Source organism: Verrucomicrobium sp. BvORR106, from assembly GCF_000739655.1.
Taxonomy (GTDB): Bacteria; Verrucomicrobiota; Verrucomicrobiia; order Verrucomicrobiales; family Verrucomicrobiaceae; genus Verrucomicrobium.
This window is the reverse complement of record NZ_BATR01000002.1, coordinates 1-56948: the sequence shown is the minus strand read 5'-3', so window position 1 is coordinate 56948 and position 56948 is coordinate 1. Positions and strand designations below refer to the sequence as shown.

General features: G+C 59.7%; 55 protein-coding genes (1 of these 55 running past the window's edge). 26 read left to right on the top strand and 29 right to left on the bottom strand.

Annotated features, from left to right (window positions below; translation table 11 throughout):
* The 22 genes from BV106_RS00300 to BV106_RS00190 form a co-directional block, all read right to left on the bottom strand.
* On the bottom strand, nucleotides 1-609 hold the start of the coding sequence (locus BV106_RS00300) for a hypothetical protein (RefSeq protein ID WP_038158671.1). It extends 855 nt beyond the left edge of the window; 609 of the gene's 1464 nt are visible here — the first part of the coding sequence; it begins with the start codon at nucleotides 607-609; its stop codon lies beyond the left edge, outside the window.
* Between the two features lie 42 nt (nucleotides 610-651).
* On the bottom strand, nucleotides 652-1254 hold the full coding sequence (locus tag BV106_RS39160; protein ID WP_038158667.1) for a DapH/DapD/GlmU-related protein: 603 nt from the start codon (nucleotides 1252-1254) through the stop codon (nucleotides 652-654).
* Nucleotides 1254-2318 carry a hypothetical protein gene (locus BV106_RS00290; protein WP_038158665.1) on the bottom strand — a complete coding sequence of 355 codons (1065 nt, stop codon included), beginning with the start codon at nucleotides 2316-2318 and terminating at the stop codon, nucleotides 1254-1256. Before BV106_RS00290 ends, BV106_RS39160 begins: the two co-directional genes overlap by 1 nt.
* An 18-nt stretch (nucleotides 2319-2336) precedes the next feature.
* The gene (locus BV106_RS00285) at nucleotides 2337-4769 is read right to left on the bottom strand and encodes a glycosyltransferase family 4 protein (RefSeq protein WP_038158661.1); all 2433 of its coding nucleotides are present in this window, start codon (nucleotides 4767-4769) and stop codon (nucleotides 2337-2339) included.
* Nucleotides 4770-4806: 37 nt separating this feature from the next.
* Entirely contained in the window at nucleotides 4807-6006 is a 1200-nt protein-coding gene (locus BV106_RS00280; protein WP_038158658.1) for a glycosyltransferase family 4 protein, read from the bottom strand.
* 41 nt (nucleotides 6007-6047) lie between these two features.
* Nucleotides 6048-6974 (bottom strand): hypothetical protein, encoded by a 927-nt coding sequence (locus tag BV106_RS00275; RefSeq protein ID WP_038158653.1) that lies wholly within the window; start codon nucleotides 6972-6974, stop codon nucleotides 6048-6050.
* A 170-nt stretch (nucleotides 6975-7144) separates the two neighbouring features.
* Complete coding sequence (locus BV106_RS00270) at nucleotides 7145-7888, bottom strand: class I SAM-dependent methyltransferase (RefSeq protein ID WP_265595167.1); 744 nt, start codon at nucleotides 7886-7888, stop codon at nucleotides 7145-7147.
* Between the two features lie 124 nt (nucleotides 7889-8012).
* Nucleotides 8013-8948: a glycosyltransferase family A protein gene (locus BV106_RS00265; protein WP_038158646.1), complete on the bottom strand. Its 936-nt coding sequence runs from the start codon at nucleotides 8946-8948 to the stop codon at nucleotides 8013-8015.
* Between the two features lie 100 nt (nucleotides 8949-9048).
* Nucleotides 9049-9858, bottom strand: a complete 810-nt coding sequence (locus BV106_RS00260; RefSeq protein ID WP_038158643.1) for an FkbM family methyltransferase — start codon at nucleotides 9856-9858, stop codon at nucleotides 9049-9051.
* 19 nt (nucleotides 9859-9877) lie between these two features.
* Nucleotides 9878-11152, bottom strand: a complete 1275-nt coding sequence (locus tag BV106_RS39155; RefSeq protein WP_038158640.1) for an ABC transporter ATP-binding protein — start codon at nucleotides 11150-11152, stop codon at nucleotides 9878-9880.
* Between the two features lie 20 nt (nucleotides 11153-11172).
* Entirely contained in the window at nucleotides 11173-12093 is a 921-nt protein-coding gene (locus tag BV106_RS00250) for a glycosyltransferase (RefSeq protein WP_038158637.1), read from the bottom strand.
* Nucleotides 12090-13022: a glycosyltransferase family A protein gene (locus BV106_RS34815; RefSeq protein WP_051944588.1), complete on the bottom strand. Its 933-nt coding sequence runs from the start codon at nucleotides 13020-13022 to the stop codon at nucleotides 12090-12092. The genes BV106_RS00250 and BV106_RS34815 overlap by 4 nt, the downstream gene beginning before the upstream one ends.
* Nucleotides 13023-13031: 9 nt before the next feature.
* Nucleotides 13032-13802: a class I SAM-dependent methyltransferase gene (locus tag BV106_RS00240; protein WP_051944586.1), complete on the bottom strand. Its 771-nt coding sequence runs from the start codon at nucleotides 13800-13802 to the stop codon at nucleotides 13032-13034.
* A gap of 13 nt (nucleotides 13803-13815) precedes the next feature.
* Entirely contained in the window at nucleotides 13816-15078 is a 1263-nt protein-coding gene (locus BV106_RS00235; protein ID WP_038158634.1) for an ABC transporter ATP-binding protein, read from the bottom strand.
* Between the two features lie 28 nt (nucleotides 15079-15106).
* Entirely contained in the window at nucleotides 15107-15934 is an 828-nt protein-coding gene (locus tag BV106_RS00230) for an ABC transporter permease (RefSeq protein WP_038158632.1), read from the bottom strand.
* A gap of 5 nt (nucleotides 15935-15939) precedes the next feature.
* On the bottom strand, nucleotides 15940-16569 hold the full coding sequence (locus tag BV106_RS00225; RefSeq protein WP_265595165.1) for a YdcF family protein: 630 nt from the start codon (nucleotides 16567-16569) through the stop codon (nucleotides 15940-15942).
* A gap of 353 nt (nucleotides 16570-16922) precedes the next feature.
* Nucleotides 16923-17618: a glycosyltransferase family 2 protein gene (locus BV106_RS00220; RefSeq protein WP_038158627.1), complete on the bottom strand. Its 696-nt coding sequence runs from the start codon at nucleotides 17616-17618 to the stop codon at nucleotides 16923-16925.
* A 2-nt stretch (nucleotides 17619-17620) separates the two neighbouring features.
* Nucleotides 17621-19105, bottom strand: coding sequence for a glycosyltransferase family 39 protein (locus tag BV106_RS00215; protein WP_038158625.1), 1485 nt, complete (start codon nucleotides 19103-19105; stop codon nucleotides 17621-17623).
* A gap of 90 nt (nucleotides 19106-19195) precedes the next feature.
* Nucleotides 19196-19834: a glycosyltransferase family 4 protein gene (locus tag BV106_RS37885; protein ID WP_343123370.1), complete on the bottom strand. Its 639-nt coding sequence runs from the start codon at nucleotides 19832-19834 to the stop codon at nucleotides 19196-19198.
* 676 nt (nucleotides 19835-20510) lie between these two features.
* Entirely contained in the window at nucleotides 20511-22256 is a 1746-nt protein-coding gene (locus BV106_RS00200) for a carbamoyltransferase C-terminal domain-containing protein (RefSeq protein ID WP_038158615.1), read from the bottom strand.
* A gap of 321 nt (nucleotides 22257-22577) precedes the next feature.
* Nucleotides 22578-22895 carry a hypothetical protein gene (locus tag BV106_RS00195; protein WP_038158613.1) on the bottom strand — a complete coding sequence of 106 codons (318 nt, stop codon included), beginning with the start codon at nucleotides 22893-22895 and terminating at the stop codon, nucleotides 22578-22580.
* A gap of 149 nt (nucleotides 22896-23044) precedes the next feature.
* Nucleotides 23045-23650, bottom strand: a complete 606-nt coding sequence (locus BV106_RS00190; RefSeq protein WP_038158610.1) for a superoxide dismutase — start codon at nucleotides 23648-23650, stop codon at nucleotides 23045-23047.
* Nucleotides 23651-23883: 233 nt separating this feature from the next.
* Here BV106_RS00190 and BV106_RS00185 point away from each other — a divergent pair, with 233 nt between their 5' ends.
* A complete protein-coding gene (locus tag BV106_RS00185) occupies nucleotides 23884-24981 on the top strand; it encodes a permease (RefSeq protein WP_038158609.1) in 1098 nt (365 codons plus the stop codon).
* Nucleotides 24982-25190: 209 nt separating this feature from the next.
* Here the strand turns inward: BV106_RS00185 and BV106_RS00180 are convergent, their stop codons facing one another.
* Nucleotides 25191-25649 (bottom strand): hypothetical protein, encoded by a 459-nt coding sequence (locus tag BV106_RS00180; protein ID WP_038158606.1) that lies wholly within the window; start codon nucleotides 25647-25649, stop codon nucleotides 25191-25193.
* Between the two features lie 63 nt (nucleotides 25650-25712).
* On the opposite strand from BV106_RS00180, the gene BV106_RS00175 reads away from it, so the two are divergent.
* On the top strand, nucleotides 25713-26402 hold the full coding sequence (locus tag BV106_RS00175) for a hypothetical protein (RefSeq protein ID WP_265595164.1): 690 nt from the start codon (nucleotides 25713-25715) through the stop codon (nucleotides 26400-26402).
* Nucleotides 26403-26568: 166 nt separating this feature from the next.
* The gene (locus tag BV106_RS00170; RefSeq protein ID WP_038158600.1) at nucleotides 26569-27870 is read left to right on the top strand and encodes a hemolysin family protein; all 1302 of its coding nucleotides are present in this window, start codon (nucleotides 26569-26571) and stop codon (nucleotides 27868-27870) included.
* A 216-nt stretch (nucleotides 27871-28086) separates the two neighbouring features.
* Here the strand turns inward: BV106_RS00170 and BV106_RS00165 are convergent, their stop codons facing one another.
* Both BV106_RS00165 and BV106_RS00160 read right to left on the bottom strand, forming a co-directional pair.
* Nucleotides 28087-28515, bottom strand: a complete 429-nt coding sequence (locus BV106_RS00165; protein WP_265595163.1) for a hypothetical protein — start codon at nucleotides 28513-28515, stop codon at nucleotides 28087-28089.
* An 11-nt stretch (nucleotides 28516-28526) separates the two neighbouring features.
* Nucleotides 28527-28952, bottom strand: coding sequence for a hypothetical protein (locus BV106_RS00160; RefSeq protein WP_038158596.1), 426 nt, complete (start codon nucleotides 28950-28952; stop codon nucleotides 28527-28529).
* 389 nt (nucleotides 28953-29341) lie between these two features.
* On the opposite strand from BV106_RS00160, the gene BV106_RS00155 reads away from it, so the two are divergent.
* The 6 genes from BV106_RS00155 (at nucleotide 29342) to tsaB (ending at nucleotide 34163) form a co-directional block, all read left to right on the top strand.
* The gene (locus BV106_RS00155) at nucleotides 29342-29698 is read left to right on the top strand and encodes a hypothetical protein (protein ID WP_265595162.1); all 357 of its coding nucleotides are present in this window, start codon (nucleotides 29342-29344) and stop codon (nucleotides 29696-29698) included.
* A gap of 358 nt (nucleotides 29699-30056) precedes the next feature.
* The gene (sppA, locus tag BV106_RS00150; RefSeq protein WP_051944584.1) at nucleotides 30057-31088 is read left to right on the top strand and encodes a signal peptide peptidase SppA; all 1032 of its coding nucleotides are present in this window, start codon (nucleotides 30057-30059) and stop codon (nucleotides 31086-31088) included.
* 46 nt (nucleotides 31089-31134) lie between these two features.
* Nucleotides 31135-31971, top strand: coding sequence for a CPBP family intramembrane glutamic endopeptidase (locus BV106_RS34810; RefSeq protein ID WP_051944582.1), 837 nt, complete (start codon nucleotides 31135-31137; stop codon nucleotides 31969-31971).
* 24 nt (nucleotides 31972-31995) lie between these two features.
* Complete coding sequence (thiL, locus tag BV106_RS00140; RefSeq protein ID WP_051944580.1) at nucleotides 31996-32922, top strand: thiamine-phosphate kinase; 927 nt, start codon at nucleotides 31996-31998, stop codon at nucleotides 32920-32922.
* A gap of 41 nt (nucleotides 32923-32963) precedes the next feature.
* A complete protein-coding gene (gene tsaE, locus BV106_RS00135) occupies nucleotides 32964-33386 on the top strand; it encodes a tRNA (adenosine(37)-N6)-threonylcarbamoyltransferase complex ATPase subunit type 1 TsaE (RefSeq protein ID WP_038158592.1) in 423 nt (140 codons plus the stop codon).
* 117 nt (nucleotides 33387-33503) lie between these two features.
* The gene (gene tsaB / locus BV106_RS34805; RefSeq protein ID WP_051944578.1) at nucleotides 33504-34163 is read left to right on the top strand and encodes a tRNA (adenosine(37)-N6)-threonylcarbamoyltransferase complex dimerization subunit type 1 TsaB; all 660 of its coding nucleotides are present in this window, start codon (nucleotides 33504-33506) and stop codon (nucleotides 34161-34163) included.
* A gap of 682 nt (nucleotides 34164-34845) precedes the next feature.
* Here tsaB and BV106_RS00125 read toward each other — a convergent pair.
* Nucleotides 34846-35760, bottom strand: coding sequence for a sugar phosphate nucleotidyltransferase (locus tag BV106_RS00125; protein ID WP_038158590.1), 915 nt, complete (start codon nucleotides 35758-35760; stop codon nucleotides 34846-34848).
* A gap of 137 nt (nucleotides 35761-35897) precedes the next feature.
* Between BV106_RS00125 and thiE the strand changes: the two genes are divergently transcribed.
* The 4 genes from thiE (at nucleotide 35898) to BV106_RS00105 (ending at nucleotide 40545) form a co-directional block, all read left to right on the top strand.
* Entirely contained in the window at nucleotides 35898-36533 is a 636-nt protein-coding gene (gene thiE / locus BV106_RS00120; RefSeq protein WP_038158587.1) for a thiamine phosphate synthase, read from the top strand.
* Nucleotides 36534-36835: 302 nt separating this feature from the next.
* On the top strand, nucleotides 36836-37750 hold the full coding sequence (locus BV106_RS00115) for a PfkB family carbohydrate kinase (protein ID WP_038158584.1): 915 nt from the start codon (nucleotides 36836-36838) through the stop codon (nucleotides 37748-37750).
* Between the two features lie 219 nt (nucleotides 37751-37969).
* Nucleotides 37970-39688: an ABC transporter ATP-binding protein gene (locus BV106_RS00110; RefSeq protein ID WP_038158582.1), complete on the top strand. Its 1719-nt coding sequence runs from the start codon at nucleotides 37970-37972 to the stop codon at nucleotides 39686-39688.
* Nucleotides 39689-40071: 383 nt separating this feature from the next.
* Nucleotides 40072-40545: a DUF2127 domain-containing protein gene (locus tag BV106_RS00105; protein WP_038158580.1), complete on the top strand. Its 474-nt coding sequence runs from the start codon at nucleotides 40072-40074 to the stop codon at nucleotides 40543-40545.
* 838 nt (nucleotides 40546-41383) lie between these two features.
* Here BV106_RS00105 and BV106_RS00100 read toward each other — a convergent pair.
* A complete protein-coding gene (locus BV106_RS00100; RefSeq protein WP_038158578.1) occupies nucleotides 41384-41665 on the bottom strand; it encodes a hypothetical protein in 282 nt (93 codons plus the stop codon).
* A 197-nt stretch (nucleotides 41666-41862) separates the two neighbouring features.
* Here BV106_RS00100 and BV106_RS00095 point away from each other — a divergent pair, with 197 nt between their 5' ends.
* Both BV106_RS00095 and BV106_RS00090 read left to right on the top strand, forming a co-directional pair.
* Nucleotides 41863-42345, top strand: coding sequence for a hypothetical protein (locus BV106_RS00095; protein WP_038158577.1), 483 nt, complete (start codon nucleotides 41863-41865; stop codon nucleotides 42343-42345).
* Between the two features lie 63 nt (nucleotides 42346-42408).
* Complete coding sequence (locus BV106_RS00090; protein ID WP_038158575.1) at nucleotides 42409-43068, top strand: DUF4291 domain-containing protein; 660 nt, start codon at nucleotides 42409-42411, stop codon at nucleotides 43066-43068.
* Nucleotides 43069-43223: 155 nt separating this feature from the next.
* Here BV106_RS00090 and BV106_RS00085 read toward each other — a convergent pair whose 3' ends face one another.
* Nucleotides 43224-43439, bottom strand: coding sequence for a hypothetical protein (locus BV106_RS00085; RefSeq protein WP_265595161.1), 216 nt, complete (start codon nucleotides 43437-43439; stop codon nucleotides 43224-43226).
* A gap of 472 nt (nucleotides 43440-43911) precedes the next feature.
* On the opposite strand from BV106_RS00085, the gene BV106_RS00080 reads away from it, so the two are divergent.
* From BV106_RS00080 to BV106_RS00040, 8 genes are all read left to right on the top strand, one after another.
* Nucleotides 43912-44574, top strand: coding sequence for a hypothetical protein (locus BV106_RS00080; RefSeq protein WP_038158569.1), 663 nt, complete (start codon nucleotides 43912-43914; stop codon nucleotides 44572-44574).
* 574 nt (nucleotides 44575-45148) lie between these two features.
* Nucleotides 45149-45493, top strand: a complete 345-nt coding sequence (locus BV106_RS00075; RefSeq protein WP_038158567.1) for a hypothetical protein — start codon at nucleotides 45149-45151, stop codon at nucleotides 45491-45493.
* Between the two features lie 140 nt (nucleotides 45494-45633).
* The gene (locus BV106_RS00070; protein ID WP_038158565.1) at nucleotides 45634-46191 is read left to right on the top strand and encodes a sugar O-acetyltransferase; all 558 of its coding nucleotides are present in this window, start codon (nucleotides 45634-45636) and stop codon (nucleotides 46189-46191) included.
* 18 nt (nucleotides 46192-46209) lie between these two features.
* Nucleotides 46210-46455, top strand: a complete 246-nt coding sequence (locus BV106_RS00065) for a hypothetical protein (protein WP_038158564.1) — start codon at nucleotides 46210-46212, stop codon at nucleotides 46453-46455.
* A gap of 750 nt (nucleotides 46456-47205) precedes the next feature.
* On the top strand, nucleotides 47206-47613 hold the full coding sequence (locus BV106_RS00055; protein ID WP_038158562.1) for an SMI1/KNR4 family protein: 408 nt from the start codon (nucleotides 47206-47208) through the stop codon (nucleotides 47611-47613).
* A 164-nt stretch (nucleotides 47614-47777) separates the two neighbouring features.
* Complete coding sequence (locus BV106_RS00050; RefSeq protein WP_265595160.1) at nucleotides 47778-48158, top strand: ribonuclease E inhibitor RraB; 381 nt, start codon at nucleotides 47778-47780, stop codon at nucleotides 48156-48158.
* Between the two features lie 173 nt (nucleotides 48159-48331).
* Nucleotides 48332-48943, top strand: coding sequence for a hypothetical protein (locus BV106_RS00045; RefSeq protein WP_038158559.1), 612 nt, complete (start codon nucleotides 48332-48334; stop codon nucleotides 48941-48943).
* 21 nt (nucleotides 48944-48964) lie between these two features.
* Entirely contained in the window at nucleotides 48965-49390 is a 426-nt protein-coding gene (locus tag BV106_RS00040) for a hypothetical protein (RefSeq protein WP_038158558.1), read from the top strand.
* Nucleotides 49391-49721: 331 nt separating this feature from the next.
* Here BV106_RS00040 and BV106_RS00035 read toward each other — a convergent pair whose 3' ends face one another.
* Nucleotides 49722-52406 carry a DUF6797 domain-containing protein gene (locus tag BV106_RS00035; RefSeq protein ID WP_038158557.1) on the bottom strand — a complete coding sequence of 895 codons (2685 nt, stop codon included), beginning with the start codon at nucleotides 52404-52406 and terminating at the stop codon, nucleotides 49722-49724.
* A 347-nt stretch (nucleotides 52407-52753) separates the two neighbouring features.
* Between BV106_RS00035 and purN the strand changes: the two genes are divergently transcribed.
* From purN to BV106_RS00015, 3 genes are all read left to right on the top strand, one after another.
* The gene (gene purN, locus BV106_RS37880) at nucleotides 52754-53947 is read left to right on the top strand and encodes a phosphoribosylglycinamide formyltransferase (protein ID WP_265595159.1); all 1194 of its coding nucleotides are present in this window, start codon (nucleotides 52754-52756) and stop codon (nucleotides 53945-53947) included.
* Between the two features lie 148 nt (nucleotides 53948-54095).
* A complete protein-coding gene (locus BV106_RS00020) occupies nucleotides 54096-56093 on the top strand; it encodes a UvrD-helicase domain-containing protein (RefSeq protein ID WP_038158555.1) in 1998 nt (665 codons plus the stop codon).
* 175 nt (nucleotides 56094-56268) lie between these two features.
* Entirely contained in the window at nucleotides 56269-56646 is a 378-nt protein-coding gene (locus BV106_RS00015) for an iron-sulfur cluster assembly accessory protein (protein WP_038158554.1), read from the top strand.
* Nucleotides 56647-56948: the final 302 nt, after the last annotated feature.

Genomic DNA, 56948 nt, shown 5'->3' with positions numbered 1-56948 from the left:
GGAGAAGGTGCCGGTGATACGCGCCGTTGAAGTCCCCGCGAATGTGGTGATGACTGAATCCTCCAAGTTCTCTGCGTAGATATTCAGAATGCTCGAACTCGGTACCGCGAATTGAGCTATCCCGAGCAGACAAATTGGGGTGGCGATCAACGCGTACCGGGTGATCCCCCGAGTGAGGTCCTCATGATTCCGATACAGATGGGGAATCATGAAAGCGAGCGGGATATAATAGAAGTAGATCTTCAGGCCATAGATGGCGATGAGGGCTGACTGAATGTTTGGGTTGATCGCTGAGATCGCAACGATCGCGCAAAGGAGTGAAACAAGGAACAAAGGCGCGGCCAGGTTCCGTGCCCGGACTTCAGGGTCAGGAAAGAGGAAAAAACGCACGTACGCTCCAGCGAGAACGAAGTCCTTGATGAAATAGACCACCTCCTGCTGACCAGGAAGGACCCATTTGCGAATGGCGCCCTCGAAGAGAACCAGCACAAAGGCTGTTTTGACGGCCAGCTTCCATTTGAAGAAGGACAAAAGGAAAATGATCGTGCCACCGATGGCGGCGATAACGAGCATCTCTGCAAGGCCGAGACGGGCTCCTGAGGAAAACATACTAGGGGGAAATTGAGTTAAAAGCGCCGGAACGCCAACGGGTTAGGAGCGATCAGCGAGCGGTAGCCAGGCGGCGTAGACTGCGACCATCGCAGCCGGGCGGTAGTTGAGCGACTCGCATCGTGTCTTGGGAACGGGCCGGGCGGGATTGCCGACGACGATGGTGTATGGACTCACATCTTTGGCAACCACCGCCCCCGCGCCGACGACTGCCCCCTCGCCGATGGTGACGCCTGGGAGAATCAAAGCGTTGGTGCCGATCCAGGCAAAGTCGCCCACCGTGATGGGGGCACTGATGGAGCGCCAGGAGGGATGAGAAGGATCGTGGCTGCCAGTGAGAAGCTTTGCCCCATCATTGATGCAAACGGAGCGCCCGAGCGTGATGGGAGAGACGACTGAAAGTTCCACCCGGCCGACAAAGGTGTCCTCCCCAATTTTGAGCTGGGAGAGATCAGCAGAAAAGCCCTTGGTACTGGAAACAAATGCTGAAGACGAGATCGTGGCGCGGTGGCAGCGCAAGCGGGCGTGCAGCGCCCACTGCTGCAGAAGAGGGATGAACTGGAGACCGCGTTTGGCCCATGCTTTCCACCAAAGGGGATGGAAGAGCGGAGGCCGCTGGCGATTTTTCCAAAGGGTGAAGATCATCACGGTTGCAGCGCAGCGGCATACAAGTTTGTGGTGGCATGCAGGCTGTGGGGTGCATACCACGTCAAGGCGTGGGCGGAAAGGGCATTCAGCGCGGGCAAGGGGATCGCGGTGCTCTCCACGAGAGTGTAGTGCATCCCTTTCTGTAGTCCATCCTCAGTCGACGCAGCGTCCTTCTTCAAGAGGGTGGGAATCCCGTGGGCGGCGTAGGCGGCAAAGATCCCTGATTTCCCGAGATAGCCGGGGTAGTAGTCCAGATAGCCCAAGCGGGTTTGTTGCAACAGGGACGTCACTTGCGAGGCTGGAAGGTGGCCGTGATTGATGACTGTGAGGGGGAATCCCGGAGGGGGATTCAGATCGTTGCCCCGCCCGATAAAATGGATTTGAGAGACTTGAGCAGCCTCCCAGTGTGGTTGGAGAGTCTCCCAGTCTACTTCCGAACGGAGTCCAGATCGGAACAACGTCATGGCAGCCGGCCGCGACGAAGGGAGCGGGGGGCGCAGAGCCTCTCCGAGATTGGAGAAGACGGGGATGGCAGCGACCGGAGAAGAATGCTGCGGGGAGACCGATTCAATCCATCGAGCGTACAAGCTGCGGTTCGTGAACCTGCGGTGAGACAGCCTCGCGAGGCGCCGGATGATTTGCTTCTGCAAAAAGCCAAGCCAGAAGGCACTGGTCGTGATTGGGCCGGTGGCGTATAGCTCGTGAAACATGGTGTGGAGCGTCAGTCCCGGGTGCCGGTGAAGCAACGCCTGCAAGGCTTTCAAGAGGCCGAAAGGGATCCCTCGTTGCTGGTAGCCATAGGGGGAGAACTGGAGGACAACCGCATCAATATCCGGGTATAGCGTTTCCAAGCTCTCGAGCAGAGACGCTCCGCTGCTGGCAGCGTAGTGATAGCCTGACGGTGGCGCGGGATGATGCGAAGGTGACCCCGTCTGCAAAGGAACAAGGAACTGTGAGCTGATGGCGTGTTCTCCCGCCAGATTTTCTGAAAGGAGGCGGGCGTAGTCCCCTACTCCGCAACTGACTGAGGGAAGATTGGGTATGATCTGCAGAATACGCATGGCCTCATTGCCCGATGACTACCGGTGGCGGGCAAGCAGTTCGGCATAGATTTCGCGAATCTGGGCGCGATATTTGGAGGGAGGAAAACTCGCGGCAAAACTCGCCGCCTCTGCGCTGTCCTGACCCACTCTCGAGAAATCGTTGAGGTACCACTGAATGCGGGAGCTGATCGCCGTGGATGAGCGGGCGGGTACTCTCCAATCCGGGGAAGGAAGCGGCACTCCACAATGGTCCGTGGCAATGACTGGCATGCCACAGGCCATCGCTTCGATGGCGACAAAGCCAAAAGAGTCTCCCAATGACGGCATGACCAAGATGTCATGCGACCAGTACTGTTCGCGGAGCTTGCTCTTTGGAGCATAGGGAATGACGTCTGGAGGACGCCGGAGGACGTTGAGGAAGGGCTGCATGTCGGGGGATACATTCCCCACGATGGTCAGCGTCACCGCGTCTCCTAGTGGTTGGAGGGCGAGCAACAGGTAAGGCAAGCCCTTCGCCAGGATGCCTGCTCCCGCAAAAAGTACCTTGAGGGGGGCCACAGGAGCCGTCACAGGTCGTCCCTTCGTATGCCAGAGGTTGGTATCCACCCAGAGCGGCACCGCACGAAGCTTCTCTGCGGGCGTGCCGAGTTGGGCGTGAAGGTCACGCTGTAGGGCGGAACAGAGCACAATGATATCGGCCAGTTCCCGTTCCCGCTCCTTGCTCCGGCTCATGTCCTGGGTTTCCCGTGGCGCGGGAGGAGGCAGCCCCAGTTCCCCGGCCGCAGCATTCATGGTTGCTTCGAGAAAGGGTACGGGTATGCCGTGGCAATCCAGCAGGCACATGGCTCCCTGTCGCTTTGCGGCCTCGAACAGCGTCTCCGAGCAGGACTCCGCGCCGACGACCAGCGCGGGCTTCTTCCTCCGAAGAATCGCTGCCGCCGCCTGGCCAAACCAGCGTGATGTATCCCATGGGGTGCCTGGCCGGCAGGTGCCCATTCTGTTTCCCAGTTGACGAACCACCACGGGCCAGGGGTTTTCGATAACCTTGGCTGGAGGAATCAGATCCCCTCCAAGGGCGTCCACGGTGACAATGTTGCGAACGCGGGAAAATGCGCTTCCCCAGGTGCCAGCACCGCTGTAGACGGTGCAATAGTAGGCATCAAGAAGCCCGGCTTCGTGGGCGGCCAGGGCCATTTGAGGTATTTCATGGAACCCTGAATAGGCGAGAAAGACGCCGCCCTCGTGCGAGTTGTCCTGAGCGATGTTGCCTTCCGCCATGGCAGGATCCTGGGCTGCGGCAGGAGACGGCGGGAAGGCGCTCAGCGCGTGTTCCAGACCCTGCGCAATGGCGTCGAAGTCCCAGTGTTCCACTTGTTCTCTGCTCAGCGTGCTGGCCGTTCTCCTGATCTCCTCTGTGCCGAACACCTGGGCGACTGCTTTCGCGAGGGCGGGGGCGTTTCCTGAGGGAAAAATGACGCCATTCTTGCCTTGAACCACAAGATCCTGGCCGGAGCCGACAACATCGGACAGGATGACGGGCTTGCCCGCATTCATGGCCTCGTTGACGACAACTCCCCAGGGTTCGAATCGGGAAGGAAGAATCAGCGCATCGCAGAGGGCATAGTATGATGGCAGTTGCGTCTGGTTGAGGAACCCGGCAAAGCGAACGAACGGCCGGATCTCCGGGGAGAGGGAAAGCTCGAGGGATTGCTGGAGAGGGCCGTCACCCGCCAGAACAAGCACGGGAGGCTCGCTCAACAAGTGGAGGTCCTGCAGCGTCTGCCAAGCTCGCAAAAGGACGTCCACAGCCTTCTCAGGGATGAGGCGCCCGACAAACAGGGCCACTTTCTGATCCGGGCGAAGATGCAGACTGGTGCGAAGTGCTGGAGTCTTCTCCTCAGCTCGGGCACAGCGTTGGCGAAAGAACTCATTGTCCACCGCATAGGGGGTGAGAGAGATCTTCTCGCTGGGGACACCATAGGCTTGGTAGAACTGCTGATTGGCCGAGCCAATGGCAAGGAACCGGTCAACAAAACGAAACCAGAAGGAAAACAGCAGTTTGTGAGCAGCCCTCCGGATGGGCCCTCCTTTGACGCAGGGCAGGCTCGCCTCTCCCCGGAGCATGACAGGCAAGCGCTCCCGCCAGCCGGCAAGCCACGCCGCCCGGGTAAATGAACAACCCCACCCATGTATCCAGAGAATCCCTGCCCCGGATGTTTGCAGGGCAGCAGAGCACTCTCGGAGTTGATTCCAGAATCCGTGGGAGGCAAGGACGGTAAACGAATAGCCTTCCAGCAGAGGAACATCCCACGTCAGGGACTGGTTGAACCCGGGGTCAAAATACTCAGTGGCACCGTCCGTCGTATTGTAGAACACGTGCAACCTAAACCCCTGTTCCGCCAAGTGCCGCAGCATGGGCGAGTGGTACTGGTTGGGGTGGCTGATGAAATAAGCGATGAGAGGCTTCAAATCGCAGGGGGGGAAGTGAAGAGGGATGGCGGGAGACTTAGGCAGGGTGCTGATCCGGGACAGTGAGCCATCCTTCGCGATGAAAGTAATCAACCTGGCGGGAGGCATTCAGTTCACTGCTCCAAGCCTCCGCCTTCTTGCGTGCGTGTGCTCCCATGGAGGGAAGGGCGCTCCGGTCATCGACAGCCTCGCGCATCTTTTCCACAAGGCTTGAAACGTCCCCCACCGGGTAGGTCCAGCCCGTGATACCTTCTTCCACAAGATCCGGACCTGCTCCGATGCAATCTGACACGATGACGGGATGCCCGCAAAGCATCATCTCGTTGACCGGCAGTCCGTAAGGTTCGTGGTCTGAACAGAAAACAAGGACGTCGGAGGCCGTGTAGTAGGTGGGAAGATCACTGTATTTGACGAGGCCGGCAAACTTCACGGACTTCTCCAGCCCGAGTTCTGTGACCTTGGAACGAAGCTCTCCGTCGAGCGGGCCGGACCCAATCATGAGCAGAGAGGCATTGGGACGGTTCAATTGGGCCATGGCAAGGATGGCGTCGAGAGGGCGTTTTCGGGGGAGGAACTTGGCGCAGAAAACGAAGACCACATGCTCCTGGGGGATCTCGAGCTTCTCGCGCATCAAGGCGACATCCGTGCTGGCGGAGACGTTGTGAATATGCTCCTCATCGACCACGTAGGGGGTGACGGTGATGCGATCCGGCCTTACGCCAAGCTGCTCCAGGAATAGACGGGATGAGGTCGAGGAAACAAAAACGCCGTCCGCGAGATGGTTGTACAGCCAGCGGAAAATGAGCGGCTTCAGACGCAGCTTCCAGCCTCCCGAGCGAACCGACCCGCGCATGGATGTGGCATCCGTCGAGAGAATGAGCCGTCGCCGGTGCCATTTTGCGGAAAGGATGGCGAGCCAGTAGCTGACAAGGAAATGCCCATAGACCACGATGATGTCATGACTGGCCGCAAGATGCCATGGATCAAGGGAAAGTCCGAGCAGGGGCCCTGAGGAACGATTTCCTGCCAGAGGGCGTGCAACCCGCTGCTGGTAGCCATCAAGGCGGGTCGTGTCGAAGGCGGCCTTGTTCAGAAATTCCTCGCCGGACATGTCTTCTGCAGAGGCCTTCAGGTAGAGCACTTCGGTCTCCAGACCGGTGTGTTGGGACAGCAGGCGAAAGGGTCTGGCGTTCTGGATCGGTGCCAGTCCGACGAAGAGCAGTCGAGTTTTGCCCATGAATGGATGACTTGAAACGCTGAGGCCGGAGTGTTGCCGGCTCAAGCGCTATGGTAGAACCGGCTCACGGCTGCGGCGAGTTTCAGATCGAGCTGGCGCAGCAGGACCTGGCCCGCGGTCCAAGGTCGAATGACCCCGTTCGCATGACGCCAGAATTCCCGGTGTGCTGCTGGCACCCGTGTGCCGTGCCGCAGCAGGCTCCCGAGGTATCGACGTCTCCATGGCTTGGGGTTGTCAACAGCATGCCACATGACGTCCATTCCAGGCGTGAATCCCATCCCCTCCATCCCGAGTGTCGATAGAGGAGACGGATTGATCATGCACGCGACGTTCAAGGTGTCTTGATCTGTCCCAAAGAAGGGATCACGCCGGGTGCCTGGCTTGAATGCGGAAATGCCGATGCCGATATTGGGCAGATGTTGCGTCGCGTTTTTCCAATCTTCCAGCAATGAGCGATGTTCGCGGCGCACGCCTACGAAGCCGCTGTTGAACGACCGGCTCAGTTCATGGGTCACCTCACGGCCAAGTTGCTGTGCGGCGAATTTTGCCCACTCCTTGCGGATGAAATGGTTGGAGCCCATGAGGCCGAAACAGTTGTCTTCACAGAGGGCCACGCCGTCTCTCATCCAGGATTCAAAGAAGCTCCAGGGAGCCCCTGGAACAATATCTGGATCAAAGTAGGAGATGGAGGTCAAGTGTTCATACTTGTCCAACAGTGACAACATGTAGTCTGCTTTCTGCGAAGCGAGAAAGGCGGGACTTTCCGCAATGTCAAAATGCAGAGTGACGGGTGGCACCTCGAATATGCCCGAAGATGACCCGACCCATGGGGGGAGGGGAGGCCGGTACAAGACGCGGATGTCACCCTGAAACCCGTGAACGACGAGGGCATTGACCAAGGCCGCGAGACCGTAGTGATAGTCACCTTCTACGCAGGTGCAGATGGCGGATGTGCGGTCTTTTTGCAAGAGGGGAACTCAGGTTGGTAGAATGCAAAGTAGCCCGGCAGCAACGCATGCCGCAACATCAATACGTGGAGACACGCCGGATCATAGTGGATGATTCATTTTGATGCCGTTTGCCTGAGGTCGCGCGTTCCTTTGTCAGAAATGGGCCGGTATTCTTTTCTGAATTCACCTCAAGCAGATGCGGGCGGCATCGGGCTGCTCCGTGAAAGGGGGGACGGAATGGGGACTGGTTGCCCATTCTTCACGTAGGCCACGGCAAGCGTTGTGCCCTCAATCCAATGCAGGGGCCATCCTTCAGCGATGCGTTCTTTCAAGTACTCGACCACACCGTAGTATGGAGCATCATGCCATACGACAAGGCCGCCGGCAGGCGAGAGCAGTCGCAAGGCTACGGCGGTGTCATTGGCCACATATTCCTTGGTATGGGACCCGTCAATGAACACCATGTCCATCATTTCCACGTGCGGAGAGAAGTCGAAGTTTGCCGAGTCCCCGTAGAGTTGGGTGATGCTGGCGGCCTGGGAAGTGCCTGCGAAGCGGCAACCGCTGGTGACCTTCAGGTTCAACTGGGAGTCTACGTTGACTTTCCCGCTGTCATTGGCGTCCTGTCCGGGAGGCAGATTGAGCGTCCAGACCCGGCCTTCTGGCGCAATATTTGCGGCCAGTGTGCGGGTGGTTCTGCCATCAAAGGTGCCAATTTCAAAGACGTTTGTGGCCTTCAGTTGCGCAACCATGGAGCCCAGAGCCAGGAGCTCGAGTTCAGAGGTGTTGTGAGTGTCTGATCGCACCGGGACAAGCACCACTTCCAGCGGATCTGACAAAAGGGCGGACAGTCGCAAGGCGCGCTCCCACAGTGGATTGGTTAGTATCAGGTTGGCATGGTGGTTGCGCATGCGCCACGCTGGGCTGGACATGACCATCAAAGGCATTGGCACCATCCGCGTCATGGATTTCAGCCACATTTGGAACTGGTGCCAGTAGGCGGCAATCATCTGGATATCTGGATATGAATTAGAGGGAAAGGCTTCATGGAGCCTTCTAGGAAGATCGGGGGGCGAGCCATTGCCGCAGTCGGTTCGACACACTGCGAAGACGAAAAACTGGCCCGACTCCGATTGTGCCAGAGAGGAGGCGGAGAAAGGCATGCGAGCTGGAGACCGTGTTTCTCCCCGCTGATTTTGCGAGTTTTATCGCCTGGGTGGCTTCAGCAAACTGCCGGTTGGCGTAGAGTTTGTAGGCATGCTCCATGAGCAGTTCGCCCACGACAGGTTGGTACTTGGCAGGCAGCTCCTGAAGGTACTTCTCGTACACCGTCAACACATCGGACTGGAGCTGGTGGAGGTTCGTTTCCGTGAACGTGATGTTCCCGTACCGGCAATAGGTGCATAGCACTTCGGGAATGGCTCTGAAGCATGTGCCGGACAATATCAGCCTAATGTGGAGGTCGAAATCCTCTCCGCCGCGAATCCCCTCCCTGAATCCGTTGATACGGCGCAGGGATTCCGTGGGGTAGAGCCCGCAACCCATTGGGAGGTTGTTCTTCAAAAAAACTCCGAGATTGTTTTCCCCGTTGAGGTGGGTGAACTCATACGAGGGGCCGTGCTTTTGAGAGCCGACGTGGTAGATGCGCATCCCACAAAACAGGAATTCATCGAGCTTCGGGGTGGCCGCAGTGACAATCTGCAGATAGTCTTTGTCGAGCCTGTCGTCCGCATCGTGGAAATGCACCCAAGGGCAAGAGGCCGCCTCGATCAGTTGATTGCGGGCGTGCGCGGCCCCGCGGTTTATTTTGCCGGAAATCACGCGATCGACCCCCAGTGAAGTTGCAACCTCCGCTGTGGAGTCAGTGCTGGCGTCGTCGTATACGAGGATCTCAGAAAATTGTGGCGACTGGGCCCTGGCGTCCGCAATGAGGTTTCCTATGAATGGAGCCGCGTTGTAGGCGGGAATGAGAAGTGAGATCTGTGAATTCACGGGAGATCCTGCTCAATCATTTGATGCTCAATGAGTGAGTGGTTTTCGCGGGGCACAGTTGCGTGAATGTCGCAATGATGCCCGCAGCCTCAATCACCAGCTAGTCGACAGTTGCGTGAATGTCGAACCAGGTTTTGTAGCCGAGCACGTCTTTGTAGTGGTGGTCAAGCCAGGCGTGAAGCGCCTCCTCCATGGACTGCCATTCTCCGGGGGTGTCCTCGCCAAATGGCCCGGTGGAACACACCGAGAAGCTCCAGCCCGTGGAAGTTGTGGGACTTGCGGGAGGCTTGCGAAACTTGGCTAACGTATTGCGCAAGCTATTGATCGCAGGGCTGGACTTGAAAGGGCGCACGAATCTACTGAAGGCTCTGCGGATCGAAACGGTCTCCACTAGTTTCTGCGTAAACACTCCTTGTTGGATGCATTTAAATTTCGTGTAGCCTTTTTCTTTAAGGAGGAAAAAGTCATCAGCAGAGGTGACCTCCATCGAAACATACTTCGGACGGTCGGAGATGTCGATGTCAGCAACAGCCACATGGTCATAGCCTTCTATATCCACCTTGAGGTAGTAGGGAACGCCATGTCGCTGGAACAGGTTTCGCATGGGCAGAGTTTTTACTTCGATGGGACGGCAAGGGTTCCCCAGCTTCGAAGCCTGTTCCCGGTCAAACGAGTTCAGCACCTTCACCTCATCGCAAATCCAAAAAGTGGCCACACCTTCTTCTTTCGCAACCGCTGCCTCCACGATCGTCAATCGTGCTTCCTCGACATCCTTGGCAAACCGTATCCTTGCAGCGGCGATCAGATCCGGGTCTGCATCAATGGCGACCACATTGTATCCTTTGTCCAGATAGTAGGCTGTGTCCTCACCACTGTGCATGCCAACGTCATAAATGAGGTTAGAAACCATATGGATAGGAAATAAGTAGTTAGACTGACTCGAATGAAACAACAGGCGCCATCAACCCTGGCCGGACGTGGTGCCAGTAGGGGGATTCGCTCAAGCCGCCGCGAATCTCAAAGCTCACGGTGGGGGCGTTGACCATGGGCTGACTGATCCACTGTGCGGAATGCACCAGAGCCACCAGTTCGATCCGGTACCCTCCTTCATTCAACCAGTGTTCTGGAAGCCATGCCAAAAGTCTGTTTTGGCCGCGTTTGATGAGGGGCCATTGGTCTGGCGCAGTGTCGGTGTGAAGGGACCACCACAGGGTTTCCCCACTTTGTGCGTAAACCACGAACCCAATCGTGACCATAGGATTAGGGGCTTCAACCTGCCCCTCTATGAGCACTCCAATTCGCTGGTTCGCACGGATGGATTTGCCCAAGAGACCAAGCGACTCGTTGACCAGCGCCAACCGTGTCGGGGTAAAGCCCGGATTGGACGGCCCGTCTTCATTCTGCAGGGTCCATTCAGCCTCGGTGGAGGTTTGATCTGAAAGGTAGCCATTGATGACGTCGTCTGGAGTTCCGTCATCCACGACCTTCCCTTTGACGAGGCACACGCAACGGGTGCAGAGGGTCGCCACAGCATTGAGCTGGTGGCTGACAAAGAGGACTGTGCGACCGCTTTTCGCGACGTCCTTCATCTTACCGAGACACCTTTTTTGAAATTCGGCGTCCCCCACAGCCAGCACCTCATCGACCACGAGAATCTCCGGATCCAAGTGGGCTGCGATGGCAAACGCCAGCCTCAAATACATGCCGCTGCTGTAGTGCTTTACAGGAGTGTCCAGGAATCTCGACACATCTGCGAAGTCCACGATGGTATCAAACTTGGACCTGATCTCTGCCATGGACATCCCGAGGATGGCACCATTGAGATAGATGTTCTCCCTCCCAGTCAGCTCAGAGTGAAATCCTGTCCCTACTTCAAGAAGGCTGGCAATTCTGCCTCCCAAAGTGACGCGGCCGCAGGTGGGTTCAGTGATGCGGCTGAGAATTTTCAGCAAGGTTGACTTGCCTGCTCCATTCCGACCAATGATGCCGACAACTTCGCCGGACTTGATTTGCAGTGAAATGTCACGAACGGCCCAGAATTCTTCGCGGGTTTGAGTTGGTGATTTGGGACCTCCCAAACCGATCATGCGCTTAAACCTGCCCGCCAATACATCTCGGAATGCGGTGTAGCTTTGGGACTGACCTGCGTGGCGAAGATTGTACATCTTGCCAATGTTTTCAATGGTGATGATCGCATCAGACATTTAGCGTACGGGGTACCGGTTCAGTTGTGTTGTGATCTGAATCCGGAGTTGGAAAGTTCGCGGGCTGCCCGTGCTTTTCCGCGGTGGCGGGCATCCAGCATTTTGCGTTCAAATGAGGATACCAATGGACGTTTGAAAAGGTCTAGCAGTCTCCGACGCCAGCCAGGCTCTGGATCGAGTGGACCTCTTCCAATCCGCCCGCGCAATTCCTTCGAAAAAGCCATCGCTTCAGCAAGCTGGAGCAGGTATTTCTTTGTAAGGCGTTCTGAGGGAATGAGGTGGGTCAGATGGAGCGAAGTGAAGACGCCGGCACCAAACCCCATGTCGATCGCGGTGAGTACGATGTCGGTATCCCCCCCGGAGGTGAGGCTGCTGCCGCACCGGTCTAAAGACAGTCTAATGGGGCTGGAAGCCAGGGCCGTCGTGTATGCATCTGCGACGTCTCTGCGAACACACAAGCCAGCCCCTACGGGAAGCTGCTCGAGGTTGTAGCTGTTTCCCCAAATGTCGCGTTTAGTTTTCACAATCGCCAACCAACCCAGGAGTCCGTCATACCAAGGGGGCGGCGAGGACTCAAACTCGCCGGAGACGTTTGCTCCAAAGGCCGCGATATATGGTCGCTTTGCCGCAAGGTCAGCAAGATTCTCCAAGTAGTTTGAGTCCAGAACGTTGTCGTCATCGACGAATAGCACAAGGGTGCCTTTCATTTCCTTGATGCCACGCAAGCGGGCATAGGTAAGACCGAGAGTTTCCTCCCTGACAATGCGTGCACAAGGGTGCCAGCGAAGGTCCAAAAGCGGTTCGACGGGAGGCGTGGATGCATTGTCAACCACAAGCAACTCCCACTGCTGCGTGCTCAGCGTCTGTAGTTTGAGCGCGTCAATCACCCGGGTCAGGTGGCCGACCCGCGCGTTGTGGGTGCAGATCACGACCGAAATCACTTTTGCAGGAGGGGGCGGAATAGGGTCTTCCTCATGAAAGGAACCACTGCATCAAGGTAGAACTGAAGGGCGAGTTGCCTGTCCAGACTGAGCGGTACCATGAAGATTCTCAAGAAGAGCAGCAAGTCAGCGTAAGTCCGGGGCTTTTTTGCTGCGGCAAGAAGCAGGGGCCGCCCATAGTTGCGGTAGAGCCAGTGATGCGCATTCCGAATCGCTTCCTTACGGGCGTTCCTGGGGATCAGGCGCGAGTTCTTCGCAATGACTTTTGATCCGTTCTCGAGCATTCTGCGAGTGTTGTTTGATGCACCCGCCAGATGGCGGCGGTAAACTAGGGCCGGGCGGTCTACTAGCACCAGTGCCCCAGCCGCCGCAAGCCGGATCCAGAGATCCATGTCGTCACATCCCCAGAGTGAGGAGTCGAACCCTCCCAAGTTGCGAAGTGATTCAGTGCGCACCAGAAATTGCCCGGGCGAGCGGAACGGGTTTTGCCCCAGGACGGTAGAGGCAGTGATGGTGCGTGGTTCGAACTGTTCAGATGCAACGTCGGTATCGCCCGCATCCATGAGCGCAACGGTGCCAGCGACACCGGTCCACGGATGTTGATCCAGCATCTCAACCTGCCACGCGAGCTTGCCCGGGGGCCATAGGTCATCATCGTCCAGAAACGCAACATACCGGCCCCTGGCCTGCGCGAGACCGCGATTTCGGGCGACGGCCTGTCCTGAGTTATGCTGTGTCGAATAGCGGATTTTGCCATTCGCCACAAGCGGGCGCAACCGCAAATCGGTGGCGTCTGTTGAGCCATCATTGATGACGATGATTTCGAAGTCATCAAAGGTCTGTTGGAAAACAGAGTCGAGACATGCCAGAATATACTCCGCATGATTGTAGGCTGGAATGACTACTGAAACCGTGGGCAGAGCGTCCATGCCTCACTCCTAATTGGATGCAACTGCGATCAGGTACTTCCAACCTTCGAGTGGCGCGGTGGCCGGGATGCTGCGGACCGACTCAGGAGTGAAATGTCGTCCAAGGAACGTTGGTCGGGACTGGCAAAGGGCCACTGTGACATCGTTCGAAATGTGTGCGACGTCCAAATGATGCAAGGGATTGAAAATACGCCTGCCCAAAGTGTACAGTCGCGTGCCGGCTCTCAAGCGTGTCCACCTGGGGAATCTGCAGCGCTGGCCGAACCATTGCACGTTCCGAAAGATGGAGCGCAGTCGTGCTTTGAATTCACCTGGTTCCATTTCAGAACAGTGGAAAGGATTCTCCTGACACCCTTTTTGGTACACGTTCGGATTGGGGGTGGAGATGATCAATTGACCATTGGCTCTGAGCAGCCGACCACACTCTTCTAGAAAACGCTCAGGGTGTTGAAGATGCTCAATCGTTTCAAAAGAAACGATCAAGTCCAAAGAACAATCAGCCAACGGAACGGCTTCGGCACTGCCGATCCTTGCATCAACACCATACTTCAATTGAGCGTGAGCGACGGTCGTGGATGCGACATCGATGCCTACGACGGACAAAGCTCCAGATCTGGCAAGCGCAGCAGTGCCATAGCCTTCACCGCAGGCGATGTCAGCGACATTTTTCCCCTCAGCGAAGGGCACTGCGAAGCGATATCTTTCCACGTGCTCCCAGAAAGTCGCGGTGTCAACCGCTCCCGGAATCATGCGTTCACCCGTGTAGGCCAGTGGGGACATCCAGGTGAGGCGGCTACGCCGCGAACATCCACTCCAGTTTGGGTCTTACTACGCCAGGCCATTGGCCCATGGCGTCCCCGCGTGTGCCGTCACCTGTGGTGTCATCGATAAGCAGCAAGGCGAGCACTTCTCGTTCAAAAGCATGCAAAGTGTTGGGATTGTAGCTGACCAGGCCGATGCTGAGGGTGTGGTAACCTTCAGCGAGAAGGTGCGCCGGGACAAGACAAGTGGCGCTCAGACAGCCGATCCTTTCTGAGGTCCGCAACTGGAAGGCGGCAGATCCGAAAACGATGGTCCCGGCATCGTTAACCAGTTGGATGGCCGGAAGGGCCCTTTTTGCGGAGGCTGCGAGTTCGTAGTCGATGGTGCAACAGAGGGGGGCTCCGATGGAGAACACCGGGGGGCTGTTTCCCTGCAGGTCGTGCAGGCGTGCGCCATGAATTTTTGCGATGGTGTCTCCCACGGGTGTGGGCGGGTGCCAGCTCGCTGAAGCGCTGTTGTGGGATGCCTCAAGATAGCGATGGGCCGCTTCTTCAACCTTGCCGTCGTGAGTGACGGTGCCTTTGTCCAACAATATGGCGCGACTGCAGAGCCGCGTGATGACTGACATCGAGTGGGATACGATCAGAATGGTTCTGCCGGAGCCGCTGGCATCCTCCAACTTCCCAAGGCATTTCTTTTGGAATGCGGCATCGCCTACGGCGAGAACTTCATCCACGATAAGTATTTCCGGCTGCAAGTGGGCAGCAACCGAGAAGGCCAGCCGGACATACATGCCGCTGCTGTAATGTTTTACTGCAGTGTCTAGAAATTGCTCCACCTCTGCAAAGGTTGCAATGTCATCGAACCTGCGCCGGATTTCGGCGCGTGACATGCCGAGGATGGCACCATTGAGGTAGATGTTCTCCCGTCCCGTGAGCTCGGGATGGAACCCTGTGCCCACCTCCAGAAGGCTGGCTACTCTTCCCCGCAGGGTAATTTTTCCTTCTGTCGGCTCTGTAATGCGGGCAAGAAGTTTGAGAAGGGTGGACTTGCCTGCGCCATTGCGGCCGATGATCCCTAAGATTTCCCCCTGGCCAACATCGAATGACACATTTTTGACCGCCCAAAAGTCTTCTTTGGTGGGACTTTCTGCTGGTGTTGACTGGCGGCGGAAGGGCCTTGTGACGCCTGACATCAGCACGTCACGGAAAGAGGCGAATCGTCCAACTGCACCCTTATGGCAAATGGAGTACCGCTTTCCAACATGATCCACACTGATGTGGGCTTCTTTCATGAACGGCGGAATTCAATGGACGGTCCGGCTAAATCACGTCAGCAAAACCACGCTCCATCTTCCGGAAATAGCGGACTCCAAAGATCAAGAGTGCCATTGCTGTCGAAAGAGAAATGGCCAAGGCTGGAAGATCCAGACCCGACGAATCACCCAAGCACCAGCGGAATCCATCGATGACGCCGACCATGGGGTTGAGTGAGTAGAGCAGGCGCCACTGTTCTGGTATGACAGAAGAACGGAAGCCAACGGGGGAAACAAAAAGACCAAACTGGACGATGAAGGGGGTGATAAATCTGAAGTCACGGTACTTCACGTTGAGCGCGGTGATGAGCAGACCTGGCCCAAGTGCGGCCAGCAAGGCCAGAATTACAAAGACGGGAAGGGCCAGAACCTGCCAGCCCGGGGCGTAGCTGTACCAAATCATCAAGCCAATCAGAATGACAAACGAGATGGCAAAATCCACCAGACTGACCACAACGGTGCTGGCGGGCAATATCAGCCGCGGGAAGTACACCTTTGAAATGAGATTGGCGTTGGAAACGAGGCTCTGACTCGACTCGCTCAGAGCATTGGAAAAGAACTGCCATGGCAACATGGCTGCGCCCACCAGAATGGCGTAAGGCAGGGGGCCAGATGGAAGCTTTGCGACATTGCCGAATATGACGGTAAAGATCACCATGGTGAGCAGCGGGCGAATGAGCGCCCACGCCACCCCGATGGCGGTCTGCTTGTACCGAACGAGAATATCCCGCCAGGCCAGAAACCCGAAAAGCTCCCGGTAGCGCCACAGGTCCCGCCAGTAGTGCGCCTCCGCGCGTCCGGCTTCTATAATCAGAGGGTCTTTAGGGGATGACATGACTTTTAATAGCGGATCAAATAGTAGACGCTCTTCAAAATTTCGCTGAAGAAGTTCATGAACCCATCTTCCTTCAACCACCATTCATCCGAAGAATAGCGAGGATGCGGGACAGCCTTCACGTAGATCTTGACCCCTGTGCTGCTCAATTGACGCTCAAGGATCCACTTGGCCCGTCTGGTGTGGAAAGGATCGGTGGGCACCACTATCGACTTTGGGTAGTGGGTGGTGATCCAGAGCCGGAGCCCTTCCGCCTCGTCCCTCGTGCTTGTCACGGAGTCTCCAAATGTTTCCACCTGCGTTCGAGGTATTCCCAGCTTTTCAAGAAGGGCAATGTTCATTTCTGACTCAGAGCTAAGAGCCAGGACCCGTTCGGATGGCAGCATTTCAGTTTTGGCAACCAGTATCCTCTCGGCCACGCCAGATTTTACGAGCTCAGCCGCCGCAAAAGGCCGCCAATCTCTGCCCCCGCCAAGCACTACGACAACATCTGCCTGAACCACGGGATCATCAACAATCCACATCCTGGCACAGCTGCGGAGCAGGGGTTCTCGGAAAAACCATGCGATCGAAATGGCCACAACCAGAACGATGGCTGCTTTGAGGACACTTCTGGCGATGCGGACGAGAAACAAATTCAGGAGTGGTTATTAAGTGAGGGCATTCGCCTTCCAACTAGAGGGGGGGAGGGAGCTGGTTTCCCCGAGCTCGGGAACCGACGCTCTTCCCCGGCCGGGCCCCGAGAGCTAAGAACCTGTTTGGATAAAAACATCTGGGTGTGGCAGGATAAATTGAGGGATTAAGATGAGAGAGGCTTCGCCGAGGCTGAATCTGCCCCTCCGGGTTGCGGTCCTTTTGAGCCTGGACGGCGTTGCTCATCGGTTGTGAATCACGATTCACGCCCTCTTCGCGCCTTGTCCAGACTCAAAACGCCTCGCAACACACCCAGCGCTTTTATCCAAACAGGTTCTAAGGGAACGACGGCATGCTACTTTCGCAGCGAATACTTCAGGATGCAGATGAGTGCGCGCACGCCGTCCTTCCAGGTGATTTTTTTTCCTTCTTCGTAGGTCCGCCCATAGTATGAAACGGCAACCTCGTACACGCGAAGGTTCATCTTGCTTACTTTCGCAACCAGTTCCGGTTCGATGCCAAAGCCGGTCTCCTCTATGTTTATCTGGCGGAAGACTTCAGAATTGAACAGTTTGTAGCAGCACTCCATGTCTGTCAGGTTCAAGTTCGAAGCCATGTTTGAGAGCGTCGTGAGTACCTTGTTGGCAACAGAGTGCCAGTAATAAAGCACCCTGTGAGCCTGCCCGCCTGCGAACCGGGTGCCAAAAACGACGTCGGCCTTGCCCTCCAGAAGTGGGGCGGCGAGATTTGCGTACTCACGTGGATCGTACTCCAGATCTGCGTCCTGGATGATGACGTACATTCCAGTCACCTCTTTCGCGCCGGTCCGGATTGCCGCACCTTTGCCCTGATTCCGAGCATGAAGCAGCACTTTGATCTTTGGAGACAGTTGGGTGAGCCTGGCGAGGATCTCGCGGGTTCCATCGGTTGATCCATCGTCCACAATGATGAGTTGCGAGACAATGGGCTGTGCGAGGACTGCGTTGACGGCTGCCTCGATCGTGGCGACCTCATTGAAGACGGGGATGATGACGGAGAGGCAGGGCTGCATGATTATTGAGGCTTTGGCAAGGCCTTGGGAGCGCGGATGGGGTAGGAAGTGGGCCCCAGGCCCCCTTGCCGTTCTACGTAGTCAACGATCTGCTGATCTTGATCAAAGTGTCGCCACTCGGGCAGCTGGGCGGGCCCTGGAGCAGAAGTGTTGGCCCGGGACACAAAGTAGCGCTCCTTTATGCCGGCACCGGTATACTGAAACAGCAGGACATCAGCGAGTTTTCGATTGGATTCGACAGACTGGAACGGCTTTGCAAAGAGAAAGAAGGCAGGGCCTGCGATCGTGCAGATCACAAAGAGCCAGCCGACAGTGCCCATCTTCAGCGAGGGTGATGCAGTATCTTCGGGAGATGGAATGGACGCTGCCAAGATAACGGCCAGGCCTGCCAGGAAAATCTGCAGATAACCGAAGCTGCCGAAATGGCCCACGACAAAGAACCCCAAGGGCGGGACAATCCACAGCGACATGAACCATTTACTACTGGCGGAGAGCTTGAAGTTGCGCCGTCCGGGATACAAGAGAAGCAACAAAGCTGGAAGGCTGACGAGCATGTAGAAGCCCAGCTTCAGTGCCTGCATGAGAGTCAGGCGACCGGCGTGTGCCAATGAGGGAGCCGGGGCGTTGTAGCTGCGATAGTCTGGCAAGAGATGCCATCCGAGGAAGTCGTTCGCGACATAGGCCACCTCAATGAAGGGCCAGTGATAACCACCTGTGAACTGGTTCGACTCTTCGATTTCTGCTTTCTCACCAAGCCCCAGTTGCGCATGGTTGTATGCAGTGGGCATCATGACCTGCATGCTCCAGAAGGCACTTCCTGCACTCTTACCCGTGTTGCCAGAGGCGGCTGCGAGATAGTGATTGTTCGCCTTCGTCCACCCGAAGATGATCAGGCTGGCAAGCGCGATCTGGAGCAAGGCAAGCCATGGCCGCCCAGTCCGCCACAGGACGTAGCAGTACCAGGGGGCAAGAAAGGCGGTGGTGGTCTGACGCAGGGCTCCGGCGATGGCCCACAACACCGTGGTAGCGATAAGCCAGCCAGCCTGTTTTTTTCGACAGGACATCTGGCCGCAAAGGGCGATGGCCGTGGCTAGCATGCCTTCGGTCGCATACGACAACGCAGTGTTGCCGAAGTACAGGACACACAGGCTGCATCCGTAGGCCGCTGTCGCGTAGAGGCTCTGTCGTCTGGGAAGATCAAAAGATCTGGCGAGCGGGTAGCACAAGAATGTGCCAATCATCGCGGCAGACACGTTTATCAGCGAGTAGCTGTCGATGATATTGCCCACGATCTGGTTGATGCTCCAGCCTAGCAAGCAGTATCCAAAATATCCGGGTGAATGGGCGATCCAGGTGCCCAGGCCTCCAACCGCGTAGCCGATGGAGTCACCGCCAATGAGAGTCGCTGGCCAGTAGGCCAGTCGAATTGCCAAAAGGCCGACCAAGATCACCACGAGTCCCGTCAGATAGCGTCGATCAATGTTCATCAAGTTGAGATAGTCCCACCGTAGGGAGAGGAGTTGCCCCAGCGTATTTCGCCAGGAGGCTCGGCGCGGGAATTCGGATGACCAACCCGTCTAGATGCGGCGGGCTCCAGGCGTGCCATTCTGCTCCCAGAAATTCAAGTACCGGGCGGCCATTTTCTCCGGCGTGTAGTTGGCCTTCCAGAGTTCCGGGCCTTGATTGGCTCTTGCCAATGTTTCTTCGGGATGCGTGCAGCAATAGAGCATGGCATCTGCCAGAGCGGTGGTGTTGGCGCGGGGGACGACCCAGCCGGCTCGGGAGTCGCCTAGGATCTCCCTGCTGCTACCCACGTCTGAGGCGATGACGGCCCGGCCACGTGACAGTAACTCGAGCATGACCAGGCCAAAGCCCTCGTAAGTGGATGGCATGATGCTGACATCGATGCTGTTGACCAGATCATCCAGCTGGCTGGGAAGGTAGCTTCCGTGAAAGAACACGCGGTCTCTGAGGCCTAGGCTGAAGGCCAGTTCCTGGGTCACAGCTTTCATCGGTCCATCCCCGTGAAAATGAAGTTCTGCATCCCCTCCCCGATTAACGCAGTCAGCAAGAGCGGCGACTGCAAAGAGAGATCCCTTCATCGTGGCCAGACGTCCAAATTGCCCGAAACGCATCCGCCCGCCTGTGAGCTTCAACGGATGAACCCGGGATGGCGGGAAAGTGCTGGGCCTTACGACATCGACAGGCCGTTCCATTTTGTAATACGAGATGGCGGATTGGCGCTGACGCTCGCCGTGTACCGAAAGCGCTGTAACCGAATTGCAAACCTTAAACCACAGGGGCTGGTAGTGAGGACATGCAGGCCCCGCCTCACTAGGATCATGCACGAAGAAAGGAACTGCGTTTTCGGGTTTGGCGTGCAGCGCTACACATGTGAGGATATCATTGGTGGGAGACCAAACAAGCGTAGGCGGAGAGTGGGCGGCTCGCCGCCAGAGTTTTGAAACGATCAACCGGTGGGGAAGCAAATATCTCCGCAAAATCCGTACAGGCGGCCGATAGATGGGGATGGAGCTTTGATGCAGGAACTCCGCCCAAGTGGAAGACGAGGGGGTGTACTCTGCCGTGAAGACACTCACTTCCCATCCAATTTTCTTTAGCTCGCCAGCCAAGATCATGGCCAGCATTTCTGTGCCATGCGCGAATTCGAGCGAGTCGAGGAGGAAGTATGCTCGCTGGGTGGAGCTGGGGGGCATGGAGCTGGCCAAGGGAACTGAAGTCATCGAGTCGGGCGGGGCACTAAGCGCAATAGTTGCTTGAGGGAACAAATGGATTCACGCTTGCGACTCAATATTGGGCAGATTGTGCCCTTTCTGGTCAATCCTTAAAGTGTATCAGTGATAAGACATCTCAGTATCGAAAGGGGGTGCCTTATCGCGTCACCAAATGCTGGCCCAGCACCAGCACATCCATCTTGGTTCGAAGAAAGCACTCCAGGGCTTCGCGGGGATGGCAGACGACGGGTTCGTTCTCGTTGAAGGAGGTATTCAGCACCATGGGCACGCCGGTGAGGGCGTGGAAGCGGCTGATGAGCTGATGGTAGATGGGATTGGTATCTGCGGAGACCGTCTGGAGGCGGCCGCTGCCGTCCACATGGGTGATGGCGGGCACTTGGGGCCGCTTTTCTTCACGCACCTGGAACACCTGCATCATGAAGGGGACGTCGTCATCGGTCTCGAACCATCCGGGCACTTCCTCGCGCAGGACGCTGGGGGCGAAGGGGCGGAAGGATTCGCGACGCTTGATCTTGGCGTTGAGAATGTCCTTCATGTCGGCGCGGCGGGGATCTCCGAGGATGGAGCGGTTGCCGAGTGCGCGGGGACCCCATTCGAGCCTTCCTTGGAACCAGCCGATGACCTTGCCTTCGCTGATGGCAGTGGCGACGGCGTCACAGAGCGGGGCGGCGTCCTGGTGCAGCGTGATCTGACATCCGGCCTCGACGAGGCGGGCGCCCTCTGACTCCAGCAGAGTGGAGTAGTCGGTCTCCGTGTACTCCGGCCCCCAGTAAGCGTGGCGGCAATATTGGCGGGGAACGGTGCCTAACTTCTGAGCCACCACCATGGCTGAGCCGATGGCCCCGCCGGCATCGCCCGCGGCGCTCTGGATGTAGAGCCTTTTGAAGGGACTGCGCTGGTACACCTTGCCGTTGGCCACGGAGTTCATGGCGCAGCCGCCACTGAGGGTGAGGGCATCGCAGCGGTAGCGGGCGTGCAGCTGCTCCAGAAGGGCGAAGAGGGCCTCCTCGAACATGGCCTGGATGGACCGGGCGATGTCCCGATGCCGTTGCTCCAGCGGTTCATCCTTTTTCCGCGCAGGACCGAGGAGCGCTTCCAGCTCCGGGGTGAACAGGGTGCCGACCTCTGGGGAACCGTTGTCCCAGGAGTAGGGCACGGCCTCGCGATGGTGGCGGAAGTAGCGCAGGTCGAGCTGGAATGTCCCATCGGACTGCACATGGACGATCTGGCGCATCTGATCCAGGAAATGGGGCTGGCCGTAGGGGGCGAGGCCCATGACCTTGTACTCATCGCCATAGTGCGGGAATCCAAGCCACTGGGTGAGGGCGGAATAGAAGATGCCCAGGGAATGGGGAAAGTACACGCGCCCATCCACGGAGAGGTCCTGGCCGCAGCCCATGCCCCATGCGGCGGAGGCGAAGTCGCCCATGCCATCCACGGAGACATTGACCGCCTCCTCGAACGGGCTGCACAGGTAGGAGGAGGCGAGGTGGGCCAAGTGGTGCTCCACGTGATGCACCCGCGCCTCGGGATGCAAAGGCTGGCCGGGGAAGGCGGAATTGAGCGTGTCTCGCAGGCTGGTGGTCTTGCCCAGTTTGGCGAGTCTGGCCAAGATCAGCTTGGGGGACGGAAGGTGTCGCAGCACATGCAGGAGCCGGCGTCCGTGATTGACCTTCGGGTCCAGATTGATGGCGATGTGGCGGAGGTCGCCATAGGCGATGCCGGCCACTTCCAAGCAGTACTTGATGGATTCCGTGGGCAGACCTGCCCAGTGCTTGATGCGGCGGAAGCGCTCTTCTTCGACGGCGGCAATGACCTGGCCGTCCTTGAGGATGGCGGCGGAAGAGTCGCCGTGGTAGGCGTTAAGACCGAGAACGAACATCGTCCGGAGGGAGTTCAGAAGGGGCTGCGCTGATATGCGGGCATGCTGCCGCCCTCAGTCGAGCGACCCGATAATGACGAATCTGGAGAAATGGCTCTGTATGAGGGGACAGCAGAGGGAGCGCGGACTGTAGCACCCCGCGACTCAGGATTGAAAGACAAATGTCGTCCCTTTCTGCTCAAGATTGTGACGGTTGCGATACCTGGAGGACCCAGCAATGGAGGGCCGGGTAGCACAGTCTTGCCGCGGCTGGAAAATTAGCAAAACAGCCGCATCAGAGGGCGGCTCCTTGATGCTTTTGCTGCTCTGGAAACACTCTGATCACGGTCGTACCACGACCCGGTCATTGAGGTAGTCCAGGCAACGCTCCCGCAGGCCATGCTGGGAGCTCTTGGGGAAGTGCACGGTGATCCGCCCCATACGATAGCGGCGGTAGTCGGGAACGACTTCATCCGGCAGCCAGAGTACCTGACACCAGGCGCGGCCTCGCATGGGGCCGCTGGCGCATCGCACGTACTCGAAGGTCATCACCCGCTTGGGATGATGCGGTGCCTGCTCCGCATGCACCCGGGCAAGGTGCTGGCTGAAGGCTTCAGTATAGATGACGCCGCAAGGCAGTCTGGCTAACGTGCAGGGCATTCTTCGCCGGGAATGTGATGCTTATTTTGGTGAGTGCCAGCAGTTTACTCACGGAAATTCACATCAATAACTCCAGGGCAAAAAAAATGGCCGATGTCATGAAGACATCGGCCATAGAGGCAGGGAAGTTGGAAGCCCAGAGGGGTGGCTTACGCAGCGAAGCGCTCGGCGACGGCGTCCCAGTTCACCACATTCCACCAGGCGGCGATGTAGTCAGGGCGCTTGTTCTGATACTTCAGGTAGTAGGCGTGCTCCCAGACGTCGATGCCCAGCAGCGGGGTGCCGGAGCCGTCCATGAGGGGGTTGTCCTGGTTCGGGGTGGAGGTGATGGCGACTTTGCCATCCTTTTTCACCAGCCAGGCCCAGCCGGAGCCGAAACGGCCCACGCCAGCCTTGGCGAAGGCTTCCTTGAAGGCGTCGAAGCTGCCAAAGGCGGCGTCGATGGCGGCGGCGAGTTCACCTTTGGGGGCGCCACCGGCGTTCGGGCCCATGATGTTCCAGAAGAAGGTGTGGTTCCAGTGGCCGCCACCGTTGTTGCGCACGGCGGTGCGGATGCCTTCGGGCACGCTGTTGATGTTCTTGTTCAGGTCGTCGATGCTCAGCGCCTCGAGTTCTGCGTTGCCGGCGATCGCGTTGTTCAGGTTCGTCACATAGGCGTTGTGGTGACGGCCGTGGTGGATTTCCATCGTCTGGGCGTCGATGTGAGGCTCGAGGGCGGCCTTGTCGTAGGGAAGGGGAGGCAGGGTGTGGGCCATGGTGTTGTTCCGTTCAGTGTTTTAGGTTTGAACTCGGGAAAAGTGCTAGCAGGGATACGCCACCCGGCAAGGGAAGGTTTGGGGATTGGTGCGGTGGCAGGAGAAATACGAAGGGCATCGTCGACGAGTTGTCCAATGGACCTGTGAAAAGTGGTCTTGTGTGTGTTTCCCCGTTTGAACCGAGGGCCTTCGGACGTAAGTAGGGGCTCCATTCACTTCCGTATCACTTCCGCATGACCCTGCCAGAACCGAGCGCGACCGGCGACATCCTGAAGGCTTTCTTGAGCATCCTGTTCGAGGGAGCCCCTTACATCCTGGTGGGGACGCTGCTCTCAGGGCTCATTGACGCCTTCCTCCCTGCGAAACTGCTTGAGCGGGTGCTCCCGAAGAACCGGGTGCTCTCCACTCTGGCGGCGGGCTTCCTTGGGCTGGTGTTCCCGGTGTGTGAGTGTGCGGTGGTCCCGGTGGTGCGAAGGCTGGTCCAGAAAGGGCTCCCGATCTCCTGCGGCATCACCTACCTCCTCAGCGCACCGATTATCAATCCCATCGTCATTGCGAGTACCCTCACGGCGTTCAAGGAGTTCCAGATGGGCGGCGTTTTCGGCATTGGGAATGCGACGATGACGCTCTCCCGCATCACTCTGGGCTACGCGGTGGCGGTCATTGTGGGGTTGGTCCTGATCCGGAAGAAGCCGGAGGATGTGCTGGTGGATTCCGTTGTGCGGGGCATAGGTAAGGGGGCCGCGGCGGCCAATGGTGCCCCCCAGAGCTTCGATGCCAAGCTGACGCACGCCATGCGGACGGCCATGCGGGACTTCCTGGATACGGCGATGTATTTCACCATCGGGGTGATCATCACGGCCGCCTTCAACACGCAGGTGGACCAGAGCCGGATCACGGCGGTGGCCGGGAATGAGCTCTTTGCAGTGCCCACCCTTATGGGGCTGGCCTTTGCCCTGGCGCTGTGCAGCACGTCGGATGCCTTCATCGCTGCTCCCATGGACAGCTTTTCCAACGCGGCCAAGCTGGCTTTCCTGGTCTTCGGCCCCATGCTGGATGTGAAGCTGGTCTTCATGTACTCTTCCGTTTTCCGCCGGAAGTTCATGGTCGGCCTGTGCGTGGCCATCTTCCTGCTGGTGGCCCTTCTTTGTGAACCCTGGGCAAAATGGGTGGGCAAGCTTTCCAACAAGCCGCCGGCAACCGCTGTCTCAAGTACCGGTCCCGTTGGCCCTGCGGCGGCAACTCAAGCATCTCCAGCGGCTCCAATCGCCTCCCCTGCGGCGGTTGCGCCTGTAGTAACCCCCTCACCTTCAACTGAAGCCAAGCCATGACGAAGCGCATTGCCATTCATATGATCAGCGTTCTGCTCCTGATGTTGTGGGGCGCAGTGATGCTCTACTTCTATGTCAGCGGGCGTCTGGTGAACTACCTTCCGGCGGACGGGATCTTCCGCCCCATGGTCTTGGTTTCCGGGATTGGCCTGATGATCTTGGCGTTGTTCAACCTGGTCACGACCAAGGCCAAGGAGGCGGATTGCTGCTCAGAGGACGGTGATGCGGAGGGCTGCTGCGGCCATGGTCATGATCATGATCACGATCACGGACATAAACATGAGCACGCCCATGCTCATGCCCACGTGCATGGAGCCGGGTGCGGTCATGGACATGAGCACAGTCACGGACCTGGATGCGGGCACGATCACGGCCATGGTCACGAGCACCAGCATGAGCATGAAACTACCCAGGCCAACGGCAAAGCCGCCGCGCAGGGGCACGTGCATGGCCCAGGGTGCGGTCATGAACATCACCATGAGGAAGGTCATGGCCACGGGCACGCTCATGCTCCCGGCATAGATCTGGTGAAAAAGCAGGAGTGCTGCGGTCACGATCATCATGATCACGGGCACGAGCATCATGATCACGGGCACGAGCATCATCATCATGCTGGGCACGATCATGGTCACGAGCACAACCACGATCATGAGCATGGGCACGCCCATGGTATTCTTGAGGAGAGCGGCGTGGTGGGCCGGGTGGTTGCTATCTTCCTGCTGGCTGTCCCGGTGACCTACGCTGCGATCAATACGCCCGACCAGTTCAGCTCCCGCGCGGTGGTGAACAAAGGCCTGTACAACCAGAATTATGGTCAGGGCGGTCTGGCGGACCAGTTCTCGCTGAAGAAAGAGGCGGGAAACCGCTCGGCGGTGGCAGGGAACTCCTCTGCTGACGCACCTCCCGGGCCCCTGCCTGCGGCGGGACAGCCAGGTGATGTGATGCCGCCGGTGAATCCACAGGAGCTTGACCGCCAGGCCAAGAGCGCTGGAGCAGAGGCCAAAAATTATGGACATTTCACGCTGAAGGACCTGGAGGCCCAGGTGCCGCGCAGCAAGGAGGGCAACTTCATGCTGGAGGTGCCGGAGATCTTCTACACCGCGGGGGACAAAGAGGTGCAGTCTGTGCTCAATGGCCAGTCCGTGGAGACGATCGCTCAGGTGATGCCGGAGAAGGTGAACAATGATGCGGGGACCCGTGTGCGCATCTTCCGCCTTCAGGTGCAGTGCTGCGCGGCTGACGCCCGGCCGTACTCGATCCCAGTGGAATTTGGGAAGACCCCGCCCGCCTTCAAGGACATGGGCTGGGTGAAAGTGATCGGGAAGGTCACCTACCGCCAGGAGGGCAACCAGACGGTGCCGATGGTGGAGGCGGTGAGCATGGTGGAGACGGCGGAGCCGGACTCCAAGATGATCTATTGAGGGGAGTTGAGACGATCGCTCCGCGATCTGGTTGAGACGGGCTCCGCCCCGGTTGAGACGGCGCAAGCGCCTGTTGAGGTGCTTGCCCGCAGGTGGCGTATCGCTCTGGCCGGGCGGCTGAATCGGGAACAACCGGGAGCGGGTCCGGCTACATTTCTATTGATGCATGAGTGATATTTTGTTTGAGATCGCGATTATCTTTTTCCTGGTGGTGGCCAATGGCGTTTTTGCCATGGCGGAAATCGCCTTGGTGTCATCAAAGCGGAACCGTTTGCGCACTCTCGCAGAGGCGGGTGATGCCAGGGCCGGGGTGGCTCTGGAGCTGGCGGAGAATCCCAACCGATTCCTGGCCACGGTGCAGATTGGCATCACCCTGGTGGGCATCCTGACGGGGGTCTATGGCGGAGCCACCTTGTCGGAGCATCTGGTCGTGGTGTTGAAGGAGGTCCCTGGCCTGGAGCGCTATGCCCAGCCGGTGAGCTTTGTGCTGGTCGTTGTGGCCATCACTTACCTCTCGCTCGTGGTGGGGGAGCTGATCCCCAAGCGGTTGGGATTGAACAATCCCGAAGGTTATGCCGTGCTGCTGGCGCGGCCCATGAGCCGGTTGTCCCGCATCACGGGGCCGGCGGTTAATTTTCTCAGCGCCTCCACGGACGGCTTGCTGCGGCTGTTTGGCGTGAAGATCACGGAGGAGCAGACCATTTCTGATGAGGAGGTGAAGTCGCTCATGCGGGAAGGCATGCGGGCTGGCGTGTTTGTCCCCACAGAGTCCAGCATGGTGGAGAATGTCCTCGAACTGGACCACCTGCAGGCCCGGGAGCTGATGACGCCGCGGGCGAAGATCATCTGGGTGAATGCGGATGAGCAACATGACCTCCTGTGGCACAAGATCGTGGTCAGCGGGCACTCCTACTTCCCTGTCTATGAGGGGCGGCGGGACCATGTGGTGGGCATGGTGTCGGTGAAGGCTATTTACGCGAACCTGGCGGCGGGAGTGCCGGTGCGGGTGCGGGATGTCATGACGCCCATGATGATGACGCCAGACACCACCCCGGCGTCAAAGCTGCTGGATACCTTCAAGACCTCCGGCAAGCATCTCGCGCTGGTGGTGGATGAGTTCGGCAGCGTCATCGGAGTGGTCACGGTGCACGACATCATGGAGGCCATTGTGGGGGACTTCCCCTCGCAGGATGTCCGGCTCAAGCCGCGGGCTCTGCGCCGGGACGATGGCTCCTGGCTGATCGATGCCATGATGGACTGCGAGACGTTCGAGGAAAGTGTGCAGGGCTTCACTCTGCCTCCAGCAGCGGAACGCGACTATCAGACCTTTGCCGGCTACCTCATACGCCGCATGGGTGGCGTGCCCCAGGAGGGGGACTGGTTCGAGGAGCAAGGCTACCGCGTGGAGGTCATCGACATGGACGGCCACCGGGTGGACAAGGTGCTCATGATGCCGGTGAGAGGATGAGGAGGGGGGGTGAGATGTGCCGCAAGCGGCACGTTGAGACGCTGCGCTGGTTGAGACGGCTTCGCCTGGTTGAGGCTTCTGAGGCGGGGGGCGGGGCGATGACGAGACGCTGCTCAGTGCCGGTGAACTGGGCCGAAGCAACTTGTGGGAGCTTTGTGCTGAGTCTGGGCGGAGGGTCTGCGGTGGCTCGTGGGTGGCGAGGGGGGAAGATATTGCCTAGTGGCTCTTGCGGACTGCCGCGGCGAGCTGGTCTTCCCACCATGCCTGGGCGCCGTCTTTCTTGATGTCGAAGTAGCTTTCCAGCTTGGGGATGAACATCACCTCAACACCGCTCTGCAAGGTCAGAAGAACAAAGGACATTCTGGGGAACTGTTTCAGTTGGCATCTTTCTCCGCCGGTGATCACATGGTAGGTGGAGGCTGTCATGAGGCAGGAGGGGCTCTTCAACAGGACGGGGGAGTCCAGCTTGCGGGCCAGTCGCAATGGGGGCACGCCCATGCCAGCCACTAGCAGTCCAATGGGGATGATGACCCAATGTGCTGGATTCTGCCAGAGGCTATGGACGATGGCGGTGCACCCCAAGGCGATGGGCAGGATGGAGGTGATCCACAGCAGAGTGTGGTAGATGGGGCTGTCGAGTCTCATGGGAGCCAGCTTCACTCATCGCACGCTCTGATGTGGATGGTCATTTCATTGACTTCCACAACAGTCTGGGACGCCAGGGCAAACTGGGTCAAGAGTTCCAGGGCGGTGAGTTTCTCCTGGGGTTCGAGGCGGAAGCGTTTGTGCTTCACGGCTTCGGAGCAGGTCACACGCATGCGCATGCCGGGCTCTGACCACTGCATGCTACCGACGATCATGTCTCCGAACAATTTCACAAACTCCGCCACGGTGGCGTCGGGGAAGTCCACGACGGGGACGATTACGTGGGGGAGGGAGGATGCGCCTGGCCCGGATCTCAGGAGAACTCCAGCGGGCTGGTTTGGTTGGGTGTGCTCAGGGGCCCGCGGGGAACAAGATGTGAAAAGGACCAGCATGCCCAGGGTGGCGCAGATGAGCCGGCGGGGCTGAAGTAGGGACATGGTGATTGGGGAGATGCAGAGGGGGCCGGGAGGTGTTGATGCCGGTGGGTGGAGAGGCGATGCGGTCGGTCTTCACACCTGAGCTCAATCGTGGGTGGTGCCCAAGGTTGACTCGCTTAGGGCTCGTTCAACCTTGGGCTGTGGTAAAAATCCCCTTCGGGGATTGGGCTTCGGATTTGAGCGAGGCGGGAGCGGGCGTGAAGTGATGAGGTGTGGTGCATGGGTGGCCTAAGTTCTGCGCCGAAACGGCGGATAAGAACTCATTCGTGTTGCCACGGAAGGGGCGGGGCCGTACGTGCCGAACAATGGGGGCCTGGATTTCGGGGACCGGAATAGAAGTGTTTCACATCATGCATCCTAGCCCCACTCAGCAGCAGATTGTAGAACATATGCTTTGGCACCTGTCGCGTGCCGTGCACGAGGGCTCGACAGTTGTTTCTGTGAGGGGATATCTCGTGTATCAGACCACGTGGCTTGGGGATCTCGTGCAACACACCCAGGATGAGATTGATTACCTTGTGGCTGCGGTAGGGAGAGTGAACCAACGCTGGCCTGGTGCCTTTGTGGCAAAGGCAGATGCTTTGCCTGTTCAAGAAGATTGGGCGACCGTTATTTGGGAATTCGACAGCCGGCGTCTCTGGCCGGATCGACGTGGAGTCTGGCCGTTCTTTGAGGATGTGCTGGCCGTGGCTTTGGGGAGTGATGTCACCGATGCGGATGGCGCAAGACTGGAAAACCTGAGGTGATGGGGACGAAGGGGGATGCGGCGTCTCTGCCATCCCTTCAGGATGGAATTTCCTTTCTTTATGTACCGGAGGTGTCGGTCGCTACGCTCCCTCAACTTCCGGCATCCCTTCTGGGATGCCTTCGGCATGGCGGCTCGTTGCGCGGGGAGGCGGGAGACGGTTTCCTAAGGTGCCAGCTCTCAGCATTCGCAGGCTGAAGCCTGCACTCCTTACAATTTCAGGTCCAACACCTTGACGCACTGCCCACTGACGTACTGACGCACCGGCTGTCCCGCCCGCTGCCCACTGGCTCCCGCACCTGGACCGTAAAACCGCCATTTGTTGCGTGCGGGACAATCCCATCGTAGGCTCGGCGACCATGAAAAACAAAGGCCTCGGATGTTTGCTTGCTTTCGTGATTGTTGCGCTGCTGGTCAGTCTGGCACTGAATTTTGTGTCGTTTGCGGCTGTGCTGGGGATGGGCCTGGACAGTGCGTCCATCGGCTATGTGGAGCCCAAACAGAAGTTCCGTGAGACGCTGGTCGAGGCTGGCGCGGCGGAGGCCAAGGACAAAATCGTCCGTATCGACATCGAGGGCATCATTGCCAGCGGCCCGGCGGGGGATCTCTTCTCCGAGGGCGGGATGAACGTGGATGCCATTCAGAGGGCGCTGGAGCAGGCCTCTGAGGACAAGAATGTGAAGGCGATCGTCATCCGGGTGAACTCGCCGGGTGGGGAGGTGACGGCCTCGGACAATCTTTATAATGCGGTGAAGAAGGCGGCGGCCAAGAAGAAAGTGGTGGTGTACATGGACTCGATTGCCGCCTCCGGGGGCTACTATCTGGCCTGCGGCGCCTCGAAGATCGTGGCCAATGAGACCACTCTGACGGCGAGCATCGGCGTGATCATCCAGAGCCTGAACTACAGCCAGACCTTCGGCAAGGTGGGCCTCGAGACGATGACGTTTGCCAGTGGCAAGTTCAAGGACACGCTCAGCGGTTCCCGCCCCATGCGGGAGGACGAGCGGGAGTACATCCAGAGCCTGGTTTCCGCGATGTATGACAAGTTCGTGGGCATTGTCGCCAAGGCTCGCAACATTGACGAAGCGCAGCTGCGTACCGGGGTGGCGGATGGCCGCGTGGTGACGGGCAAGCAGGCGCTGGAGTACAAGCTGGTGGACCAGCTGGGCTATGTGGAAGATGCGTATGCTCTGGCCAAGGAACTGGGCGGTGCGAAGGATGCCATGGTGGTGAAGTACAGCCTGACCCCTTCTCTCGCACAGCTGCTGGGGATCATGGGCAAGGCCCAGGCGTCCTCTACGGGCAAGGTGGAGCTTGATGTGAGCGACCGTCTGCTGCCGCGTCTGGAGGCGGGCAAGCCCTACTTGCTGCCGGCGCACATGGTGCGATAAGCGGGGCGACCCTCCGGCTTGATCCATCTGACGAGACACCCCTACGATGAGTGACCTAGCAACGCTGGCCGTGATGCGCGACGTGTTCGCCATCGCGGGGCTGTCTCTCGCGATTGCCCTAACGGTGTACGGGGTGCTCCGTGTCACCCAGGATCTGCATTGGAACCTGGAAGGCAACGTGCTGGTGCGGCCGTACAACACGGTGGACGTCTGTGTGGCCCTGGCCCTTCTTTCCTTGATGGTCTGGGGGGGGATGCAGCGGAGTGAGGGGGCCGCGCCGAAGGTCGAGGAGTTGTCGGACGCCGCCTCGGCGGCGGGGTTGTTTTTCAGCGCGGTGATCCTGGTCTTTTTGAGTCTGATGCTGGTAGGGTATCTCACGATCTACCGGGGGCTGAACCCAGCGGAGATGTTTGGCCTGCGTCAGATGAGCATGGCGCGGGCATTAGGCCTGGCGGTGGGGGCGGTGGTCGTCGTGGTGCTGGGCATGGCCCTGGTCCTTTCTATTGCCACGGCTCTGGGTCTGGGGTGGAAGGATGTGGACGGCTCCCCTCAGGACACTGTGAAGATCTTCAAGAACTCGGGGAACATCGCGTCGAAGGTGCTCCTGGGGGTGCTGGCAGTGGTGGTGGCGCCGCTGAGTGAGGAGCTCTTCTTCCGCGGATTCCTCTACGGGGTGGTAAAACGATTCACGGACCGGTGGTTTGCGGCGATCTTTTCCGCGCTGGTCTTCGCTGCGGTGCACCAGCATGTGGGCAGCCTGGTGCCGTTGTTCCTCCTGGCGATCGGATTTGCGCTGGCCTATGAAACCACGGGCTGTCTCCTGGTGCCGGTGTTCATGCACGCGCTCTTTAATGCTGGGAATCTGGTGGCCCTTTCACTGTAGGGACAGAGGAGGCAACGATCCCTCATGAACGAGCCGGATTCCCATCTTACTCTCGCCAGCATCGGCGAGGATGAACTGATCGCGCGTCTGGTAAAGGATCTGCCGCAGGGAGCGGAGGTGGTGACCGGACCGGGCGATGACTGTGCGGTGGTGCAGCCGCTGGAGGCGGGCTGGCAGCAACTGCTGAAGACGGACTGCGTGGTGGAGGGCGTGCATTTCCTCCGTGAGGCGGCACCGGAGCAGGTGGGCTGGAAGGCGCTGGCCCGGGTGGTGAGCGATGTGGCCTCCATGGGAGGGGTGCCGCAGCATGCGCTGATCACGCTGGTGCTGCCGCGAGAACTGGAGGTGCGCTGGGTGGAGCAGCTCTATGCGGGCCTGCGACGGTGCGCGGAAACTTACGGGGTGGACATCGTGGGCGGCGAGACGGCGGGTGGCCCGCTGGTGATGGTTTCTGTGGCCATGACGGGCAAGGTGCGGGAAGGCCGGGTACTGTGTCGCGATGGGGCGCTAGCGGGCGATGTGATTGCGGTGACAGGGCGGCTGGGTGGTTCCATCACGGGGCACCATTTGAATTTTCAGCCGCGTGTGGCTGAGGCCGGGTGGCTGGCGGAGTCGCAGCAGGTGCAGGCGATGATGGATCTCAGCGATGGGCTTGCCAAGGATCTGCCCCGGATGGCGAAGGCCAGTGGGGTGGAGTTTGTGCTCGAAGAGGGGGCGCTGCCGGTGAATCCCGGCTGCAGTGCGGCCCAGGCCTGGGGCGATGGGGAGGACTATGAGCTACTGCTGTCGATCCCCGCAGCGGCTTGGGAAGTGCTAGTGGCGGCATGGGCGGCGCGATTCCCCGAGGTGTCGCTTACGCGGATTGGCACCTTTGTCCCGATGGGGATGGGGGTGAAGCCGGACTTCGGTACGGGTGGGTGGGAGCACTTTGTGACGGTGCCTCCCGCGTAGAGGCTTGAGTCTCAGTGGCTCCATCGTAGAGTCGGGGCATCATGAGCGAACTGGCCAGCGTCGATGACACCTTGCACTGGGGCCGCCAACTGGCGGATACCCTGAAGCCGGGGGATGTGGTGGCGCTGGTGGGCACGCTGGGCGCGGGCAAGACCCATGCGACCAAGGGCATTGTGGCTGGTCTGGGCAGTGAGGCGAATGTGAGCAGCCCTACCTTTACGCTGGTGCATGAGTACACTGATGGTCGGCTGCCCGCGTTCCACTTCGATTTCTACCGCCTGGACTCCGCGGAGGAGGTGCTGGGCGTGGGCTGGGATGACATCCTGGCGGCCGATGGCGTGGTGATCGTGGAGTGGGCGGATCGTTTCCCGGAACTCCTGCCGGAAGGCACGCGGTGGTTCTATTTCACGATCCGCGAGGATGGGGTGCGGGAAGTGGCGGAGAAGGAAGAAATGATGAATTAGGAATTAGGAATTAGGAATTAGGAATTTGGGATGATAGAGAAGGGGGCGCTATGGATTGGCGGGTGACTGCTGCTCAATTCTTCATTCCTCATTCAGCATTCCTAATTTTTCAGATCCATGTCTGCCTGTATTCTCGCCATTGAAACGTCCACTCCGCAGGGGCAGGTGGCGTTGTGGCAGGACGGGGTGGTGCGGTACGCGAAGGCGTTTTCCTCACAGCGCTCGCACAACTCGCAGTTGTTCGGCCCTCTGGAAGAGGCGCTGGAACTGGCGGGGGATGCGCTGGGCCTGATCGTGGCGGGCACGGGACCGGGCTCGTACACCGGCGTGCGCATCGGCATCGCGGCCGCGCAAGGTCTGGGGTGGTCCAAAGGTGTGTCGGTCATTGGGTTGTGCTCGCTGCTGACTCCGGAGGTGGAGGAAGTGCCGGAGCACTATGTGATGTGCGGTGATGCGCGACGGGGTCTGTTTTACGCCGTGCAGATCCAGCGCGGTGCGCTGGCGGTGGGGGAGATCCCGCTGATGGGGATGGAAGAGTTTTTGCAGTTCCGGGAAGCGCATCATGAGGTGCCCTGGTACACGCTGGATGCGGTGTCGCCGGCGGGGCTGGAGGATGTGGTGCCGGTGCGGCCGTCCGCCGTGGGGCTGGCCGAGATGGCGGCGGGGCTGAGCGCCGAGACCGTGGCGAATCTGGCGGCGGCAGCGCTGGAGCCGGTGTATCTGAGTGCGCCGTTTATTACGAAGGCTAACCCGCTTCGCGGGAGACTCAAGACTTGAAGACACAAGACAGAAGACCTGAGGTTCAGGGGCTTGCCGGGATCAGCGATCATCGGGTGTGATCGAGGGTTCGTGGAAATGGTTTTCGGAGGTGGCGCGGGATCGGAGTGTCTTCCGCAGGATGCAGAAGACGGCACGCTGGAAGCGTGCGGCACCCAATGACTCTGGGGCCATGCGACGGGGAAGCTTGGCGAGCGCACGCATCTTGCGTGCTGTTCCCGGCATCCTGCCGGGAATGTCAGTCGCGCGTCCTGGTGAGATGGGAGGCGGGGGTGTTCGCCTTGGTTGATTGAACGTCCATCACCTGGCCCCGCTTGCGGGGCTGTGGAGTGCGGCGTGAAGCGCCGCTTTGTCCTGCCGGATGGACGTGGTGCGCCGATGCGGCAGTGCCGGGTCTGCGGATGGTGCGGATAGGGCCGATGGGCGAGGCGCTGTTCGGCACGTGGGGTTCGAGGAAGCGGATGGGGGCCGCGAAAGCGGCGCTTCACGCACGCACTCCACAGCGGCTTCGCCGCCAGATGATGGGGGCGGCTTGGTGTGAGACCATCGGGGGCTTCGACTCTCACCGGGCACGGTGGCCTCAACAACAAAAAACCCGCGATCCGGCGGGCGGATCGCGGGTTGCATGCGATTGGTTTCAGGAGACTACGGAACAGGCGTTCCCACGCTCCCGTCATCCAGCTTAGGACCAGAGGGGGGCGGGGTACTCGCCTTTCTCGGTCAGCGCGCGGATGCTGCTCACGACCACGGCCTTGTCTTCGGGGTAGGTGACGCCGAACCAGGAACTGCTGGTCTCGAGCACTTCCACATCGGCCTTGCCGGCCTTGATGAGGAGGTCCACGACCTTGGGCACGTAGCACTCAGACTTGGGATCGCTGCCGTGTTCCTTGAGGAAGTCCACAAAGGCTTCCTTGAGCTGGGGGAAGAGCTCGGGGGTGAAGCCCCAGAAGTTCATGCTCACGAGCTCGTTGCCGGTGAGTTCCACGGGCTTGTCCGGGTTCTCGTCGTTGCGGGCGCCGGTCTCGGTCTTGTAGATCTTGGTCATCTCCGTGACGGAGGCGAGCTTGCCATCCGTGCTGGTGCACACGCCGCGGGCCACGCTGCCGTGCTCGGAGAGGGTGTTCCGTAGCTGGAAGCCGACCATGGAGTACTGGGCCTTGCCGTCCTTGGGCTGCAGGGTCTGCAGATTGGCGGCGAGCTTGGCGAACGCGTCGTGACCGTAGAAGTCATCCGCGTTGATCATGGCGAAGGGCTCTTTGATGTTCTGCTCGGCGGCGAGCACGGCGTGCGTGGTGCCCCAGGGCTTGACGCGGCCCTCGGGCACGCTGAAGCCTTCCGGCAGGTCATTGAGGTCCTGGAAGGCGTACTCCACGGGCACTTTCTGGTCGAACTTGCTACCGACCTTGGACTTGAACTCTTCTTCGAAGTCGCGGCGGATGACGAAGACCACCTTGCCGAAGCCACCACGGAGGGCGTCGAACACGGAGTAATCGAGCACGGTCTCGCCATTGGGGCCCATGGGGTCGAGCTGCTTGAGGCCACCGTAGCGGCTGCCCATGCCGGCGGCCAGAATGAGAAGGGTTGGTTTCGAGGACATCGTCGTGGGTGAGGAGAATCGAGAAGCTGCAGATTTCCGCCGTTTGGCGGCCCTGAGAGTCCACAGTCCGGGCGGACTGGTCAACTGGAATCGCTGGTGCGGCGTTGACCGCGCTCCTCCTGCGTGGAGCATGGGGCATGCGCGCTCTGAAAGACTCTTATCTCTATGGCATTGTGGATCTGGGCTATGTGAAGCCGGAGGACGTGCCGGCCATGACACTGGCCCTGGTGGAGGGCGGTGTGGATCTGCTACAGTTGCGTGCCAAAAAGTTCACCGCCGCGGAGGTGGAGCGGCTGGCGCGGCTCATGCACCCGATCACCCGGGACGGCGGGATCCCGCTGATCATCAACGACCACCCGGAAGTGGCGGCGGTGGTGGGGAGTGAGGGCGTGCACGTGGGTCAGGATGACAAGAGTGTGGAGGCCACCCGGCGCATCGTGGGGCCGGGGTGCTTCGTGGGCAAGTCCACCCACAGCGTGGCCCAGGCCCGGGCGGCGATGGCGGAGGGGGCAGACTACATCGGGTTCGGCCCGTTGTATGCCACAGGCACGAAGCCGGACTATGTGCCGATCGGTCTGCAGGACATCGCGGAGGTGCATGCCTTCGCCACCTGCCCGGTCTTCTGCATTGGCGGCGTGAACCCGGAGCGTCTGCCGGAGATCGTGGGTGCGGGGGCCAAGCGGGTGGTGGTGGTTTCCGCGTGGTTGCAGGCGGAGGATGTGAGGGGAGCGGTGGGGGCCGTGAACGGCCTGTTGAGACGCTGCGCTGGTTGAGACGGTGCCGCCGGGGCGGCTCCTGGTTGAGACGGCGCAAGCTCCTGGTTGAGACGCTACGCTGGTTTAGGGATGAGGCTGGCGATGGGGTATGGCCGAAGGTAAGTCTGACGCACTGACGCACTGACGCACTGACGCACTGCCCACTGACGCACTGGGATCCGGAGGATGTGACGAACCAACGCCAATCGACACCTGACCGCTCTCCCACATCCAACTACCCCTGAAAAATACCGATTGCGTAGGCAAGCCCCTGCATTCATGTCTGCCGCCCTCAACCTCATCCCTCTTTTCATCTTCTCATGTCCCTGATCATTTCCGGTTCGGTCGCCATCGACAACATCAAGACGCAAGTTCAGTCGCAGGAGGGCCTGCTGGGCGGTTCTGCTCCGTATGCATCGCTTTCGGCACGGTTGTTTGGTGAGGCGGTACACCTGGTGGGTGTGGTGGGGCATGACTTCCCCGCCGGGCATCTGGACATGCTGACGAGCCGCGGCATCAATCTGGACAGCCTGGAGCGCAACTCGGGCGAGAGCTTCACCTGGACGGGTGAGTATCACGAGGACATGAACAACCGCAGCACGCTCAAGGTGGGCATCAACGTGCTGGAAAACTGGCTCCCCAAGCTGTCGCCGGAGGCGGCGAAGGCAAAGTTCGCCGTGCTGGCGAACATGAGCCCGGACAACCAGCTCCAGACGCTGGAGCAGTGCACGGACGTGGAGTTCGTGGCGGCGGATACGATGGACCTCTGGATCAACATCGCCAATGACCGCCTTCATGAGGTGATGAAGAAGCTGGACCTGCTGGTGATCAATGACGGCGAGGCCAAGCAGTTCGCGGAAACGACGAACCTCATCGAAGCAGGCCGCCGCCTTCAGGCCAAGGGGCCGAAGTACGTGGTGGTGAAGCGCGGTGAGCACGGCAGCTTCCTCTTCGGCCAGGGCGCGCAGGAGTTCTTTGCCTGCTCTGCCTACCCGCTGAGCGAGGTGCATGACCCCACCGGTGCTGGCGACAGCTTCCTGGGCGGCATGATCGGCTGGCTGGCGGCCAACGGCAAGAGCAAGCCGACCTTTGCGGATCTGCGCACTGCGGTGGCCCACGGCAGCGTGGCGGCCAGTTTCACGTGCGAGGCCTTCAGCACGCAGCGCCTGCAGACAGTGACGCTGGATGAAGTGAAGGGCCGCCTGGAAGAACTGCGCGCTTACACGAGCTTCTAAGATTCTATTCTGCGATGGGCAGTCTCCGGCAGGGTTGGAGATGCCTGCGCGGACCAGGCTGATGAGGGCCGATTTATGGAGGAGGGCGGGGAACCGTCCTCCTTTTGTCTTTTTCCTCCGCTGTTGCAACCGGCGGCCCCGCACGGGCGAATCCCGTCTCTGCGGTTTTGCCCGACATTGCCCGGTCTGCCCGCGTTTTACTTTCTCACCACCTCCTGATTGAAAACGATCTTCCGCGTCTTTGCCTATGTGCGCCGCTACCCCTGGATGGCCGGGGCGCAACTCGCCTGTGCCGTACTGGGCACCCTGCTGGTGCTGGTGTTCCCCAGCCTGACCCGGGAGATCGTGGACGTGGTGATCCCCAACGGCCAGATGGACCGGCTGCCGGGGCTGATCCTCATTGGTCTGGCGGCGTTCTTTGGCCAGGATCTCTTCAACAGCCTGCGCATCCAGTTGAACAACACCTTTGAGCAGAAGGTAATCTTTGACCTCCGCAGTGAGCTGTATGAGCGCCTGCAGCGGCTGCCGTTGCGGTGGTTCGACAACCGGCCCACGGGGGACATCATGACGACGGTGTCGGAGGACATCCCGGCCGTGGAGCGCGTGTTGATTGACGGGATTGAGCAGGGGGTGATCGCGGTGCTGCAGATCGCGGTGGTGGCGGTGCTGATGTTTCACACGAATGCTACGCTGGGCTGGGTGGCCTGTGCGCCGGTGCCTTTCATCATGCTGGGGGCGCTCACCTACACGCTGACCTCCAAGGATCGTGCCCGTCGCGTGCGGAAGGCGAGCAGCGGGATGAACTCCCTGCTGCATGACAATGTGGCGGGCATGCGCCAGATCAAGGCGTATGCGATGGAGGAGGAGGAGCATGAACGCTTCAACATGGCCAGTGATGCGCTGCGCCGCGCGAGCCTGCACCTGATGCGGGTATGGTCCATCTACCGGCCGAGCATGCGGTTCCTGAACAACGCGGGCTATCTGCTGGTGCTGTGGTTCGGTGCCACGGAGCTGTTCAAGGGCACGCTGACGAAGGGGGAGTTTGCCCTTTTCATCCTGGTGCTTCGTTATTTTTATGAACCCATCGAGCAGATCCACTCGCTGAACCAGCTCTTTGTGGGCGGTCGCTCCGCGGGTGAGCGGGTGTTTGACATCCTGGACTCTGAGGAAGAGGTGGACGTGGATGCCGGGCGCAAGCTGGACGGGATCAAGGGGCACATCGTCTATGACCACGTGCACTTCTCCTACGGGAAGGTGCCGACGGTGAATGATGTGAGCCTGGAGGCGATGCCGGGACAGACGATCGCGCTGGTGGGCCCCACGGGGGCGGGCAAGAGCACGCTGATCAACCTGCTCACCCGGTTCTATGAATATGACCGCGGCCAGATCCTGCTGGACGGGAATCCGGTGCATGAGCTGAACAAGCAGTGGCTGCGTCGGAGCATCGGCTATGTGACGCAGGAGAGCTTCCTCTTCAACGGGACGGTGCGGGAGAACCTGCGCATCGGGAAGCGCACGGCCACGGATGAAGAACTGTGGAGTGCGCTGGCGAGTGCGAATGCCAAGCACTTCGTGGAAGCGCTGCCGGATGGTCTGGATACCAAGGTGGGCGAGCGCGGCATCAAACTCAGCGTGGGTGAGAAACAGCGCGTCTCGATCGCGCGGGCGCTGCTGCGCAATCCGCCCATCCTGCTGCTGGATGAGGCCACCGCCAGTGTGGACACGGAGACGGAGCGGCAGATCCAGCAGGCGCTGGATGCGCTCATGAAGAACCGCACCAGCTTCGTCATCGCCCACCGCCTGAGCACGGTGCGGAATGCGGACCGCATCTATGTCCTGGAGAAAGGCGTGGTGGTGGAAAACGGCACGCACGAGGAGTTGATGGCGCACAATGGATTGTACGCGGGGTTGTGCCGGACGAGCTTGATGGCGGGGTGAGCCGCTGCGCGGGAGACTCAAGATTGAGGTCAGGGGTGGGCGGGGATTGGGTTTGACCACAGAGACGCAGAGGGCACAGAGGAGCTGAGGCTGAAACTGAAGGTTTAGACAGAATTAACAGAATTCACGGAATTAGGGTTCTTTCGGCGAACCTGCATGTGAGTTTGCGAGCGAGTAGAGTAGTGATCGGCTTCAGCCGGTTCAGTCGCGCGGCTTCTGACGTGCGACGAGGTGGGTACGTTGGCTTTGCCCACGGCCCGATGAGCCGACTCGCGCCGTTTAACCTGAAGCGTGCGGCGCGGCACTCCTGCCTTGCGGAGCGGCCAACGCTGTGCTTGTAGTCGGGAGTTGTCGTCTAATCCCTCCCCTTTGCCGTTCAGACCGTGAGCCGTGCCATCAAAATCGTCGCTGCCATCGAGGCCTGCAAAGGCCTCGTGGTGCTGCTGGCGGCAACGGCAGTTCTGACCTTGGTGCACCGGGATCTGCATGCCCTGGCGCTTTCCCTGGTGGAGCATCTGCACCTGAACCCGGCGTCCAAGTACCCGCAGATCTTTGTCCTGGCGGCGGATGATCTCAACAATACCCGGCTGATGCTGCTGGCCGCAGGCGCGGTGGGATACTCGGCGCTGCGCTTTGTGGAGGCCTTCGGCCTGCTGCGTGAGAAAGCTTGGGCGGAGGTCCTGGCGGCAGGGAGCGGGGTGATCTATGTGCCGTTCGAAGTTTTGGCTATTGTGAGAGAGCCATCGGCTTTTCACTGGGGGCTGCTGGTAGTGAACCTCGTGGTCGTGGCGGTGATGGTGCATGCGCTGATGCGGCGGGGGAGGACGTCAGGGGGTGAGGGGAGGAGTGCGGTTTAACCACAGAGGCGCAGAGAACGCAGAGGGGGAGGGTGGAGTGGTGGAGTGGTGGAGTGGTGGAGTGGTGGAGTGGTGGAGTGGTGGAGTGGTGGAGTGGTGGAGTGGTGGAGTGGTGGAGTGGTGGAGTGGTGGAGTGGTGGAGTGGTGGAGTGGTGGAGTGGTGGAGTGGTGGAGGAATGGGTGATGTTATCTCATGAACCCTGAGGGTTCGCCATGAGTAGCCATGGGTCGGCCGAGCGGAGCGAGGACTACCCATGGTGTATGGTGAGGGGGGTTCTACCGCGGAGCGGTAGGCCAGTGCGGCCAAGTGGTGGTTGGCAGTGTCTCGGAAATGGCGTCAGGGGCTTGCCATGCGATGGGCCTACCGCTGCGCGGTAGATCGGCAGTCGGGCGTGGTCCAGTGAGCACGGAAGGCGTACGTTGCGACATCTTGTTGGATCGAGGACGGTGGGTTTCGCTGGAAGAGTTAAGGTTTCAGGAAGTCACAAGGTGTGGCGAAAGCGGCGGTTCCCGCGCGCACTCCAAAGATGCTTCGCATCCAGGGGGCGTGAGTTCTTGGGAGTAAGAGTAACTACTCGGCCTCCGATGTCAGAGGCCTGAGGTGTGAGCTTGAGCCATGAAGGGTACAACACCTGGTCCCGCTTGCGGGACTATAATTGCGTGCGGGAACCGCCGCTTTGGTGGAGCTTGTGAGCATCACAAGACGGAGGAGAGGAGCAGGGGGATTGCGTGGGAAAATGAATCCACCCCGGGTCCTGCCCCATCGCTTTTGCACGCCGCTCGAAGGGGGACATTGCGAGCGGTTTTGTCTCGCCGCGTTGTTGAGTATATCTTAACATCAGCGCATTCGACGAATTGTGAAGAAGATCATCACAGTTGGGTTCCGAGGTTGGTGCTCTGCGGCAGGGTGCCTCTTGCCGATTTGGCCGCTGATCGTGATGCCTGTGATCTTGGTGTATTCCGTTCGCTGCCACCAACCGTGGATCGGCATGGTGTTGTTTGTCGGCATGGCACTCGCCCACCGTTGGTGGTGGACTTGCATTTTCGGCTTGGTTAACGCGTCGGCGATAATTGGAGGATTTTTGGGATGCTTGGTGGCTCTGCTGAGGATGTTGGCCAAATGACTTTCCTGGATGCTCGGGCCGGAATTCCAATCCTAGCACTGAAAAAATGCAGGCAAGAGAGCCATTGATTTCTTCTGGATTCTTGCGGAGCGTCGATGGGTTCGGCCAACTTCAACTCATCCCCCCGTCCGTTCGACGCTCCCCTTGCCCCTGCGGTTCGCTTGGGTGGGTCGACGGGCAAAAAAACTGGAACATGAAGACGCTCGTTTCCCCCCTCATCCTGGCGCTGATGACCTCAGTCGCACTCGCCGACATGCCTGTGGTCTTCCCGGACAACAAGAAGTTTGCGGAGGGGGATGGGAGTGACTTCCTGGTGGTATCCAGCATTCCGGGTGACTTCAAGACGCCGGAGGGTGTGGTCGGAGCGATGATGTGGCTGGGCGACCAAGTTCGAAATACGGACCTCACCGCGCCCTTCTCGCCCGCCGCCTTGAAAGGGACTTCCCACTTTGAGGGCGCGCACCCTCTGGGAGCCTATTATCGTGGCGCACGCATCGACGGGGAAATGTTTGTCATCGCCTTCAGTCGCGAAGCGATGCGCTATCTGAACAACACGGTAAGCATTCAACAGGCGGTAAAGGGAGCGTTGGAGGGCACCGTCAAGAAGAACTTCCCGAAGGTCGAATCGATTGCGTACGAGATCGATGGTAAGATCCATACCGAATGGGATGCTTAGAGCCGGTGAAGAGAACAGAACTGAGTTCCATCTAGAGCATCACTTGCTCAAGTGAGAAGACAAATGCGCACCGAACGATACCAAGATCAAAAGGCCCGCTGGCCTACTTCCGGGCGGCACATCCTCGCCCAATACGACGAGAAGAACATCGTTGTTTACCAGGCTTACCGTCCATCGATCGGGCGTTACGCGGCTGAGCAACAGGTCTTCGGGGGAGAGTTCAGCTTTTCGCGCATGAGCTGGATCAAGCCGAATTTTCTCTGGATGATGTATCGGTCTGGATGGGGCACCAAGGAAGGCCAGGAGGTTGTTCTCGCGATCACCCTTCCCCGTGCCTTGTTTGATGAGATGCTGGCCGTGGCAGTGCCTTCTACGTTCACCAGTGCGCTTTACCCTGATCAGGAATCCTGGAAGAAAGCCGTGGAAGCATCGAACGTGCGTCTGCAATGGGATCCCGATCACAGTCCGACAGGGGGGGCGTTAGAGAGGCGGGCGATTCAGTTGGGATTACGGGGTGATATGCTGCGGCGATACGGCAGGGATGACGTGGTATCCATCGAGGACATCAGCGAGTTCGTTGCGGAACAGAGGGCTCTCGCGCTGAGCAAGTCCGATGATCTGATGATTCCCTCCGAGGAAGTGTACTATCCCCAACGCGAGGATGCCTGGCGGAGCGTGGGTCTTCAGTCAACCAGACCGGAAGATACGTGTGGCGAGGCGTGACGGAGGGGCTGGGGCTTGCCATGCGATGGGCCTACCGCTGCGCGGTAGATCGGCAGGGGGATGTGGTCCAGTGGTAGCCCTCCGGGTTCGGGTGCGGCGATCCCTTGCGATACTGATGAACGTTAGCTTCGCTGGAGGGCTGTGGTTTTAGGAAGTCACAAGTCGTGGCGAAAGCGGCGGTTCCCTCGCGCACTCCAAAGATGCTTCGCATCCAGGGGGCGTGAGTTCTTGGGAGTGAGAGCATTCAATCGACCTCCGATGTTGTAGGCCTGAGGTGTGGCCGGAGTCACAAAGGAAATAACACCTGGCGACGAAGTCGCTTTGGGAGTGCGCGCGGGAACCGCCGCTTTGGTGGAGCTTGTGAGTTTCATGGAATGGAGCAGGGGAGCAGGTTGGGGAAGGTTGATCGAGCTCGCTTTGCTGCCATCACCTGCCACGGGTGGTCAATCGCGTTACTCCTGACAATCGAATGCCGATCCCGCCATTGTGCATGCGCGTCACTTTAACAGGGCGGCGGGCAACTTGTTGCACAGCTGAGCAAGGCCGGACGCCCACAAGGAGCGGCGGTTTGTGCTTGCACAACTGCCGAGGGAAAACGGAGTGCTTGATCGCCAAACAGCCACCACCTGATGTGGTATTGCCGCTGCCTTCTTACTTGGAAGCATGCTGCCTCCGGCAACCACCGGCGGTTGTGCAAGCACAAACCGCCGCTCCTTGAATCGGCGAATGGGCTCATTATACGTTTAACCTGACGCGGGAGGGGGCAGCCCCGCGCAGTCAGTTCGGCCTCGCGTAAAACTCGCTTGAGTGCTAGGGTCGTCCAAAGAAAAATCCTGCACGCCCATGGGACTGAGTATCGAAGTCGGAATAGTCACAGATTTGCTTGAGCACGACGAGGAAGGTGCGGAGTACTTTGTGGAGCAGTTCTCCACATTGAGCCGCTACCTCGCCACCGTGGGCTTGAGGCCGCATGTGGACCCTGAGGATGTTGAGGTCTGGTCCTGTGACATGTACGGCTATTCCGGCCTGCACTATCTGCGGAGGTTTGCGGCACATGTTCACTATGGCTTGAAGCTTCCGTCACCGGGCGACGATCATGCTTCCAAGGACCCCATGCTGGCACGCTATTATGCGGACTTTGATCGCCGGGCTGCCAACGGGACACCTGGCAGTTTTGATCACCTGATCCTTCACAGCGATGCGGAGGGGTATTACCTGCCGCAAGATTTTGAAGCCGTCCTGATTCCTGGGGCGGACTTTCCCGTTGCCGGGGGCATGGTTGGCTCGTCCCATCGGTTGCTGGAGGAGACGCTGAGGCTGGCAACACTCTTGGAGCTGCCGCTTGATCTGGATCCAGAAGATGATCGCGTTTTCATGGCGGCCGATTCGCAGGGCACCGGGGCTACACTCTGGGAGCGATACGGCAGAGAGTCATTTTCCTGTTTACGACTCCACCACGCTGCCGGCCATTCTATTGCCACTGGGGCAGCCATCGTATTCACTTGAATGTCAAACGACGAACAAGTGGGAGGAGCTTCGCCTTGAGGCTTGATGCTTGATATCGTGGGTTTTCCAAGAGCTACGCGTCATCCGTTCCGGCGTCCCTCCGGGACGCGGAATGGGTTGAGGGCATGAAATCCGGTGGTTGTCACCACCGGCTAACGTCCGATGTCCCTCCGGGACGGAAGGGTACGAGGATCAAAAGTGACACCGGCTTCCAGCCGGTGCGTGGTACCGGCGTCTCGCCGGTTCAGGGGGGACCAGGACTGGCATAGGTGTCATCGGGATGAATGTGAAATCAAGAACATGATCTTTTCCGTGGACCGGTGGACGGACTTGATGCCAACCTATTGTCACGACGAGAACCCAATCCACGACAACTGGTAAAGATCTTGAAACGCCTTGCTGAGAGCCTGCGGCCGAGCAGGTATGTCAGCCTTCGATTTCCCCTGAAGGTCCTGTGGCCTCTCCGTGCCGCCGGGTGGCACAAGGGCCGGAAGTGGTCCCCCGAGCTTCTCGAAGCCTTCGTGGCAAAATTTGACAGGGCCTTTCCGCCCGCTGTCGTCAGCGTGTCGTCAGCGTGTCGTCGGAGTTTGGCGGGCTGGACGTAGGCGACAGTCGGCTGATTTCATTTGGCTACATTGAGGACCGCCTGTGCTGCTCTTTCACGGTGCTGGAGGAGCTTGTTGGGGAGCCGCTCTTCCCCATCGGCAGCACGAACATCTTTGAAGACGATGGCCTTGGAGTGCTGATGGATGAATCGGGGCAGGTGTATGTCGATGGAGCTACCGGGTTCGATCCGCCGCGCGACTACCGCCTTGATCTGATCGAGACGGACATCGACCGTTTCCTTAGTCGCATCTTTTCATCCGGTCGCACCCAGGAGCTCCAATCGTGGTACTACAGTCTGCCCGATGGAGAGTGAATCCGCACTTGGAAAATCAAGGGTGCGTTGCTACGGCTGGCAACCCTGCGGGCTGGCTGCGGCCTCTACGGGCTGAATTTGCCTGCGCTTTCGGACACCCCCTGTATCGTGCTGGGCTGACACACGCGATCTATTCTGCTATGAAAACGGAGAAGGAAAAGATGCTGGCGGGAGAGTTGTACGATGCCCTGGATCCTGAGCTTTCCCGGGAACGGGAACGCTGTCGGGATCTCTTCAAGCGCTTCAATGATTCACGGGAGGATGAACCGGGGGATCGACGGCTTCTTCTTGATGCGTTGCTCGGCTATCCGAACGATGCGTGGATCCAGCCGCCCTTTTACTGCGACTACGGCTACAACATCGTGCTGGGCAGCAAGGTGTTCTTCAACTTCAACTGCGTGGTGCTGGATGTGATGCCGGTGACCATCGGTAGCAATGTGCTCTTTGGGCCAGCGGTGCAGATCTATACTGCGACGCATCCGCTCAGTGCCATGGAACGCCGCACCTGGCGGGAGTCGGCGAAACCGGTGACCATTGGCTCAGACGTCTGGGTGGGAGGGGGTGCCATCATTTGCCCGGGCGTGACGATTGGCGACCGCACAGTGATCGGTGCCGGGAGTGTGGTCACCAAGTCCATTCCCGCGGATGTCGTCGCTGCGGGCAATCCGTGCCGGGTGATTCGACGGTTGACGGAGTAACTGGGGCACATCCTAAGTATGAATGTAATCGGCGCAGCTTCTGCATCCATCGTCCTTTTTGGGGTGGTGGCGGTTCCCTCGATCTTTCTCATCGTGCCCGCGTGGATCACGCTCTTCCCACCTTCTTATGGAAAGCCTGATTGGCCTGAAATCATCCCTGGCATGGTCTTGGGGACAGGGATCGGAATTTACGCCGGGATTCGTTTTTTTCGATGGTTGGGATCGATCTGGGACGTGGAGCCGGTGAATAAGAAGCCAAGCTGAACAGGGCGTGGCATGGCTAGATCAGGTGCTGTGGAGCCCTGTGATGCGTTCGTAACCTTTTGTGCTCGCAGGTGGGCGGACTGGAATCTAACTTGCACCCAAAACCACTCATGAAGATCCCACCCCGACGAGACGGTCCACCCAAGAACCTCGCGCAGTCTGGTGAGTCGCCGGTTCAGTTCGTGAATGCCTGGGTGATACGTGGCAGAGTGATCTCGTGCTCCCGGTGCCACGGAGTTACATTCTTCAAAAAGAAGATCATGATGAACACCAGGGGGCTCACCTTTCTGGAGATGGAATGGCTCAATGAAGAAGCCTCGGTTCTGATTTGCGACAACTGCACCCGCATCGAATGGTTTGCCGAGGAGCCACATCAAGAGCCCGTCCCTGCGACGTCCCTGTTACCCCTACAAGACTAGTCCACGCACTCATGCAAAAGGCCGAACGTTTCACCATCCGGCACACTGGGACCGTTCGTGACCCATTCGGTGCTTATGAATACGATATCTTGGATGGAGCTGTCGTGATTGCCTGCTACTGGCACGACTATCGAGGTGAGGACCACGGCATCCGTTTCGCAGACGGCTCTGATGAAGTCTTGCCTGGGCGGAGAAGCGACTTTGTCAAGGGTGGTGGTCCCAAGCCGTTGACGTTGTCCGCAGCTGCCGTCAAATGGCTCGTTGAGCGATCCTCACGGTGGTTAAATCGGAAACCGTGCGAACGTTGAACTCGCTCCAACTGCCACCCGCCATGAAGGTCGTTGCAAGTTTGTTTCCACCTGGTGCGAACCAGGATGTCATCAGGGCGGTCCGGGCTGCGCTTCCGGCTGCGGTGCCCGACGACTACTTCGAGTTCCTGGCTCGATCTGATGGGGGCGAGGTGGGATTTGACGAGGATGATCCGGCTTGGTTCGACTGCATTCAACTCTACCCTTCCTCCGAGATGTTGAGTTTGAGGTCGGTGTTTGAGGAACTGTGGCCGACGTTCGTCGTCATTGGATCCGATGGTGGCACGCAGCATCTGGCCTATGACATGGCGGCGGGAGAGCCCTGGCCGTTGGTGATGCACCTTCCTGGATCCGGATCCACCCGGGTCGCAGCCACGATGATGGAGCTGGCGGAGCGTTATTTCCGACCGGTTGGGGAGGTGATTGCGTAACGGTGGTGGGTGACGCGATGGGCCTACCGCTGCGCGGTAGTGAGTGCTCGGTCGGATACCATAGGCAGTCCACGCTGCACTCGGCCGGCCTATGGCTATTCATGGTGAACCCTCCGGGTTCGGGAGCGGTTGTGCTAGGGGGAGTTGCCAGGTAATATAACATCGTGGATGTCTATTCTATGGAGCAATTCCCTGACGACGCTGACGGAGCAGTTCTCAAACGACTTAAAGCCAGGGGGATAGATCTTTCACTTCCCCTTGTGATTGAGTTTGATGCCTATGCGCCCGACGGGGAGGCTGCAAACAATATTCTTTCCGAATTGGAGTCACTTGGATGGAGCGCAGAGATCGATTTTGACCCTGGTGAACCAGATGAGGATGGGAAGATAGACCCAGAAGATCTGGAGTTTGGTCCATCTTGGACGGTCACCCTCAAACACACGATGGTGCCGGTCTATTCTACTTTGATCAGCATGCAACGGATCATTGATGATGTTGCCAAGAAGCATGGCGGCAGGGCTGATGGCTGGGGAGTATTGACGTAGTTTCGAAGCTGGTGTCGGCAGCTTGTGTGCCGCCCTTGACGACCGAAGGGGGATGGAATGTTGCCGTGGACTTGGGCCCGTTTGTCGTTCCGGTGTATCTTGCCTCCGGATTCGCAGATTGACCTTCCTGGAGCAACCTGATTAGCTGGAAGGAAATATTGCATCCCCGATCTATGACGTACGATGAGTGGTTGGCCTTGAGTGAATCCGAGCGGGACGTGGTGCACCATCAGCAATGGAACGTCTATGACCGTGAGGGGTACGTTATCGCGATGACGGCTGCGGTCCGGCTCGCAGAGGCATGTGGCCTGAAGGTCTCGCATCTTGAAGTTGGGACCTTTCATGGTGGGGAGTACGTACTGCACCTGGCTGTGCCTGACGACGACTGTCGGGCACTTCCTAAGCATCTCGAGCAGAGGTTCGAAGGGTTTCGGGTGGCATGGCTCCCGATCAGCCGCTTTATGATGAATTCCACGGAGGCTGGGGACATCACAGGCATCTGGCGTCATGAGGATGATGATGTGGACGTGGAGTTTGTTTTCGACGTCTCCACTGCACCTCCGGCGGTCTCAGGACATTGTTTGTCAGAAGGGGAGCCGTTGTTGATCTCGAATGTGGCCGGCAACGACACGGTCTTGCTGTTCTCTTCCACTGTTCCGTCGACGGACCATTTTGCCCGCCATATGTTCCGCCTGGTTGACGCAGACACCTGTGCGCAGGAGATCACCCTGACGGAGACATGGAAGCGGGTGGCGGCTGATCCGGACGGAGATTGCTGTAGTTGATCCCGAGTCGTCGAAGTTCGTATGAAGCAGCTTTCCCGATTCAAAGCCGTGTTTCTGGCTCTCTTGATTGGGCTCTTCGTGGTTCCCATCTTGTTTGAGAGCGTTCTTGGCTGGTATGCGATGCCCATTACTGGATGGCAGCGTCCATTGTGGGGGCTGCTATTCCTCGGCTCATCCCTGATGTTGCTGGTGCTGCCGTTGGTGTCTGGGGTCCTCGCGCGTCGCATCTCGGGTCTCGACATCGCGTGTGTCGCGGCGGTGGTCGTGGCTTGGGTGGCCTATCCGGCGGGCATTCGCACCTACTGCGAGATGGCCAGTCGGAATCGTCCCGACACATGGCACTGGCAGAAGGACGACGGCCTCTACTACTTCGTGGACAAGCAGCATCCTGACGCGTTCTCCGGGCTGATAGAGGTCTATCCACCCCACTTCTCGCTTCCGGAGTGAAGCAGACTGGTGTCGGAGGGGCGCACGTTGAATGACGTCGGGCCTTCAGTCCTCAGATTTTATTTTGAACTGTCAGTCCCAGGGCGTTGCCCTGGGCTGGTATGAGGCCGGGCCGTTGGCCCTCATGAAAGGGGGGAGAGGTTCGTAGTTCCTGGTTGGGCGGGCGCGGTGGGGGTGGCGATGCTGGTGGGTGGGCAGGTCGCGGTGCGAGGAAAGTGGCGCGAGCCGTCTAAAGACGGTACTCCAACCCTGGCGCGAGCCTTGGTGGAGGTTTTTCACGATTTCCCGCCCTGCTCATGTGACTTCCCGGAGAACTCCAACTCGCACCCGCCTACAAGCTCCGGATGTACAGGATCAACGACTCGATCTGGGCATCCGTGAGAACGCCTTTGTAGCTGGCCATGCCGGGGAGGTAGCCTTTGACGATCTTGCGCTGGGGGTTGAGGATGGAGTCGCGGAGGTAAAACTCGTTGGCGGACTCCTGGGAGCCGTCGGCGAATTCGCGCTCGATGCCGAAGAGGCCTTTCCAGGTGGGACCGGTCTTGCCTTCCTTGGTGCCATCGACGGAGTGGCAGGCGATGCAGCCGAGGGTGGTGCTGAGGACCTTGCCCAAGGCCTCGGTGGGGAGGCCTTCGATCTGCGGGCGGGAGACGATGTCGGTCTTGGTGAGGTCGACGCTGGGGAAGCCGCTCTGGGCGAGGTTCACGGCGTGGGGCTGGTGGATGGTGAAGTAGGTCACGCCTTCTGCGGGGGTGCCGTTTTCGAGCTTGAAGGTGTGCCGCACCTCGAGCTGCATGACGGGGCCGAGCCCGGGCAGGTGGATGAAGACAGAGCGGCGGTCCTTGGAAACAACGGCCTGGGAGACGCCGACGGGGTCCATGCCGGCGGTGCCGTCTTTGCGATAGCGGCCGCTGCCGTAGGCCTTGGAGCGGAGGTAGTTCCAGGACTGGGCGGTGACCTGCTCAGCGCGCACGCTGTCGGCCTGGAGCGGGGATGCGAAGTTCAGGATCACGCCATCGGCGCACGATTTGGCAGAGATGGGGCTGGCGACGGGATCGCCGCTGAGGCGGAGGCGGCCGAGGGCCTGGAGCTGGGGGGCGCGGGAGTCGTAAATTTGAAAGCCGGCGAGCCAGGTGGCGGCGCCGTCGGGCTGGAGGCGGCCCTGCAGGATGGGGATCTTGGTATCGATGCCGAGGGGGATGAAGGCACCCTGGGGCACGGGGGCATCGAGATCGGGGCTGATGAGGAAAAGGCCGCCGTTGCCGTAGGAGAGGTGCAGGAGCTGACCGGCGAGGGGGCCGAACTTGTTTCCTGTAAGCCAGACCTGGGAGGCGCAGGAGTTGTCCTCGGTGTGGGGGATCCAGACGAGGGGCGAGGTGAGCTTGGCGGGCTTCTCTTCATTGAAGCCGAAGTGATCGGCGGGGCGGATGAGGTAGCTGACGGAGGAGGGGATGAAGGTGCCCTGCTGATCGGTGCCGGTGATGAGGCCGGTCTGCGGGTGCACGGTGACGTAGGGCTCCCGCGCGCCGGTGGAGATGATGTCTGCGGTGCGGCCGTCCGGGCTGATGCGGGCGACGCTGCCGAGGAAGGAGGTGCCGCCGCCGCCCATGGGGATGCCGCCCTGGGAGATATAGGTGGCACCATCGGGGCCGAGGTCCATGTCCAGCGGGAAGGAGCGGGAGGACTGGCTCTGGCGCATGGCGTCGCTGAAGTTCTCATACCAGTCGGCCTCGCCGTTATGGTCTCGATCCCGCAGGCGCACGAGGCCGTTCTTGGTGGCGACCTGCACCACGCCGTCCTCCACGATGGCGAGGGCGAGGGATTCATGCAGGCCGGAGGCGAAGCGGTGCCAGGTGACGCGCTCGAGGCCGGGCGACTGGACGCCCTCGGCGAGCCACACGTCCCCGTCATAGGTGAGCACGGCGGCGCGGTCGGGTGCGAGGAAACCAATGTCCGCGGCGCGCACACGGCGTTTCCAGGGGTTCGTCTCCGGCAGGGCCAGGAGGTCGAGGGCGAGGCCGTTGGCCTTGACGCTGCTGGTGGTGCCGGCGGTGGTGATGGCTTCGGGCCAGCGGCGGGATTTTCCCGGTGTGGGGACGGGCGGGGTCGCGCCGATCTGGCCGGCCAGGGAGGTGGCGTCTGCGGCCTCGGGCGCGAGCGCGATGGTGAAGCGGTGCTCCTTCCCGCCTGGGGCGGGGATGTAGGTGGCGGTGAGCTCGCCGTTCTGCGCCGCGAGCTTCAGGGCATCCGAATTGGTGGCGACGGCAAGCTGCCCGCCCTCCGGGGTGGGGCTGGTGGCGAGGCGGGTAGTAGGAGCCAACCAGGCGGCAGGGCCGATGGCGAAATGCAGGGGCTGGGCGGTGGTCTGCTTCCCGGGCTCGATGGCGAAGTGACGCAGAATGACGGTCTGACCGGCGAGGGTGCTCACCTCATGCCACTCCCGCACCTGAGTCTGACCCACGCGGTAGTGCAGCACGGCGGTGGTGCCGCAATCCTCGATGCCCAGGAAGCGGCCGTGGGCATCCGGCAGAGGGCCGCGGCCCAGATCGCTGGTGGCATTAGGCTTGCGGGGATCGGTCTTCAGGGCCTCTGCCGTGGTGGCAATGCCGGGCTTGAGCGCGGTGGGGAAGGAGATGGTGCCGGTGGGCTTGGAGTGCTGGGCGCCGGCCTTGTCATGCGGCCGGGCGTAGGAGATCTGCGCCATGTTCATCTGGGTCACCAGCGGCTGGTTCTGCGGCGCGGTCCAGATGCCGGCGATGCGGAGCAGGTCCTGATCAAACGCGACCACGATGCCCTCCGCGAGTGGCAGCACGAGGCCGCGCACGGCGAAGTTCTGCGCCAGCGGCCCGCCGGGCACGGTGAGGTCCACCTTGGTCTGGTAGAAGGGGAAACCGGGCTCGAAGAAAGGGTCGGGCTTGGGCTTCAGCTCCGCTGCCCGCATGACGGGAGCTGCCGCGAGGAGCAGCGTGACGAGGAGGCGGGTGGGGGCTGTGGCTTTCACGTTCACTTTCATCATGACAAGACATGTCCCGGGGTAGGGAGTGGTGAGGAGAAAGCTTTACGGGGGAAATTGCGAGGTTCTTAGTGCATGCTGGGAAGATGGAGTGATGGATCTGGTGGCGAAGAGTTTCATGGAACCTGGTGGGCTTGAGACGAAGGCATGATGAATTCCGGGGGGAGGTCGTGTGGCGGGTGTGGTAGTTGGCAAGGGCAAGTCTAGACGGCGCCGCACTGGCCCTCTCGGGCGGGTTTACCGGGCTGCCGGATTACTGAACGACCGAAGCTTGAACTCGCCCCATCCTGCGGCAGTATAGCGGCCCCCAATTTCCTTCCACCCTGGACCCACCGCTGCCACCGCCACCCATGACCGATCCCTTGCAAGACTTCGAACCCGAAACCTGGCTCTGTACGGTGGATCAGGTGAGGGAGTTCCGGGCTCAGCTTGAGGCACTTGGGCAGAAGCTGGTGTTCACGAACGGGTGCTTCGACCTGCTGCACGCGGGCCACGTGCGCTACCTGCGCCAGGCGCGCGCGCTGGGGGATGCCCTGGTGGTGGCGCTGAATTCTGACTCTTCGGTGCGGGAGCTGAAGGGGCCGAGCCGGCCGGTGAACACGGAGGAGGATCGCGCGGAGATCCTGATGGGGCTGGAGAGTGTGAACGCGGTGGTGAAGTTCGACGATCCCCGCGTGACGAAGCTGATCGAGGCGATCGCCCCGCATGTGTACGCCAAAGGCGGTGACTACACGGTGGAAACGCTGAATCCTGAGGAGAAAGCGGCGCTGGACAAGGTGGGTGCGGACATCCAGATCCTGCCGCTGGTGCCAGGCCGCTCCACCACGGCGACGCTGAAGCGCGCGAAAGAAGGGGAGCTGGCAGTGGCAGCAGCCGTCCAAGGCGGTGCGCCGGCGGGAACGGTGGTGACCGGGGGCGCGGTGGCGTTGCCGGTGAATCCTGCCTCTGAGTCGGGCCCGTTGCGCATTGGCATCCTGGGCTCAGGTCACGGCAGCAATTTCGAGGCGATCCATCGCGCGATCGCTGAGGGGCACCTGGAGGCGGACATCCGCGTCGTGATCTCTGATCATGCGGAGTCGCGCATTCTCCGCAAGGCCCGGGAGGCGGGGCTGAACACGATCCACGTGGACGCGGGTGGCGCGGGCTGGAAGCTCCCGGCCAGCGCGCAGAAGGAGATTTGCGATCACCTGAAGCGGCACGACGTGCAGGTGGTGGTGCTGGCAGGCTTCATGCGCGTGCTGAAGGAGCCGCTGCTTTCAGAGTTCGCGGACCGCATTGTCAATGTGCACCCCTCCCTGCTGCCCAAGTACAAGGGCAAGGAGGCCTGGGTGCAGGCACTGGAGGAGGGCGAGCTGGAGACCGGGGCGACGGTGCACCTGGTGAATGCAGAGATTGATGGCGGCCGCATCCTCGCGCAGGGGGCGGTGCCGATCCACATCGGCGATACGGCGGATGCGGTGCTGGAGCGCATCCACACGGTGGAGCACCAGATCTATCCCCAGGTGCTGGCAGACTGGCGCAAGCTGGGCCTGCGCACGAGCTAGGGAGTGAGGAATGCGGATTGGCGCGGATCGAGCATCCAGCATGGGTGGCTTGCCCCCTGGATCCTGTTTCGAGTTTGAAGATTGAAGTTTGGTATTTGAAGTTTTTGTTCTGTCGCCCATTCTTCGCGCCCCCAATTTTTGCCCGCTCATGTCCTTCGCCTTCGACCAGCTCAATCTGCCGCAACGTGAAGCCGTCAAGACCATCCACGGCCCGGTATTGATCCTGGCTGGGGCGGGCACGGGGAAGACGCGTACGGTGACCATGCGCATCGCCCACATGGTGGATGAGGGCATCTCGCCATCGAACATCCTTTCCGTGACCTTCACGAACAAGGCGGCGAATGAAATGCGCGAGCGTGTGAAGGACATGCTTGGGCCGGCGAAGGGCAAGGACATCACACTGGGCACGTTCCACGCGTTCTGCATGAAGCTGTTGCGGGTGCATGCGGAGGCGATCGGCTACAAGACGAACTTCAGCATCTACAGCCAGAGTGAGCAGGTCAGTCTGGTGAAGAAGATCCTGGCGCGCCTCATGACCAAGGAGGAGTCGCTGGATGCGAACGTGGCGCTCAGCCGCATCAGCAAGGCCAAGAACTACGGCATCTCCCTGGGCGATGCCGCGCAGAGCCTGGATGCCGCCCTGCTGCAGCTGTACACGGATGAGTTGCGCGCGCTGAACGCGATGGACTTCGACGATCTGCTGCTGAAGGCGGTGGAGCTGCTGGAGGAGCATGAGGACGTGCGCAAGCAGGTGCAGCAGAAGCTGCGGTACGCGATGGTGGATGAGTTCCAGGATACGAACACCCTGCAGATGCGACTGCTGCGCGCGCTGGTGGCCAAGCCGTACAACATCTGCGTGGTGGGTGATGACGACCAGTCCATCTACGGCTGGCGCGGGGCGGACATCACGAACATCAACGAATTCGAGTCCTTCTTCCCCGGGGCGAAGGTCATCAAGCTGGAGGAGAACTACCGCAGTACTACGCCGATCCTCCACACGGCAAACAGCCTGATCAAGAACAACGTCGGACGCCGGCCCAAGAGCCTGTGGAGCCAGAATGCGGGCTCCAATCCCGTGCGTCTGGTCCTGGCGGAGGATGATAAGGAGGAGGCGGAGCTCATCTGTGATGAGATGCTGGAGGCCAACCGCAAGGGCGACAAGTTCGATGACATGGCGGTGCTCTTCCGCACCAATGACCAGAGCCGCATTCTGGAAAGCGAGTTCCGCAAAAAGAAGATCCCGTACCGCATCGTGGGCGCTCGGAGCTTCTTTGACCGTCGCGAGGTGAAGGACATCCTCGCCTATCTGCACGTGATGGCGAACCCGGATGACGATGTGAGCCTGCTGCGCATCCTGAACACGCCCACCCGCGGCATCGGCACCAGCACGGCGGATCTGGCGCGGGATCATTCGATCGAGAAGCGGACGAGCATCTACGCGGCGCTCAAGGATTCGGCCTTCCAGGCAAAGCTCTCCCAGCGCATGCAGTTGCTGGTGGGTAATTTCATCGATCAGATCGACCTCTTCAAGGCGCATGCGGCCCAGCCCATGGTGGAGCTGGCCCCGCTGGCGGAGAAGGTCATCGTGGAGATCGGGTATCGCGACTACTTGGGCAAGCTGGCGAAGACGCCCACGGATGTGGAGAACTGGGAGATCGGCCTGAAGATGCTCAAGCAATCCCTCACATGGTTCGATGAACGCGATAACAAGGGCAGCCTCCAGGACTTCCTGGATGAGACCAGCCTCAACGATGATCGCGAGGAGAAGGACGACATCACGAAGAAGACCGGCGTGTGCCTCATCACCATGCACGCCTCCAAGGGGCTGGAATTCCCCATCGTGTGGCTGCCAGGTCTGGAGGAGGGGATCCTGCCGCACAAGCGCTCCATCGAAGAAGGCACCAAGGATGAGGAGCGCCGCCTCTTCTACGTGGGGATCACCCGCGCCATGCGCCGCCTCACGCTGAGTCACTGCCGCTACCGGATGAAGTGGGGCCAGAAGCAGACGTGCATGCCCAGCAGTTTCCTCAAGGAGCTGGACAAGAAGCACGTCGAAATCTTCGACCATGCGGCGCACATGAAGGAAGAGCTGAGCCCGGAGGACGCGGCGGATTTCTTTGCGTCCCTGCGGAGGCAGATCTCGTGATGAACAGCAGTGAAAAGTAAAAAGTTAAGAGTGAAAAGTGAAGTGGCTGCCGGGGGCAGCAAAGGGGGGGCGGGTCAGTATGGAGCCCGACTTTTCACTTTTTACTTGCCACTTTTCACTCTGCGACTTCCCGCTGCCCGTATCCATGCTACGATAGCTTTTGTCCCCGCCTCCCATGTCCGCGCCTGCACCAGCCCCACCTACCTACAAGATCGGCAATGAAAAGCTGATCAAGATCCTGCCGAATGCCTCGGACAGGCTGCTGGGGCTGTTGAAGAAGCAGGGTCGCGCCGAGCACGGGGCGCTGCGGATTGCGGTGGTGGGCGGCGGCTGCTCAGGGTTGCAGTACAAGATGGACCTCGTGGATGGCCCGGCCAACCGCGACATCATGGTGATCTCCAGCGATGTGCGCGTGGTGATCGATCCCAAAAGCGCCCTGTTCGTCTCTGGGAGTGAGCTGGACTACAGCGACGACCTCCAGAGCGGCGGATTCAAAGTGAAGAACCCGAACGCCGTGGTGACCTGCTCGTGTGGCGAGAGTTTTGCAGCGTAGGGGCGGGCCCGCTGCGCGGGAGACACGAGATTGGAAGACACAAGATCTGAGGTCAGGGGTGGGGAGGGATTGGTGAGGCAGGCGGTTGTTGCCAGGGCATCAGCAGGGCGATGTGAGGACTCGTGTCCCCACAGGGTTCGCGCCGAGGTTGGAGTACCGCTTTCAAGCGGAAGCACACCCCGCACGTCCCATGACGTCCATCTATCCCCAGGACGCCCAAGCGATCGCCAGTCGGCCGGACGCTTTACGCGTGGGCAACTTCAGCGACAGCGCGCCTTCCGCTTGAAAGCGGTACTCCAACC

What these genes read in the sequence shown, in the direction of transcription:
- tsaB (WP_051944578.1), top strand. Translation starts at nt 33,504, where the DNA reads ATGTCTGCCTGTATTCTCGCCATTGAAACGTCCACTCCGCAGGGGCAG.
- BV106_RS00165 (WP_265595163.1), bottom strand. Translation starts at nt 28,515, where the DNA reads ATGAGACTCGACAGCCCCATCTACCACACTCTGCTGTGGATCACCTCC.
- sppA (WP_051944584.1), top strand. Translation starts at nt 30,057, where the DNA reads ATGAAAAACAAAGGCCTCGGATGTTTGCTTGCTTTCGTGATTGTTGCG.
- BV106_RS00170 (WP_038158600.1), top strand. Translation starts at nt 26,569, where the DNA reads ATGAGTGATATTTTGTTTGAGATCGCGATTATCTTTTTCCTGGTGGTG.
- BV106_RS39155 (WP_038158640.1), bottom strand. Translation starts at nt 11,152, where the DNA reads ATGTCTGATGCGATCATCACCATTGAAAACATTGGCAAGATGTACAAT.
- BV106_RS00235 (WP_038158634.1), bottom strand. Translation starts at nt 15,078, where the DNA reads ATGAAAGAAGCCCACATCAGTGTGGATCATGTTGGAAAGCGGTACTCC.
- BV106_RS00070 (WP_038158565.1), top strand. Translation starts at nt 45,634, where the DNA reads ATGAAAACGGAGAAGGAAAAGATGCTGGCGGGAGAGTTGTACGATGCC.
- thiE (WP_038158587.1), top strand. Translation starts at nt 35,898, where the DNA reads ATGCGCGCTCTGAAAGACTCTTATCTCTATGGCATTGTGGATCTGGGC.
- BV106_RS00160 (WP_038158596.1), bottom strand. Translation starts at nt 28,952, where the DNA reads ATGTCCCTACTTCAGCCCCGCCGGCTCATCTGCGCCACCCTGGGCATG.
- BV106_RS00290 (WP_038158665.1), bottom strand. Translation starts at nt 2,318, where the DNA reads ATGCGTATTCTGCAGATCATACCCAATCTTCCCTCAGTCAGTTGCGGA.
- BV106_RS00015 (WP_038158554.1), top strand. Translation starts at nt 56,269, where the DNA reads ATGTCCGCGCCTGCACCAGCCCCACCTACCTACAAGATCGGCAATGAA.
- BV106_RS00020 (WP_038158555.1), top strand. Translation starts at nt 54,096, where the DNA reads ATGTCCTTCGCCTTCGACCAGCTCAATCTGCCGCAACGTGAAGCCGTC.
- BV106_RS00190 (WP_038158610.1), bottom strand. Translation starts at nt 23,650, where the DNA reads ATGGCCCACACCCTGCCTCCCCTTCCCTACGACAAGGCCGCCCTCGAG.
- BV106_RS00055 (WP_038158562.1), top strand. Translation starts at nt 47,206, where the DNA reads ATGAAGGTCGTTGCAAGTTTGTTTCCACCTGGTGCGAACCAGGATGTC.
- BV106_RS00045 (WP_038158559.1), top strand. Translation starts at nt 48,332, where the DNA reads ATGACGTACGATGAGTGGTTGGCCTTGAGTGAATCCGAGCGGGACGTG.
- thiL (WP_051944580.1), top strand. Translation starts at nt 31,996, where the DNA reads ATGAACGAGCCGGATTCCCATCTTACTCTCGCCAGCATCGGCGAGGAT.
- BV106_RS00065 (WP_038158564.1), top strand. Translation starts at nt 46,210, where the DNA reads ATGAATGTAATCGGCGCAGCTTCTGCATCCATCGTCCTTTTTGGGGTG.
- BV106_RS00230 (WP_038158632.1), bottom strand. Translation starts at nt 15,934, where the DNA reads ATGTCATCCCCTAAAGACCCTCTGATTATAGAAGCCGGACGCGCGGAG.
- BV106_RS00115 (WP_038158584.1), top strand. Translation starts at nt 36,836, where the DNA reads ATGTCCCTGATCATTTCCGGTTCGGTCGCCATCGACAACATCAAGACG.
- BV106_RS00280 (WP_038158658.1), bottom strand. Translation starts at nt 6,006, where the DNA reads ATGGGCAAAACTCGACTGCTCTTCGTCGGACTGGCACCGATCCAGAAC.
- BV106_RS37885 (WP_343123370.1), bottom strand. Translation starts at nt 19,834, where the DNA reads ATGGAACGGCCTGTCGATGTCGTAAGGCCCAGCACTTTCCCGCCATCC.
- BV106_RS00085 (WP_265595161.1), bottom strand. Translation starts at nt 43,439, where the DNA reads ATGAAACTCACAAGCTCCACCAAAGCGGCGGTTCCCGCGCGCACTCCC.
- BV106_RS34815 (WP_051944588.1), bottom strand. Translation starts at nt 13,022, where the DNA reads ATGGACGCTCTGCCCACGGTTTCAGTAGTCATTCCAGCCTACAATCAT.
- BV106_RS00180 (WP_038158606.1), bottom strand. Translation starts at nt 25,649, where the DNA reads ATGGGCGTGCCCATGCTCATGATCGTGGTTGTGCTCGTGACCATGATC.
- BV106_RS00080 (WP_038158569.1), top strand. Translation starts at nt 43,912, where the DNA reads ATGGGACTGAGTATCGAAGTCGGAATAGTCACAGATTTGCTTGAGCAC.
- BV106_RS00270 (WP_265595167.1), bottom strand. Translation starts at nt 7,888, where the DNA reads ATGTCCAGCCCAGCGTGGCGCATGCGCAACCACCATGCCAACCTGATA.
- tsaE (WP_038158592.1), top strand. Translation starts at nt 32,964, where the DNA reads ATGAGCGAACTGGCCAGCGTCGATGACACCTTGCACTGGGGCCGCCAA.
- BV106_RS00215 (WP_038158625.1), bottom strand. Translation starts at nt 19,105, where the DNA reads ATGAACATTGATCGACGCTATCTGACGGGACTCGTGGTGATCTTGGTC.
- BV106_RS00125 (WP_038158590.1), bottom strand. Translation starts at nt 35,760, where the DNA reads ATGTCCTCGAAACCAACCCTTCTCATTCTGGCCGCCGGCATGGGCAGC.
- BV106_RS00155 (WP_265595162.1), top strand. Translation starts at nt 29,342, where the DNA reads ATGCTTTGGCACCTGTCGCGTGCCGTGCACGAGGGCTCGACAGTTGTT.
- BV106_RS00040 (WP_038158558.1), top strand. Translation starts at nt 48,965, where the DNA reads ATGAAGCAGCTTTCCCGATTCAAAGCCGTGTTTCTGGCTCTCTTGATT.
- BV106_RS00260 (WP_038158643.1), bottom strand. Translation starts at nt 9,858, where the DNA reads ATGGTTTCTAACCTCATTTATGACGTTGGCATGCACAGTGGTGAGGAC.
- BV106_RS00185 (WP_038158609.1), top strand. Translation starts at nt 23,884, where the DNA reads ATGACCCTGCCAGAACCGAGCGCGACCGGCGACATCCTGAAGGCTTTC.
- purN (WP_265595159.1), top strand. Translation starts at nt 52,754, where the DNA reads ATGACCGATCCCTTGCAAGACTTCGAACCCGAAACCTGGCTCTGTACG.
- BV106_RS34810 (WP_051944582.1), top strand. Translation starts at nt 31,135, where the DNA reads ATGAGTGACCTAGCAACGCTGGCCGTGATGCGCGACGTGTTCGCCATC.
- BV106_RS00095 (WP_038158577.1), top strand. Translation starts at nt 41,863, where the DNA reads ATGAAGACGCTCGTTTCCCCCCTCATCCTGGCGCTGATGACCTCAGTC.
- BV106_RS00200 (WP_038158615.1), bottom strand. Translation starts at nt 22,256, where the DNA reads ATGTTCGTTCTCGGTCTTAACGCCTACCACGGCGACTCTTCCGCCGCC.
- BV106_RS00195 (WP_038158613.1), bottom strand. Translation starts at nt 22,895, where the DNA reads ATGCCCTGCACGTTAGCCAGACTGCCTTGCGGCGTCATCTATACTGAA.
- BV106_RS39160 (WP_038158667.1), bottom strand. Translation starts at nt 1,254, where the DNA reads ATGATCTTCACCCTTTGGAAAAATCGCCAGCGGCCTCCGCTCTTCCAT.
- BV106_RS00240 (WP_051944586.1), bottom strand. Translation starts at nt 13,802, where the DNA reads ATGTCCCCACTGGCCTACACGGGTGAACGCATGATTCCGGGAGCGGTT.
- BV106_RS00090 (WP_038158575.1), top strand. Translation starts at nt 42,409, where the DNA reads ATGCGCACCGAACGATACCAAGATCAAAAGGCCCGCTGGCCTACTTCC.
- BV106_RS00220 (WP_038158627.1), bottom strand. Translation starts at nt 17,618, where the DNA reads ATGCAGCCCTGCCTCTCCGTCATCATCCCCGTCTTCAATGAGGTCGCC.
- BV106_RS00035 (WP_038158557.1), bottom strand. Translation starts at nt 52,406, where the DNA reads ATGATGAAAGTGAACGTGAAAGCCACAGCCCCCACCCGCCTCCTCGTC.